Source organism: Pseudomonas sp. R1-43-08 (assembly GCF_003852255.1).
Lineage (GTDB): Bacteria > Pseudomonadota > Gammaproteobacteria > Pseudomonadales > Pseudomonadaceae > Aquipseudomonas.
In genome coordinates this window covers 978,933-1,032,912 of sequence record NZ_CP027734.1, presented here as the reverse complement: position 1 = coordinate 1,032,912, position 53,980 = coordinate 978,933, and the positions used below count along the sequence as shown (strand labels likewise).

58 protein-coding genes and 1 riboswitch (1 of these 59 running past the window's edge) are annotated in these 53,980 nt (G+C 60.7%); of the genes, 25 read left to right on the top strand and 33 right to left on the bottom strand.

The window, feature by feature from the left end; all coding sequences use genetic code 11:
* The first annotated feature begins 134 nt into the window (after positions 1-134).
* The 5 genes from C4J87_RS04570 to C4J87_RS04550 all read left to right on the top strand — a co-directional run bounded on the left by C4J87_RS04570 (position 135) and on the right by C4J87_RS04550 (position 4,923).
* Entirely contained in the window at positions 135-1,346 is a 1,212-nt protein-coding gene (locus C4J87_RS04570) for an MFS transporter (protein ID WP_124365869.1), read from the top strand.
* 134 nt (positions 1,347-1,480) lie between these two features.
* Complete coding sequence (locus C4J87_RS04565) at positions 1,481-2,071, top strand: paraquat-inducible protein A (protein ID WP_124365868.1); 591 nt, start codon at positions 1,481-1,483, stop codon at positions 2,069-2,071.
* Positions 2,068-2,712: a paraquat-inducible protein A gene (locus C4J87_RS04560; protein ID WP_124365867.1), complete on the top strand. Its 645-nt coding sequence runs from the start codon at positions 2,068-2,070 to the stop codon at positions 2,710-2,712. The genes C4J87_RS04565 and C4J87_RS04560 overlap by 4 nt, the downstream gene beginning before the upstream one ends.
* Positions 2,693-4,348, top strand: a complete 1,656-nt coding sequence (locus tag C4J87_RS04555; protein WP_124365866.1) for an intermembrane transport protein PqiB — start codon at positions 2,693-2,695, stop codon at positions 4,346-4,348. The genes C4J87_RS04560 and C4J87_RS04555 overlap by 20 nt, the downstream gene beginning before the upstream one ends.
* A 14-nt stretch (positions 4,349-4,362) precedes the next feature.
* The gene (locus tag C4J87_RS04550; RefSeq protein WP_124365865.1) at positions 4,363-4,923 is read left to right on the top strand and encodes a membrane integrity-associated transporter subunit PqiC; all 561 of its coding nucleotides are present in this window, start codon (positions 4,363-4,365) and stop codon (positions 4,921-4,923) included.
* A 12-nt stretch (positions 4,924-4,935) separates the two neighbouring features.
* On the opposite strand, the gene C4J87_RS04545 is transcribed toward C4J87_RS04550, so the two are convergent.
* From C4J87_RS04545 to C4J87_RS04525, 5 genes are all read right to left on the bottom strand, one after another.
* The gene (locus C4J87_RS04545; protein WP_124365864.1) at positions 4,936-7,665 is read right to left on the bottom strand and encodes a LuxR C-terminal-related transcriptional regulator; all 2,730 of its coding nucleotides are present in this window, start codon (positions 7,663-7,665) and stop codon (positions 4,936-4,938) included.
* Positions 7,666-7,920: 255 nt separating this feature from the next.
* Positions 7,921-9,285: a DUF1329 domain-containing protein gene (locus C4J87_RS04540; RefSeq protein WP_124365863.1), complete on the bottom strand. Its 1,365-nt coding sequence runs from the start codon at positions 9,283-9,285 to the stop codon at positions 7,921-7,923.
* A gap of 42 nt (positions 9,286-9,327) precedes the next feature.
* Positions 9,328-11,187 (bottom strand): DUF1302 domain-containing protein, encoded by a 1,860-nt coding sequence (locus C4J87_RS04535; RefSeq protein WP_124365862.1) that lies wholly within the window; start codon positions 11,185-11,187, stop codon positions 9,328-9,330.
* Positions 11,188-11,520: 333 nt separating this feature from the next.
* Entirely contained in the window at positions 11,521-13,203 is a 1,683-nt protein-coding gene (locus tag C4J87_RS04530) for a fatty acid--CoA ligase (RefSeq protein ID WP_124365861.1), read from the bottom strand.
* A 246-nt stretch (positions 13,204-13,449) separates the two neighbouring features.
* Positions 13,450-14,082, bottom strand: coding sequence for a LysE family translocator (locus tag C4J87_RS04525; RefSeq protein WP_124365860.1), 633 nt, complete (start codon positions 14,080-14,082; stop codon positions 13,450-13,452).
* 87 nt (positions 14,083-14,169) lie between these two features.
* Here C4J87_RS04525 and C4J87_RS04520 point away from each other — a divergent pair, with 87 nt between their 5' ends.
* From C4J87_RS04520 to C4J87_RS04510, 3 genes are all read left to right on the top strand, one after another.
* Positions 14,170-15,132, top strand: coding sequence for a 2-hydroxyacid dehydrogenase (locus tag C4J87_RS04520; RefSeq protein WP_372238433.1), 963 nt, complete (start codon positions 14,170-14,172; stop codon positions 15,130-15,132).
* Positions 15,133-15,162: 30 nt separating this feature from the next.
* Positions 15,163-16,161, top strand: coding sequence for a class I SAM-dependent methyltransferase (locus tag C4J87_RS04515; RefSeq protein ID WP_124365859.1), 999 nt, complete (start codon positions 15,163-15,165; stop codon positions 16,159-16,161).
* Positions 16,162-16,212: 51 nt separating this feature from the next.
* Positions 16,213-16,331: riboswitch (yybP-ykoY riboswitch) on the top strand.
* Between the two features lie 89 nt (positions 16,332-16,420).
* Positions 16,421-17,005, top strand: coding sequence for a TMEM165/GDT1 family protein (locus tag C4J87_RS04510; protein ID WP_124361337.1), 585 nt, complete (start codon positions 16,421-16,423; stop codon positions 17,003-17,005).
* Between the two features lie 65 nt (positions 17,006-17,070).
* Here the strand turns inward: C4J87_RS04510 and C4J87_RS04505 are convergent, their stop codons facing one another.
* The 4 genes from C4J87_RS04505 to C4J87_RS04490 all read right to left on the bottom strand — a co-directional run bounded on the left by C4J87_RS04505 (position 17,071) and on the right by C4J87_RS04490 (position 19,098).
* Positions 17,071-17,889: a M48 family metallopeptidase gene (locus C4J87_RS04505; protein WP_124361336.1), complete on the bottom strand. Its 819-nt coding sequence runs from the start codon at positions 17,887-17,889 to the stop codon at positions 17,071-17,073.
* Between the two features lie 93 nt (positions 17,890-17,982).
* Entirely contained in the window at positions 17,983-18,603 is a 621-nt protein-coding gene (locus C4J87_RS04500) for an SOS response-associated peptidase (RefSeq protein WP_124365858.1), read from the bottom strand.
* Positions 18,604-18,639: 36 nt separating this feature from the next.
* Positions 18,640-18,900 carry a putative signal transducing protein gene (locus tag C4J87_RS04495; RefSeq protein WP_124361334.1) on the bottom strand — a complete coding sequence of 87 codons (261 nt, stop codon included), beginning with the start codon at positions 18,898-18,900 and terminating at the stop codon, positions 18,640-18,642.
* A gap of 15 nt (positions 18,901-18,915) precedes the next feature.
* Complete coding sequence (locus C4J87_RS04490) at positions 18,916-19,098, bottom strand: CPXCG motif-containing cysteine-rich protein (protein WP_124365857.1); 183 nt, start codon at positions 19,096-19,098, stop codon at positions 18,916-18,918.
* A gap of 133 nt (positions 19,099-19,231) precedes the next feature.
* Between C4J87_RS04490 and C4J87_RS04485 the strand changes: the two genes are divergently transcribed.
* The gene (locus C4J87_RS04485; RefSeq protein WP_177412787.1) at positions 19,232-20,395 is read left to right on the top strand and encodes a 1-acyl-sn-glycerol-3-phosphate acyltransferase; all 1,164 of its coding nucleotides are present in this window, start codon (positions 19,232-19,234) and stop codon (positions 20,393-20,395) included.
* Positions 20,396-20,516: 121 nt separating this feature from the next.
* On the opposite strand, the gene C4J87_RS04480 is transcribed toward C4J87_RS04485, so the two are convergent.
* Complete coding sequence (locus C4J87_RS04480; RefSeq protein WP_124365855.1) at positions 20,517-20,774, bottom strand: hypothetical protein; 258 nt, start codon at positions 20,772-20,774, stop codon at positions 20,517-20,519.
* Positions 20,775-20,954: 180 nt separating this feature from the next.
* Between C4J87_RS04480 and C4J87_RS04475 the strand changes: the two genes are divergently transcribed.
* Positions 20,955-21,164 carry a hypothetical protein gene (locus C4J87_RS04475; protein WP_124361330.1) on the top strand — a complete coding sequence of 70 codons (210 nt, stop codon included), beginning with the start codon at positions 20,955-20,957 and terminating at the stop codon, positions 21,162-21,164.
* Between the two features lie 56 nt (positions 21,165-21,220).
* Here the strand turns inward: C4J87_RS04475 and C4J87_RS04470 are convergent, their stop codons facing one another.
* A complete protein-coding gene (locus tag C4J87_RS04470; protein WP_124365854.1) occupies positions 21,221-21,805 on the bottom strand; it encodes a YajG family lipoprotein in 585 nt (194 codons plus the stop codon).
* 183 nt (positions 21,806-21,988) lie between these two features.
* Between C4J87_RS04470 and C4J87_RS04465 the strand changes: the two genes are divergently transcribed.
* Positions 21,989-22,222: a hypothetical protein gene (locus tag C4J87_RS04465; RefSeq protein ID WP_124365853.1), complete on the top strand. Its 234-nt coding sequence runs from the start codon at positions 21,989-21,991 to the stop codon at positions 22,220-22,222.
* Positions 22,223-22,922: 700 nt separating this feature from the next.
* A complete protein-coding gene (gene mqo / locus C4J87_RS04460; RefSeq protein ID WP_124365852.1) occupies positions 22,923-24,458 on the top strand; it encodes a malate dehydrogenase (quinone) in 1,536 nt (511 codons plus the stop codon).
* 103 nt (positions 24,459-24,561) lie between these two features.
* Here mqo and C4J87_RS04455 read toward each other — a convergent pair whose 3' ends face one another.
* The 3 genes from C4J87_RS04455 to C4J87_RS04445 all read right to left on the bottom strand — a co-directional run bounded on the left by C4J87_RS04455 (position 24,562) and on the right by C4J87_RS04445 (position 25,963).
* Positions 24,562-24,849 carry a PA4642 family protein gene (locus C4J87_RS04455; protein ID WP_124365851.1) on the bottom strand — a complete coding sequence of 96 codons (288 nt, stop codon included), beginning with the start codon at positions 24,847-24,849 and terminating at the stop codon, positions 24,562-24,564.
* A gap of 85 nt (positions 24,850-24,934) precedes the next feature.
* On the bottom strand, positions 24,935-25,402 hold the full coding sequence (locus C4J87_RS04450) for a WbuC family cupin fold metalloprotein (protein WP_124365850.1): 468 nt from the start codon (positions 25,400-25,402) through the stop codon (positions 24,935-24,937).
* A 3-nt stretch (positions 25,403-25,405) separates the two neighbouring features.
* Entirely contained in the window at positions 25,406-25,963 is a 558-nt protein-coding gene (locus tag C4J87_RS04445; protein ID WP_065885799.1) for a hypoxanthine-guanine phosphoribosyltransferase, read from the bottom strand.
* 163 nt (positions 25,964-26,126) lie between these two features.
* Here C4J87_RS04445 and upp point away from each other — a divergent pair, with 163 nt between their 5' ends.
* Positions 26,127-26,765 carry a uracil phosphoribosyltransferase gene (gene upp / locus C4J87_RS04440; RefSeq protein WP_017138223.1) on the top strand — a complete coding sequence of 213 codons (639 nt, stop codon included), beginning with the start codon at positions 26,127-26,129 and terminating at the stop codon, positions 26,763-26,765.
* A gap of 2 nt (positions 26,766-26,767) precedes the next feature.
* Positions 26,768-28,042: a uracil-xanthine permease family protein gene (locus C4J87_RS04435; protein WP_124361324.1), complete on the top strand. Its 1,275-nt coding sequence runs from the start codon at positions 26,768-26,770 to the stop codon at positions 28,040-28,042.
* Between the two features lie 115 nt (positions 28,043-28,157).
* On the opposite strand, the gene hisC is transcribed toward C4J87_RS04435, so the two are convergent.
* From hisC to C4J87_RS04385, 10 genes are all read right to left on the bottom strand, one after another.
* On the bottom strand, positions 28,158-29,210 hold the full coding sequence (hisC, locus tag C4J87_RS04430; protein ID WP_124365849.1) for a histidinol-phosphate transaminase: 1,053 nt from the start codon (positions 29,208-29,210) through the stop codon (positions 28,158-28,160).
* A 3-nt stretch (positions 29,211-29,213) separates the two neighbouring features.
* The gene (hisD, locus tag C4J87_RS04425; protein ID WP_124365848.1) at positions 29,214-30,530 is read right to left on the bottom strand and encodes a histidinol dehydrogenase; all 1,317 of its coding nucleotides are present in this window, start codon (positions 30,528-30,530) and stop codon (positions 29,214-29,216) included.
* Between the two features lie 128 nt (positions 30,531-30,658).
* Complete coding sequence (hisG, locus tag C4J87_RS04420) at positions 30,659-31,294, bottom strand: ATP phosphoribosyltransferase (RefSeq protein WP_003171824.1); 636 nt, start codon at positions 31,292-31,294, stop codon at positions 30,659-30,661.
* A 216-nt stretch (positions 31,295-31,510) separates the two neighbouring features.
* Positions 31,511-32,776, bottom strand: a complete 1,266-nt coding sequence (gene murA, locus C4J87_RS04415) for a UDP-N-acetylglucosamine 1-carboxyvinyltransferase (protein WP_043050767.1) — start codon at positions 32,774-32,776, stop codon at positions 31,511-31,513.
* A 23-nt stretch (positions 32,777-32,799) separates the two neighbouring features.
* Positions 32,800-33,039, bottom strand: a complete 240-nt coding sequence (locus tag C4J87_RS04410) for a BolA family protein (protein WP_124361320.1) — start codon at positions 33,037-33,039, stop codon at positions 32,800-32,802.
* A 116-nt stretch (positions 33,040-33,155) separates the two neighbouring features.
* Positions 33,156-33,461: a lipid asymmetry maintenance protein MlaB gene (locus C4J87_RS04405; RefSeq protein WP_124361319.1), complete on the bottom strand. Its 306-nt coding sequence runs from the start codon at positions 33,459-33,461 to the stop codon at positions 33,156-33,158.
* On the bottom strand, positions 33,458-34,105 hold the full coding sequence (locus C4J87_RS04400) for a phospholipid-binding protein MlaC (protein WP_124365847.1): 648 nt from the start codon (positions 34,103-34,105) through the stop codon (positions 33,458-33,460). Before C4J87_RS04400 ends, C4J87_RS04405 begins: the two co-directional genes overlap by 4 nt.
* Before the next feature lie 11 nt (positions 34,106-34,116).
* On the bottom strand, positions 34,117-34,584 hold the full coding sequence (gene mlaD, locus C4J87_RS04395) for an outer membrane lipid asymmetry maintenance protein MlaD (RefSeq protein ID WP_003171814.1): 468 nt from the start codon (positions 34,582-34,584) through the stop codon (positions 34,117-34,119).
* Complete coding sequence (gene mlaE / locus C4J87_RS04390) at positions 34,584-35,381, bottom strand: lipid asymmetry maintenance ABC transporter permease subunit MlaE (RefSeq protein WP_124365846.1); 798 nt, start codon at positions 35,379-35,381, stop codon at positions 34,584-34,586. The genes mlaD and mlaE overlap by 1 nt, the downstream gene beginning before the upstream one ends.
* A complete protein-coding gene (locus C4J87_RS04385) occupies positions 35,381-36,190 on the bottom strand; it encodes an ATP-binding cassette domain-containing protein (protein WP_057724577.1) in 810 nt (269 codons plus the stop codon). The genes mlaE and C4J87_RS04385 overlap by 1 nt, the downstream gene beginning before the upstream one ends.
* A gap of 307 nt (positions 36,191-36,497) precedes the next feature.
* On the opposite strand from C4J87_RS04385, the gene C4J87_RS04380 reads away from it, so the two are divergent.
* The 10 genes from C4J87_RS04380 (at position 36,498) to C4J87_RS04335 (ending at position 43,506) form a co-directional block, all read left to right on the top strand.
* Positions 36,498-37,472: a KpsF/GutQ family sugar-phosphate isomerase gene (locus C4J87_RS04380; protein WP_124365845.1), complete on the top strand. Its 975-nt coding sequence runs from the start codon at positions 36,498-36,500 to the stop codon at positions 37,470-37,472.
* Positions 37,473-37,997 (top strand): HAD family hydrolase, encoded by a 525-nt coding sequence (locus C4J87_RS04375; RefSeq protein ID WP_124365844.1) that lies wholly within the window; start codon positions 37,473-37,475, stop codon positions 37,995-37,997.
* An 8-nt stretch (positions 37,998-38,005) separates the two neighbouring features.
* Positions 38,006-38,578, top strand: a complete 573-nt coding sequence (gene lptC / locus C4J87_RS04370; RefSeq protein ID WP_124365843.1) for an LPS export ABC transporter periplasmic protein LptC — start codon at positions 38,006-38,008, stop codon at positions 38,576-38,578.
* The gene (gene lptA, locus C4J87_RS04365) at positions 38,565-39,098 is read left to right on the top strand and encodes a lipopolysaccharide transport periplasmic protein LptA (protein ID WP_043050759.1); all 534 of its coding nucleotides are present in this window, start codon (positions 38,565-38,567) and stop codon (positions 39,096-39,098) included. The genes lptC and lptA overlap by 14 nt, the downstream gene beginning before the upstream one ends.
* Positions 39,098-39,823 carry an LPS export ABC transporter ATP-binding protein gene (lptB, locus tag C4J87_RS04360; protein WP_003171806.1) on the top strand — a complete coding sequence of 242 codons (726 nt, stop codon included), beginning with the start codon at positions 39,098-39,100 and terminating at the stop codon, positions 39,821-39,823. Before lptA ends, lptB begins: the two co-directional genes overlap by 1 nt.
* A 184-nt stretch (positions 39,824-40,007) precedes the next feature.
* Positions 40,008-41,501, top strand: coding sequence for an RNA polymerase factor sigma-54 (locus tag C4J87_RS04355; RefSeq protein WP_057724573.1), 1,494 nt, complete (start codon positions 40,008-40,010; stop codon positions 41,499-41,501).
* A 76-nt stretch (positions 41,502-41,577) separates the two neighbouring features.
* On the top strand, positions 41,578-41,883 hold the full coding sequence (gene hpf, locus C4J87_RS04350) for a ribosome hibernation-promoting factor, HPF/YfiA family (RefSeq protein ID WP_057724572.1): 306 nt from the start codon (positions 41,578-41,580) through the stop codon (positions 41,881-41,883).
* Between the two features lie 9 nt (positions 41,884-41,892).
* Positions 41,893-42,357 (top strand): PTS IIA-like nitrogen regulatory protein PtsN, encoded by a 465-nt coding sequence (ptsN, locus tag C4J87_RS04345; protein WP_124365842.1) that lies wholly within the window; start codon positions 41,893-41,895, stop codon positions 42,355-42,357.
* A 2-nt stretch (positions 42,358-42,359) separates the two neighbouring features.
* Complete coding sequence (gene rapZ / locus C4J87_RS04340; protein WP_124361313.1) at positions 42,360-43,217, top strand: RNase adapter RapZ; 858 nt, start codon at positions 42,360-42,362, stop codon at positions 43,215-43,217.
* A gap of 16 nt (positions 43,218-43,233) precedes the next feature.
* Complete coding sequence (locus tag C4J87_RS04335; RefSeq protein ID WP_124365841.1) at positions 43,234-43,506, top strand: HPr family phosphocarrier protein; 273 nt, start codon at positions 43,234-43,236, stop codon at positions 43,504-43,506.
* 25 nt (positions 43,507-43,531) lie between these two features.
* On the opposite strand, the gene C4J87_RS04330 is transcribed toward C4J87_RS04335, so the two are convergent.
* The 6 genes from C4J87_RS04330 to pmbA all read right to left on the bottom strand — a co-directional run bounded on the left by C4J87_RS04330 (position 43,532) and on the right by pmbA (position 48,785).
* Positions 43,532-44,425: a ZIP family metal transporter gene (locus tag C4J87_RS04330; RefSeq protein ID WP_124365840.1), complete on the bottom strand. Its 894-nt coding sequence runs from the start codon at positions 44,423-44,425 to the stop codon at positions 43,532-43,534.
* 32 nt (positions 44,426-44,457) lie between these two features.
* On the bottom strand, positions 44,458-45,069 hold the full coding sequence (locus C4J87_RS04325; RefSeq protein WP_124365839.1) for a superoxide dismutase: 612 nt from the start codon (positions 45,067-45,069) through the stop codon (positions 44,458-44,460).
* A gap of 1 nt (position 45,070) precedes the next feature.
* Positions 45,071-45,499 (bottom strand): hypothetical protein, encoded by a 429-nt coding sequence (locus C4J87_RS04320; RefSeq protein WP_124365838.1) that lies wholly within the window; start codon positions 45,497-45,499, stop codon positions 45,071-45,073.
* 27 nt (positions 45,500-45,526) lie between these two features.
* A complete protein-coding gene (locus C4J87_RS04315; protein WP_124365837.1) occupies positions 45,527-46,903 on the bottom strand; it encodes a lyase family protein in 1,377 nt (458 codons plus the stop codon).
* Positions 46,896-47,291, bottom strand: coding sequence for a FagA protein (locus tag C4J87_RS04310; protein ID WP_124365836.1), 396 nt, complete (start codon positions 47,289-47,291; stop codon positions 46,896-46,898). The genes C4J87_RS04315 and C4J87_RS04310 overlap by 8 nt, the downstream gene beginning before the upstream one ends.
* Positions 47,292-47,438: 147 nt before the next feature.
* Positions 47,439-48,785, bottom strand: a complete 1,347-nt coding sequence (gene pmbA / locus C4J87_RS04305; RefSeq protein WP_124365835.1) for a metalloprotease PmbA — start codon at positions 48,783-48,785, stop codon at positions 47,439-47,441.
* A 108-nt stretch (positions 48,786-48,893) separates the two neighbouring features.
* Between pmbA and yjgA the strand changes: the two genes are divergently transcribed.
* Positions 48,894-49,415 (top strand): ribosome biogenesis factor YjgA, encoded by a 522-nt coding sequence (gene yjgA, locus C4J87_RS04300; protein WP_124365834.1) that lies wholly within the window; start codon positions 48,894-48,896, stop codon positions 49,413-49,415.
* A 45-nt stretch (positions 49,416-49,460) separates the two neighbouring features.
* On the opposite strand, the gene tldD is transcribed toward yjgA, so the two are convergent.
* The 3 genes in view from tldD to C4J87_RS04285 are tightly spaced (at most 48 nt apart) and all read right to left on the bottom strand, a layout consistent with a single transcriptional unit that may run on beyond the window.
* The gene (tldD, locus tag C4J87_RS04295; RefSeq protein WP_124361304.1) at positions 49,461-50,903 is read right to left on the bottom strand and encodes a metalloprotease TldD; all 1,443 of its coding nucleotides are present in this window, start codon (positions 50,901-50,903) and stop codon (positions 49,461-49,463) included.
* 16 nt (positions 50,904-50,919) lie between these two features.
* A complete protein-coding gene (locus tag C4J87_RS04290; protein WP_124365833.1) occupies positions 50,920-51,768 on the bottom strand; it encodes a carbon-nitrogen hydrolase family protein in 849 nt (282 codons plus the stop codon).
* A 48-nt stretch (positions 51,769-51,816) separates the two neighbouring features.
* Positions 51,817-53,980, bottom strand: the 3' portion of a protein-coding gene (locus C4J87_RS04285) for a YhdP family protein (protein WP_124365832.1). The gene runs 1,652 nt beyond the window's last position; only the last 2,164 of its 3,816 coding nucleotides appear in the window; the start codon falls outside the window, past its right edge — the gene reads right to left on this strand; it ends in the stop codon at positions 51,817-51,819.

Here is a 53,980-nt window from a genome sequence, read left to right as displayed (position 1 = left end):
AGCCTCTAAAAGACGTACGGAAATGTCGACGATCCGAAAGGAAGATATCGATCGGGTGACCGCCGCACTACAACGCGCCGCTGATTAATATCACTTCTGACTATCAGACTTTCGATTCCACAAGGAAAGAATCCATGTCTTCACCATCGTCCGCGAGCCACGCTAATGGCAACGGGCTGTTCGGCCTGTTTTGCCTGGGCAGCTATCTACTATCCCTGTCGTATGGCACTACGTTCTTATTGGCCATGAAGCTGCGGGACAGCGGCGGCAGCGAGTCCGACGCCGGTACGATTATCTCGGTTGCGATGCTCAGCACGTTCCTGGCAGTCATATTTTCAGGCCACTTGACTGATCTGATCGGCGCACCCAGAGCCATCGCAGCGGGCGCGGTGTTGCTGGCAGCCGCTTGCCTGGGCTTCGCGACCGTGCCTGCTTTCGGCGTGGCACTGCTGGCCAGCGGCTTGATACTGGGGTTTGGATGGGGCGTTTTCTACACACTTGGGCCGATCATTGTGGCGATGATCATAGAGCCTGCCCGGCGCGTGAAGTATTTTGCATTGCTGTCGGGCAGCATGATGAGTGGCATCGGCACGGGGCCTCTGGTAGGGCGAGCCGCCGAGGCGCTGGGCCATTCGGTGGAGTCCGCATTTATCGTCGCCGCCATTGCCAGCCTGGCTGGAGGGGCATTGTTTTTCCTGCTCGCCCCCAACATCAAGCAGCAGCAAGCACGTCTTGGGCCGGTGACAGTGTGCAAGATCAGCGCCCGGGCGGCACAGGCGGTGCTGGGTTCCAAGGCGGTATTTGCCATTATCATGGTCGGCCTCGGCGGCGCAATCTTCGGCGGGCTTTCGAGCTTCCAAACCTCCTATGCCGCGCTTAACCATCTCGATTATTCCCTGTTTTTCCTAGGTTTCATGAGCGCGGCGATCTCCTGTCGCCTGCTGGTCGCGGGGTATATCGTCAAGCGCGATCCCTACCTGATGTCGAGCCTGTTAAGTGCGCTGATGGTGATTTCGGTATTGATGTTCACCTTCTTCGTACACTCTTCGGCGGCGTATTTGCTGGCCGCCATTGTGCTCGGGGTAGGTTACGGGCTGACTTACTCTGTAATAAACGGGCTGGCAGCCAATGAAGCCCCCGCGGGCCAGACCGCGCAATCATTGGTTTTATTCAGTCTTTCCTACTTTGTCGGCGTGTTCGGCTTTCCGTTATTGGCCGGTAAAATAATCGTCAACCATGGCATGTCGACGTTGCTCTCTATCATCCTGGTTGTCGCCTTGTGCAACTGGTCGATCACGTTGGCGCGTCTGATATGGCGACGCACAATGCTTGGCGCAACAGCGTAACCGTCAATGCCTTACAGAAAGGAGAGGATGCCGAGTAATAGGTAAAACGGTGGCATCGGCTGCTAAGCTACGCAAACGCGATTGGCTCTCCGGCAACGGCCAGCACCCTAGCCAGTCGCTTTTGGAGCAGCCCTATGGCGAATCAACAGGTCATCTGCGAACACTGCGACTGCGTTTATCAGAAAGTCACGCTCGCCAAACATCAGAAAGCCCTGTGCGTACGCTGCGAGGGAGTACTGCAGCGCTATAACGGCCTGTCGGTGCAGCAGCGCCTCGCACTGACGCTCACCGCAGCGGTGTTGTGGGCGTTCGCCAATTTTTATCCGGTGATGAGCATCAGCCTGCAGGGCCTGAAGAACAGCGCGACACTCTGGGATTCGGTGGTCGCGCTGAGCCAGGGGCCGATCACGTTTATCGCCTTGGTGGCAGCAATTTCCATGATTATCGCGCCGGTGTTTCAGCTGCTGCTGCTGATCTGGGTATTGAGTTTTGCCCTATCCGGCAGGCGCTCACCGGCCTTCAAGCTGTGCATGCGCTGGCTGGAAGCCCTCAGGCCCTGGAGCATGCTGGAGGTGTGCCTGTTGGGCGCGATGGTGGCAGTGTTCAAGCTGGCCGGCATGCTCGATGTGATACCCGGCATCGGCTTGTTCGCGCTGGCCGCCCTCAGCCTTTTGCTGATCCGCATCGCCGGGCGCGATGTGCGTGACCTGTGGGACACTCTATGAATTCACCGCCCACCGCCCGCGAACTCAACCTGTGCCTGTGCCACACCTGCGGCCAGCCGTGCGACATGCGCAGCGAACCCACCGAGTGTGAGCGCTGCGGCGCCCCCTTGCACCGGCGCAAGGTTCAGTCCTTGACCCGCACCTGGGCCTACCTGCTCACTGCACTGGCATTCTATGTGCCGGCGAACATATTGCCGGTGATGAACACCACCATGCTCGGCTCCGGGGCGGACAGCACCATCATGAGCGGCGTGCTGGAATTCTGGCAGCATGGCGCCTGGGACATTGCGCTGATCATTTTCATCGCCAGCATTGCCGTGCCGGGCATCAAGTTCGTGTCCCTGGGGCTGCTGCTGATCACGGTGCAGCGCAATAGCCAGTGGGCGCGCAAGGAGCGCTCGAAGCTGTTCCGGTTTATCGAGCTGATCGGCTATTGGTCGATGCTGGATGTGATCGTGGTTGCACTGGTGGCCGCGCTGGTGAAGTTCCAGGCCCTGGGCGACATCGAGCCGCGCCTGGGCATTCTGTTTTTTGGTCTGGTGGTCGTGTTCACGATGCTCGCGGCCATGAGCTTCGATCCCCGGCTGATCTGGGAAAATCCACACAATGAGGAGACCTCGGATGAGCTCATCCAAGGCTGATGCTGACACCCCTGCGGGAACACCCGTAATCAAGACGCGTCGCTTCAGCGTTTCGCTGGTATGGATCGTGCCGATTGTCGCCGTGCTGGTGGGTATCTCCCTGGTGGTCCATAGCGTGCTGCAACAGGGCCCGACCATCACCCTCAATTTCAAGACCGGCAGCGGGCTGGTCGCCAACAAGACCGAGGTCAAGTACCGCAACGTGGTCATCGGCCAGGTCACCGGCGTTGCCTTGAGCGATGACCAGAAAAGCGTCAACGCCACCGTCGAGCTGGCCAAGCAGGCGCAGAGCTTCACCCGCGAAGACTCGAAGTTCTGGGTGGTGCGCCCGCGCATCGGCGCCGGCGGTGTGTCCGGCATCGACACCTTGCTGTCCGGCGACTACATCGGTGCCGATATCGGCCAGTCCGACACCCGTGCCAAACAGTTCAAAGGCCTGGAAAACCCGCCGCCCATCACCTATGGCGAGCCAGGCAAACGCTTCACCCTGCATACCCAGGGCCTGGGGTCGCTGGATATCGGCTCGCCGGTCTATTACCGCAAGATCCCGGTCGGCCAGGTCGTTGCCTATGAATTGGACAGCGAGGGCAAGGGCGTGAATATCGAGGTGTTCGTGCATGCGCCCAATGACGCGTACGTCACCGAGAACACGCGCTTCTGGAACGCCAGCGGTGTCGACCTCAGCGTCGGCGCCAACGGCTTCGCGCTGAAGACCGAATCGTTGTCGTCCATGTTGATGGGCGGCGTCTCCTTCCAGGCACCGCCCTACAACCCCAACGACAAGCCCGCCGAGGAAAACCGCAACTTTGAACTGTTCGAAGACCAGCAAAGTGCCCTCGCCCCGCCCAATGGCAAGGGGCAATACATGGTGCTGCGCTTCGATCAGGCCCTGCGCGGGCTGAAAGTTGACGCCCCGGTGGAATTCCTCGGCGTCGAATTCGGCAAAGTGGTCTCGATCAACCTGGATTTCGACGCCAAAAAGCGCAGCTTCCCGGTCAACGTCGGCATCGTGATCTATCCGCAACTGCTCGGCCAGGCGCACACCAAGCTGCTCAAGGCGATGAACAATAACCCTGACGATGAAGCGGCCGGCGTGCGCCTGATCGGCAGCTTCATCGAAAACGGCCTGCGCGCCCAGGCGCGCAGCGGCAACCTGCTGACCGGTCAGCTGTACATCGCCCTGGACTTCTACCCCAAGGCCGAGAAAGTCGCGTTTGACCCGAACCAGCGCCCCGTGGGCATCCCCACCCTTCCCGGCAACCTGGAACAACTGCAAGAGAAATTCGAAGGCATCGTCAACAAGATCAGCCAACTGCCGGTCGAGCGTATCGCCGGCAATCTCGATGCCAGCCTGGTCGAGCTGCGCAAGGGCCTGGCGCAATTCAATGCCAAGACCCTGCCCGGTGTGCAGACGACCCTGGGCGACGTGAGCAAGACCCTGCAGTCGGCCAGTTCCACCCTGGCCGAAGACTCGCCGCAGCGCGAACAACTGACCCAGACCCTGGATGAACTGGCGCGCATGTCGCGCTCCTTGCGCGAGCTTTCGGATTACCTGGGCCGGCATCCGGAGTCGCTGATTCGCGGTCGCGCCGATAATGCCGCACCCCTGGACCTGCAAGGGCCACCCCGCAAATGACCATTGGAGCCGCCATGACAGTGCCGTTGAAAATCACCCTGGTGACTGCCCTGCTGTTGCTCGCGGCATGCCGCAGCGAGCCGATTGCGTTCCACACCTTGACCCCGGCGCACCTGAATAACGCCACACGGGCGGATGCCGATTCAGTCCGCATTGAAAGCATCAGCGTGCCGCCCCAGGTCGACCGTGCGCAGATAGTGATCCGCCAGGGCGACAGCGGCCTGGCGATCCTGGAAACCCAGTGGTGGGCCGCCACCCTCGCCGATGAGCTGAGGAGCGCGCTGGTCGACCAGTTGGCCGGCAGCGATGCCCGGCAAGCCGTGTCGTTGCGCGTGGAAGTGCAGCGCTTCGATTCGGTGCCGGGGCAATACGCGCTGCTCGATGTGCGTTGGCGCCTCAGGCCGGCTGGCGGCGGTGATCGCCCTGCGCTGACCTGCCGCTCGACCTTGCAGTCACCGGCGGGCCCGAGCATCGATGACGTGGTGGTGGCGCACCAGAACAACCTCAAGCGCTTCGCCGCGCTGATCAACCGCGCCGCTGGCTCGTCCCTGACGCAGTGCCCGAGCGCGCAGTGAACGGTGGCGCAATCAACCCAGCAAGCCCATCGACTTGGCGCGCGCCACCGCCTGGGTGCGGCGCTCCACGCCCAGCTTGCTGTTGATATGGCTGGCGTGGGTTTTCACTGTGTGCAGGGAAATGAACAACTGGTTGCTGATCTCCTGGTTTGAACAGCCTTGGGCGATCAACTGCAGGACCGCCAGCTCCCGTGTACTCAAGGTTTCATGGTGAGGCGCGATCGCGACGACGGCGCTTGCCGGTAGCAGCGCCAGCAATGCCTGGTACAACGGCTGATGGGGCGGCTTGCCCAACTGCTCGCGCAGCCAATCCGGATAGTCCTCCAGCAACCGCTGGAACGGTTGCAACGCGCCGCCCGCGCCGGCTTCGAGTGCGCGGGCCAATACCGGCCTGGCCTTGGCTTCCTGGCCACACGCCAGCAGCACCTGGGCCTGCTGGGTCAGCGCCACCAGGGCAATCATCTGGCGGCCACTGCCGAGCGCCTGCTGCGCCAGGTCCTCAAGCCGTCGCAATGCCCTATCGGGCTGATGGCGAATGGCGTCCAGCGCGGCCTGTTGCAGCTCCACGTGTTGCGGCAAGTGCGGATGAAACTCCGGTGCGGCGGCTGCCTGCTCGCCTGTGTAGGTCTGCCCCAGCCGCGTCAGCCAGGCATCGGCCAGGTCGGTACGGTCCTGGGCCAGCCACAACTCGCATTTGATCAGGGTGATCATCGCCAGGTAGTAGATCGGCGGCACGTCCCAGATATGCATCAAGCGCTCAGCCTCGGCCAACTCGGCAAAGGCAGCGGAGAAATCGCCTCGCCGCCCTTCGAAGCTGGCGATCACGCAATGCCCGATCAGCACACTGATATCCCGGCAGGCACGGGCTTCGGTCAGGCCGGCACGCAAACGCGCAAGCCCGGCTTCGGGCTGGTAACGCAGCAGCAGCAGGTAGCCTTCATACAACGACAACCGCGCGCGTACGGCGTACAGCCGCTGGGGTGCCAGCCCCTGCAGGCGCAGCAGGCCCTGGCGCACTTCGTCCAGGGCGCGCAGGATCTCGCCTCGCGCCTGCAGCACCCGCGCCCGGTCGTAATGGGCCAAGGCTTCAAACAGCGGGTTGCCGACGCGCTGCGCCAGTTCCAGGGATTCGCGGTTCAGGCCACGAGCCCGCCACAGATCGGCATCGACGATCGCCAGGTTGGAGAGGGTCGACAGGCACATCAAGCGCTGGCCGTAACGCTTGTGCGGCAGGCTCTCCAGCGCCTCGTTGCAATAGCGCTGGGTCAATTCGCGGTCCCCTCGCCCACGGGCGATGATCCCGCTCAGTGCCAGCCATTGGGCCAGCATGGATTTTTGCGCGGTGGCCGACGGCGCCGGCAGGAAGCGACTGAGGTAGCCGGACAGCTCCTGCGCCGCGTCCAACTGGCACGCCAGCCCCAGCGCCCAGCTGTAGAGCACGATCAAGCGCGGGGTGCTGATCAACAGGCTGTCGGGCAAGTCCATCTTCCAGCGCAGCAGCATGCCGACATTCTGCTCGGCCAGCAGCTGTTCTTCGGAGAGGTTCTGCACCAGGTTCGCCGCCACATCCAGGTGCCCGGCCCGCAGCGCCTGCTCCACCGCCTCATCGATCAGGCCCTGGGCGTTGAACCAGCGACAGGCGCGCAGGTGCAGACTGGCCAACGGTAACGTGGCGCTCTTTTCGCGGCGGGCGCGCAGCAGGTCGGAAAACAAATGGTGATAACGGTACCAGTGACCGTGTTCATCCAGCGGCACCAGAAACACCTGATGGGCCTGCAGGTAGCGCAGGATTTCCGGGCTGTCATGGGCCTCGCGGACCGCATCGCACAGCTCGCTGCAAAAGCGCTCCTGGGGTGCGGTGTCGTACAGGAATGCTTGCACCTCCGCAGGCAGGCAATCGATGACTTCTTCCAGCAAGTAATCGCGAATCAGCCCTTCGCCACCGTTCAGGCCCTGCGGCAGGGCGCCATCATTGCCGGCCTCAGAGGCCGCCAGCAGCCAGAAGCGCAGGCCGGCGACCCAGCCCTCGCTGCGGCGAATCAGGTTTTCCAGGGCCTCGCCACGTAACGAACTGCTGTGCCGGTCCAGCACGGCCAGGGATTCGTCATGGGTCAGGCGCAGGTCTTGCTCATGCAATTCCAACAGGTGCCGCGACAGGCGCAGGCGCGCCAGGTGCCAATCCGGGCGCTGGCGGCTGGTGACCAGCACCACCAGGCCATCGGGCAAATGATTGAGGAAAAATTGCAGGCAACGGTCCAACACCGGCCCCTGGGCCAGGTGGTAGTCATCCAGCACCAGTAACAGCGGCGCCTGGGCGCACAGGTGCACCGTCAGCTCATCGAGCAGGCCATCGAGCCATTCTTCAAAGGCAAAGGGTTGGTGACGCTGACGCATTTTCAGCAGGCCCAGGGACTGGGCGCCGAGTTGCGGAAAATACTGGCGCAAGCCTTCGAGCAGGCGCTCGAGAAAACGGCCAGGGTCGCTGTCCCGTGGGCTCAGGCCCAGCCACAGGTTTTGCCAGTGGGCGGGCAGGCTCTGGCAGAACTCCACCGCCAGGGAACTCTTGCCGAACCCCGCCGGCGCGCTGACCAGCAACAGTCGCCCTTCCAGGCCGGCGCCAAGGCGTTCGCACAGGCGTGGGCGCAGCACGTAGCCATCAGGCAGCGGCGGCCTGTAGAAGCGGCCTTCCAGGGTCGGAATCACCGCGCTGGCAGGCCCTTGGATTCGGGACAGATCAGTCATCGCCGGGCTCTTGTGGAAGGCTGTTGTCGGCATTGCAGATGTCCGCAGACTAGCGGTAAAAGCGGCGGGATTGTAGATCTTTGCAACAAATGCCTGAAAAAGAACTGCGACAAAAAATATCCCCCACGGACACCCCAAACAAAAGTGGGAGGGGGCTTGCTCCCGATAGCGGCGGATCAGTCAATGCATGTGTCGACTGTCAGACCGCTATCGGGAGCAAGCCCCCTCCCACAGGGGTATCAACATAGGTTCAGGTTAGCGCACGCCATCCTGGCGCAGGGCCGCTGGAGTGAAGTCGCTGGTGGTGGCGGTGAAGCCGAAGTCATAGGCCTGTTTCTCTTCGTTCTTCATGCCCAGGGCCAGGTAGCGGCCGGACTGCAGGTCGTAGAGGGTTTCCAGGGCGTACCACGGCACTTGCTTGTCGTAGTAGTTCTCGGCATGGGCTTCGGCGACGCGCCACAGTTGGCCACGGCCGTCGTAGTGATCGATCACCGCTGCTTGCCAGGTGTCTTCGTCAATGAAGAAGTCACGCTTGGCGTAGATGTGGCGCTGGCCTTCCTTCAAGGTGGCGACCACATGCCAGACACGGCGCAGCTCATAGCGCGCCAGGTCCTGGTTGATATGGCCGGCCTTGATGATGTCGGCGTACTTGAGCTTCGGATCATCGATCTTGTAGCTGTTGGAGGCGATGTAGATTTCCTTCTTGCCTTCCAGTTTCCAGTCGTAGCGGTCCGGCGCGCCGTTGTACATGTCGAGGTTGTCGGAGGTACGCAGGCCATCGGCGGCGGTCCCCGGCCCGTCATAGGACACTTGCGGTGCCCGGCGCACACGGCGCTGGCCGGCGTTGTAGACCCACGCCGAACGCGGCTCCTTCACCTGGTCGAGGGTTTCGTGCACCAGCAGTACACCACCGGCCAGGCGCGCCGGCGCGGTAACTTGCTGCTTGAAGTAGAACAGCACGTTGCCTGGGTTTTTCGGGTCGAAGTCCTTCATCTTGTCGCGGAACACGAACTGGTCGCGGAAGTACACCAGGCTGTAGGAACCGTTGGTTTGCGGTGTGGCCTGGGTGACCAGGCGGGTGACGCTGCCACCGCGATAACGGGTGATGTGGTTCCAGATGACTTCCACACCGCTTTTCGGAATCGGGAACGGCACGGCCGTCTCGAAGTTTTCCAGGCCGTTACCGCCAGACACCAGGTTGGTGGTGGTGGCGTTTTTCTTGATCGCAGCGAACACCTCAGCCGGCACCGTGGCGCCACGATGGGTCGGATAGACCGGCATCTTGAACGAGTCCGGGTAACGCTTGAACATCGCGTACTGCCCCGGCGCCAGTTTGTCTTTGTATTGCTCGACGTTTTGCGCGGTGATGGTGAACTGCGGTTGTTCGCTGGCATAAGGGTTGGCGAGGAAACCTTTGGCATCCACGGCGCCGGCGTTGGTCGGCATCGGCGTCCATTTCGGGATGGTGCCGGCCGCGTTACCGGCCATTTCGGCGCCCATCGGGGTCAGGCTGGTGCCGAGCTTGGCCGCTTCATCGGCCGAGACCGCCGCCATGACGTTGCTCGCCAGGATCGACAGCCCAAGCACACCCACGTGCAACAGACTTTTAGTTATTTTCATACTCTGGTCTTCCTGAATACATGCCACTTGAAAAGAGTGTGCTTAGAAGTTGGCGCCAAAGCTCAACGCGACAAAGTCACGGTCATCCACGGTGCTGAACTTGCCACCAAAGAAGTTGGTGTAGGCCAGGCTCGCGGTGTAGGTGTTCTGGTATTCGGCATCCAGGCCCAGACTGACCGCCTTGCGCCCTTCTTCGAAGTTGGCGCCAGGGCCCGGCGAGTAACCTTTGACGTCATGGGACCAGACCACGTTGGGCTTGAGGTTGACGCCAGCGAACACGTCCGGGTATTCCCAGATGGCACGGGCGCGATAACCCCAGGAGGTTGCGGTGGTGTAGCCGTCGTTGTTGCAGTTGGTGTTCAGGCCAGCCGCGTTGGGCAAGCCGGCGCCGTTGGCGGTGGAGTTGTTAAGCGCGTTGCAGAACCCACCTGGCAAGGTGCCGGGACCGAAGACCGGATCGCGGCCATAGCGCGCCTGGGATTTGCTTTCCAGCCCACCCACATGGGTCACGCCGATTTCACCGACGGTGGTCAGGCGGCTGGCGCCCATTACCTGGTCGAAGAAGTGCGTGAAGGTGGTCTGGAACTGGGTCACTTCCTTGCGGTTGTAACCGTGCAGGTCCTGGCCTGGCGAGCCCTTGAGCACCGACGCGTTGCCAAAGCCCGGAATCGGCGTAACGCCGGCAAACAGGATATCGGTGGTGCTCAACTGCACCGGCGCATTCGGACGGTAGCTCAACTCACCGCTCCAGGCGGTGCCGGTAGGCAGGGTGGTGGAGAAGCTCAAACCGTAGAGGCGGATATCTTCCGGGTACTCCACGAAGTAGTTGGAGCTGCCCGCCACGATCAACGGACGCAAGGCCCCCAGCGGACCCAGTGGACGGGTGTAGGCCGACGACGGCGCGCCCTGTGCACTGAAGATCGGCGCACGGCTGTGGTAGTTCATGAAGTAGGCGCCGAATTCGGTATCCAGCGGCTCGAAGTTGTAGTGCATGGCCATGCCGAACTGGCCGCTGTCGCGGGCATCGCGGTCGGGGCCACGGCGCACGAGCACGCCTTCGCTGTTCACGTCCACACCCAGCGCGCCCAACGTCGGCAATGCTGCGCCGGGGATGGTCGAGCGCTTGTTCAGTACCCGCAGGTTATTGCTGCAGCCATCGGAAATCACGTCCGGCTGGGAGAAGAAGGTGCCGCAGTTATCGGTGACGGTCTGGTCCCATTCCAACTGGTAAAACGCCTCGGCCGACAGGTTGTCGGTGAGCGTCTGGGACACGTAGAACATGTTGACCGGAATCAAGCCTTCCTTGATCTCGGCCCCCGGACGACGAAACGCCGACACGTCGATCGGGTTGATGGAGTTGATACCGCCGCCAATGAAGGTGCTTTCGCCCCAGCTCACCACCTGTTTGCCAAACCGCACGGAACCCGGCGCATCGGCGATCGAGTAGTTGTGGTAGACGAACGCATCGAGGATCTGCCCGCCCGACGACTTGGCGCCTTCCTTGCGGTTGTTGTCGCTGATGTCCTTGAACAGACGGCTTTCGTCCTTGAGCTCAAAGTCGTACCAGTACTTGCCACGCACAAACACACCGGTGTCGCCGTACTTCAGTTCCAGGTCGTGGATGCCCTTGAAGATCTTCGAGAACGTTTCTCCGCGCTTGAAGTTCAGGTGCCCGTCATCGGAGGTCTGGGACAAGCCCTTGCCGCCGTTGTTGGCGCCGATCAGGTCGCGGTTGGCCTTGGACGTGCTCCAACTGGCGCCTACCGACAGGGATGAGTCAAAACTCCCTTCGATTTCACCGATGTTGAAACTGACGCCGAATGCGGGCCCGGCGAGCGTAGAAGCGAGACTGACGGCCAGGGGCAGTCGTGCCCGGCGCCAGAACTGGTTTACTGAGGTCATCGACGCTACTCCATGTGCATTTTATTGTTATGGCAGTGAGCTCTTTCGGAAGATGCATGTAACGGCCGGGATACAACGATTCCAATGCCGAGCGACAACCGGGCGACCCTCGCCCGAAGCGCAACATCCACGAAAAACTCTGGAAGGGACTATAGCCAGCAGGGGGTAGTGCTTGATCCCTCTAAAGTGTGATTTGCATCACCAACCCGTCTGCCACGACCCTTTCGCCACGCCGACGAAGGTCGACGCGGCAAGGATGGCTGAAATTCGGCAAATCACAAGTAAAGGCTTGAGATAGAGCAGCGCGCGCCCGAACGGGCGCGGCGAGCGGTGTCAGAGGGTCGACAGGAACGTGCTGTTGTTGGCCTGCCATTGGATGATGTCGATACGGATACGTTTTTTGTCGAGCTTGCCGACGCTGGTCTTGGGAATTTCCGTAACAACGGCGATCTGGCTCGGAATCGCCCACTTGCTCAAGTGGCCCAATTCAACGAACGGCTTGAGGTGCTCCTTGAGCTCACGGGCGCCTATCACATGGCCATCACGCAACACCAACAGGGCAAACGGGCGCTCGCCCCACTGCGGGTCGGCAATGCCCACCACCGCTACTTCGCGTACCGCCGGGTGACGGCTGACCAAGTCTTCCAGGGCCAGGGAGGAGATCCATTCGCCACCGGTCTTGATCACGTCCTTGATGCGGTCACGGATATCGATCACGCCGAACGCGTCCAGGGTGGCGACATCACCGGTGTGCATCCAGCCACCGGCCCACAGCTCGGCGCCCTTTTGCGGCTCGTTGTAATAGCCTTCGGTGAGCCAGGGCGCACGCAGTACCAGTTCGCCCTGGGATTCGCCGTCGGCCGGCAGAAAGTTGCCGTCGGTGTCCATGATCGCCGCTTCAACCAACGGGCCGGGCACGCCAGCCTTGATGCGGTAGGTGGTGCGTTCATCTTCGCTGCCGGCCATCAGCTCGGCATTGAGGTGGGCACAGGACACCAGCGGCCCGGTCTCGGACATCCCGTACGCGGCCGTCAATTGAATGCCACGGGCCTTGGCGGCTTCGTACAGCGAACGGTTGAGCGCGCTGCCGCCAATGACGATTTTCCAACCGCCGAAATCCACGCCCTGGGCGGCCTTGGCATTGAGCAGCATTTGCAGGATGGTCGGCACGCAGTGCGAAAAGGTGACCTTTTCCTGGCGCCACAGCGCCACCAGGTATTCGGGGTCGTAGCGGCCGGGGTAGACCTGCTTCAGGCCGAGCATGGTCGCCACATACGGCAGGCCCCAGGCGTGTACGTGGAACATTGGCGTGATCGGCATGTACACGTCGTTGGTGCCGAGCAAACGCACGCTGTCGACGCTGCCCATAATGGTCGCCACGCCGATGGTGTGCAGCACCAGTTGGCGGTGGGTGAAATACACGCCCTTGGGATTGCCGGTGGTACCGGTGGTGTAGAAGGTGGTGGCAACGGAATTCTCGTCGAAATCCTCGAAGATGTACTTCGGGCTCGCCGCAGCCAGCAGGGTTTCGTACTCGCCCACCAGGTTGGGCAGGTCGGCGGTCTTGCTGTCGTCGTCGGTGATCAGCAAGGTCTTGTCGACGCTGGTGAGTTGCCCGGCGATGGCCTGGTAAAGCCCCACGAACTCGCTGTTGACCAGCACAAAGCGGTCATCGGCATGGTTCATGGTGTAGAGGATCTGTTCCGGCGACAGGCGTACGTTGATGGTGTGGATCACCGCGCCGATCATCGGGATGGCGAACATGCATTCCAGGTAACGATGGCTGTCCCAATCCATCACCGCCACCGTGTCACCAGCCTTGACCCCGGCTTCGGTCAGCACATTGGCCAGGCGCGCGACACGCTCGATCAAGGTCGGGTAGGTGTAGCGCAGCTTGTCGCGATAGATGATTTCCCGGGTCTTCTCGTAACGAGTCCCGGACATCAACAGGCGTTTGATCAACAGCGGGTACTGGTAAGCGCCTTCGGCGGGGGGAATGACACGGGTCTGCAACATACGAATCCCTTTTATGACTGCGCGGTCTTGGCGTGAAGACCTGCACTGTAGAGACGTTATGTTTCAACCAAATCAGCCAAAGGAATGATTTGCAGGGCCCAGTAAATGCTAGCTTTTAGCCAGCATCTTGAACTCACTGAGGTCCAATGTGGGAGGGGGCTTGCCCCCGATAGCGGTGTGTCAGCCAAGTATTCATCAGCTGATCCACCGCCATCGGGAGCAAGCCCCCTCCCACACAGATCAGGTTTACTTCATGCTGGTAAACGCCAGCTTCACACCAATCGCAATCAGCACAGCGCCCATGGTGCGATCGAACCAATGCCCCATCTTCGCAAACCCGGCGCGCACGCGCTGCTGGCTGAACAGCATGGCCACCAGGCAAAACCACAGCGCCGTCGCCACCGCCAGATACACGCCATAACCGGCCTGCACCGCCAACGGTGTGTGCGGGTTGATCACCACCGTAAACAGCGACAGGAAAAACAGCGTGGCCTTGGGATTCAAGCCGTTGGTCACGAAACCCGCCGTGAACGCGCCGCGTGGGGTGCGCTCGCCCGCCTCGCGATGCAGCTCGCCTTCGGCCACAGGCTTGGCCGGCTGCGCGCGCAGCGCCTTGAAGCCGATATACAGCAGGTACGCCGCTGCCGCCCATTTCAGTGCATTGAACAGCACGATGGACTGGGACACGATCAAGCCGATGCCCAGCAACGAGTAACCGACATGCAGAAAAATCGCCGAACCGACGCCCAGCGCGGTCCAGGTACCGGCGCGCCGGCCGTGGGTCACGCTTTCACGCACCACCACGGCGAAGTCCGGCCCAGGGCTGGCCACCGCCAACAAGTGAATCAAGGCTACGGTCAAAAACTCGGCGACGTACATGCGCGCTCCATGAAGTAACGGATTATTTCATCTGATAGGCTCAGCAGATTACGCCTTCGAACCTCGTCGCAAAAGGTACAGTTGATCATGAACAATCGCCGCGCCGTCTTCCTCGATCACCCCTCCCTGGACCTCGGCGACCTCGACCTCAGTGGGCTGCGCGACTGCTTCGGCGAGCTGCAGCTGTTCGAGCAGACCACGCCGCAGAATGTGCTCGAACGCTTGCAGGGCGCTCACGTCGCCATCAGCAACAAAATACCGCTCAACGCCGAGACTCTGGCCGCCTGCCCCGACCTCAAGCTGATCCTGGTGTCGGCCACCGGCACCAACAACATCGACCTCGACGCCGCCCGCACCCAAGGCATCACCGTGAGTAACTGCCAGGGCTACGGCACGCCGTCAGTGGCCCAGCACACACTCATGCTGCTGCTCAACCTCGCCACGCGCCTGAACGACTATCAACGGGATGTGGCCGCGGGCAAATGGCAGCAGGCCAGGCAGTTCTGCCTGCTGGACTACCCGATTGTCGAGCTGGAGGGCAAAACCCTCGGCCTGCTCGGGCATGGCGAGCTGGGCAGCGCCGTGGCGCGCCTGGCCGAAGCCTTCGGCATGCGCGTGGTGCTCGGCGCGATTCCCGGGCGCCCTGCCCGTGCCGACCGCGTACCGCTGGATGATCTGCTGGCGCAGGTCGATGCGCTGACCTTGCATTGCCCGCTCAACGAGCACACCCGCGACCTTATCGGCGCGCGCGAACTGGCGCTGCTCAAGCCCGGCGCGTTTGTCGTCAACACTGCACGCGGAGGCTTGATCAACGAACAGGCGCTGGCCGATGCGCTGCGCAGCGGGCACCTGGGCGGTGCGGCCACCGATGTGCTGAGTGTCGAGCCTCCGGTCCAGGGCAACTCGCTGCTGGCCGCTGACATTCCTCGGCTGATCGTCACGCCCCATAACGCCTGGGGCAGCCGTGAAGCGCGGCAACGGATCGTCGGGCAATTGCGCGAAAACGCCCTGGGCTTTTTCAACGGTGCCCCGCTTCGCGTCGTCAGTTGATAAACTGCGCCCCTTTTCAAGGAGCAGACCATGGATCCGCGCAGTGAAGTACTGCTTCGCCAGGCCGAACTTTTTCAAGGCAACCTGCTGCTGGTCGGTTTGCCTGCCGACGATTTGCTCGGGCGCCTGCCCAATGCCCATGGCTGGTGCTGGCATGCCGGCGACCAGGCGGCGCTTGCGGCGCGTTTTCCCGAGCGCAGCCAGTTCGGCGTGACCGTGCCCGAGCGCGCATTCGATGCGGCGGTGATTTTCCTGCCCAAGTCCAAAGACCTCACCGACTACCTGCTCAACGCCGTGGCCGCGCGCCTGCCCGGTGCCGAGCTGTTTTTGGTGGGCGAGAAAAAAGCCGGTATCGAAAGCGCCGCCAAGCAAATGATTCCCTTCGGCAAACCGCGCAAGCTGGATAACGCACGGCATTGTCAGCTTTGGCAGGTCACGGTGAGCAACGCGCCGCAAGCGCGCGAACTCGATAGCCTGGCGCAGACCTTCGACGTACCGCTGGCCGACGGGCCGCTCAAGGTAGTGAGCCTGCCGGGCGTGTTCAGCCATGGCCGCCTGGACCGTGGCACCGAACTGTTGCTGGCGCACCTGGACAAGCTGCCCAGCGGGCATTTGCTCGACTTTGGTTGCGGCGCCGGCGTATTGGGGGCAGCGGTAAAACGTCGCTACCCGCATAACACCGTGACGCTGCTCGATGTGGACGCCTTCGCCGCCGCCAGCAGTCGCCTGACCCTGGCTGCCAATGGCCTGGACGCCGAAGTGTTGACTGGTGACGGCATCGACGCCGCGCCGATGGGCTTGAACGCGATTTTGAGCAACCCACCGTTCCATGTCGGGGTGCACACCGATTACTTCGCTACGGAAAACCTGCTGCGAAAAGCGGCAAAACATCTGGCAAAAGGCGGCGAACTGCGCCTCGTCGCCAACAGCTTCCTGAAGTACCAGCCGCTGATCGAAGAGCATTTGGGCATCTGCGCCGTCAAAGCCGAAGGCAATGGTTTTCGCATCTACCGGGCCAAACGCCCCTGACGGGCGTTTGAAAAAGAAGGCTTGCCGAATGGGTTTTGCCTAGGCAGAATCCGCTCCGTCCTAGGGGAGTAGTCTCCCACGAGCCCACGCTCGTCCGGCATACGTCAACATACTTGGTCAGCAGACCATGGCGTATGCGACCCAGGAGTCCGCACAGACGGACCGGGGTTTGACAAGACCTATGACACGCACACCTTACCCGGGGCGGGAAGGCTGTACGTGTCATAGCCGTGTCGACCCGCCCCTGGAAACCTACCTGATGCTGGATTCACTGCTCGTTCCTACCGCAATCGTTGCCCTGGCCGAAATCGGCGACAAGACGCAACTGCTCGCGCTCATTCTCGCTGCTCGCTTTCGCAAGCCCTGGCCCATCATCGCCGGCATCGTCGCCGCGACCCTGGCCAACCATGCGGCGGCCGGTGCGGTAGGCGCCTGGTTCGGGAGTTTCTTCTCCGATGCGGTGCTGCACTGGATTCTCGCGGCCAGCTTCTGTGCCACGGCGCTGTGGACGCTGGTGCCGGACAAACTCGACGATGATGAAGCCAGCACCACGCGCAAGTTCGGGCCGTTCCTGACTACGCTGATTGCGTTCTTCATCGCGGAAATCGGCGACAAGACCCAGATCGCCACGGTGATGCTGGCCGCGCAATACCCGGAACTATGGCTGGTGATTATCGGCACTACGCTGGGGATGCTGATTGCCAACGTACCGGTGGTGCTGGCGGGGAATTTTGCGGCGGAGAAGCTGCCGTTGACGTTGATTCGTCGATTGGCGGCAACGGCGTTTTTCGTACTGGCAATCGTGGCGGTGTACAAGGCTATGCAAAGCAGTGGGTGGATCTAAATCTGCAAACCCAATCCAATGTGAGAGGGGGCAAGCCCCCTCCCACATTTTGATCCCATCAGGCCTTAGGACTTCTTGGCCTGTTGGTACAGCGGCATGACCTTCGGAATCGCCGCCTGCAACGAAGCAATACGGCTGTCGGATGCCGGGTGCGTGCTCATGAACTCCGGCGGCGCGCCTTCCGAGGCCTTGGCCATCTTGTTCCACAGCGTAATGGCTGCATTCGGGTTGTAGCCGGCGCGGGCGGCCAGCTCCAGGCCGATCAGGTCGGCTTCGTTCTCATTGCTGCGGCTGTTGGGCAAGGTCATGCCATAGTTGGCCACGGTATCGGCCAGCGCCAGGCTGTCCTGGCCCAGGCCGAACAATGCACCGGCGCCCTGCTTGGCCATCTCGATGCCGTAGGCCTTGGACATGGCTTCGCGGCCGTGTTCACGCAAGGCGTGGGCGATTTCATGGCCCATCACGGCGGCCAGTTCATCATCGGTGAGCTTGAGGTTGTCGATCAACGCGCTGTACACCAGGATCTTGCCACCCGGCCCGCAGTTGGCGTTCATCTCATCGCTCTTGATCAGGTTCACTTCCCACTTCCATTGCGCCGCATCCGGGCGGAAGGTCGGCGCCTGGGCGATCAGGCGATTGGCAATGGCCTGCACGCGCTTGGCGTTGGCGCTGGTCTTGTCCAACACGCCTTTGCCGCTCGCCTCACCCAGGGTCTGCTGATAGGACTGGGCGTACATCTGGTCGACTTCCTGGCTCGACAGCATGCTGAACATGTACTGCTTGCGCTCAACCCCAACCGCGCCGCCGCTGGTGGTATTGACCGACTGACACCCGGCCAGCAGCATCGCTGCCACCAACCCGCTTACCGCCAATGACTTCTTCATGAACACGCTCCCTGGAAACATGGCGCGTATCGTAGGCGGACATTTGTATCGGCGCCAGATACATCAGACATTTAACCGCTGAATGTCGACGGTTCAAGCCGGGGTCAGGCATTCCGGCCCATTGAGCTTGGGATCGTTGACCATATTGGCCAGGACCCGCTCGCGCAAAGCGGCGGGCTCACTGGCCAGAAGACCTTGCAGCACCGCCAGCGGTGTCGCGGGGTCCAGCCAGGCGGCCTGCCCTGCTTCATCCAGGATCAATGGCCGACGCTGAGCCTGCGCCGCCTGGGTGACCACCGCCGTACTCAACCACACCTGCTCCTGCACCGGATACGCTTCCCAGATCGCCGCGAAAAACAACGTGGAGCCCTCCCCCGGCGTCAGCCAGTACGGGCGTTTGCGCTGGGTGCCGCGCCATTCGTAAAACCCGTTGGCCGGCAGCAGGCAACGCCGCTGGCGGAACGCTTCGCGAAACATCGGTTGCTCGGCCAGGGTTTCGGCGCGGGCATGGGCCGGCGTGCGGGACAGGTCAGTGAGCCAGGGCGGCGTCAGGCCCCAACGCGCACGCGCCAGGGTGAGCTGGCCGTCGAGGGCGCGCTGGATCAGCACCGAATCATTGGGGGAAATATTCCACTGGGCCTGCTGGTCGGCCGGGAACCCCGGCAAGGCAGCAAAAGCGGGGGTCCAGCGAAACAGGGCATAACGTCCACACATGGGGCAACACGACTCTTGGGTAAACCGACCGACAGCCTAACAGACCAATACGTCGGGGAAGCTGTCGGGTTCGTCGCCGGGCAAGGGTTGCGCGGCGTTATAGGCGGTGATGAGTTCGCGGGCGTAGGCGGCCTGATCATTGTCGACCTCCAGCCCCAGCAAACCGAAAATCGGCAGTTCACCCGTGCCACCGAGCAAATGGCGCCCCACCAGGTGCGCCTCGATCCCTTCGCTGGCGAGCATCTGTTGCAGCAGCTCGCCTTCCATGAGGTTTTCCGGTTCGTAGATTCGCTGCATCGCGTTACCTGTTGTTTATTCGTTCTCGCTGCGGGTCTCGAGCATCCACTCGTCGTCATGCACCTGCAGGTTGAAACTGATCGGCCTGCAGCACACCTGACAGTCCTCGATGTAAACCTGATCACCGCCGGACAAATCCACCGTCGTTTCGACCGTTTCACCACAATAAGGACAATCGTACAGCGCATTTTCCAGCATCGCGGTCTCCTGAGTGACTTGTGCGTATAATCGCCGGTCTATTTACAGGGTTATATTTCGGCTGAGCCCATTACTCAGGCCGCACCCTGGTATTTCTTCTACTTACCCTAGCCGTTTCTAACAAGAGAGCATGATGGGCGAATTCGATACCATCCGACCTTACAACGACAGCGAAGTCCCGGCAGTGCTGGACCGGCTGTTCCGTGACAAGGCCTTTCTGGACATCCTGACCCACTTCCGCTTCCCGCGCTTCGCTGGTGCGCTGGGCTGGCTGCTCAAGCCGATGATCGCACGCAAACTGCGCCGTGAATTCGCCGGTGTCACCACCGTGGCGACGCTGCAGGATAAAGTCGAGTATTACGTCGACCATACCATCGACCGCGCGACTGACGGCGTCACCTATACCGGCGTCGAGCAATTGAAATCCGGCAGCGCCTACCTGTTTCTGGCCAATCACCGCGACATCGTGATGGACCCGGCCTTCGTCAACTACGCCGTCTACCATGCCGGCCTGCCGACGCCGCGCATCGCCATCGGCGACAACCTGCTGCAAAAGCCGTTTGTCAGCGACCTGATGCGCTTGAACAAGAGCTTCATCGTGCACCGCTCGATCACCGGGCGAAAGGAAAAGATGGCGGCCTACCAGTTGCTGTCGGCCTACATCAACCATTCGATCCGCAACGACTGCCAGTCGATCTGGATCGCCCAGGCCGAAGGTCGGGCCAAGGATGGGGATGATCGCACCGAATCGGCGATCCTCAAGATGTTCCACGTCAGCCGCAAGGACGAGCCGTTCGCCGAAGTCATCCAGTCGTTGAACCTGACGCCGGTGTCGATCAGCTACGAGTACGACCCGTGCGACGCCGCCAAGGCCCGCGAGCTGTATATCCGCGCCACCACCGGCACCTACTGCAAGGCGCCGGGCGAGGATGACGTCAGCATTGCGCTGGGCATCACCGGCTACAAAGGCCGGGTGCACGTGAACTTCGCGCCGCCGATTACCGAGCGCTTCGAAGACACCAAGGTGCTGGCTGCCGAAATGGACCGGCAGATTCTGGGCGGTTATCGGCTGTTCCCGGCGCACTACTTGGCGTATGCCCAATGGAACGATGCCGACCCACAACTGCAAGTGCCCAAGGCTGCGGACGTATTCCCGGCCGACGAGCTGGCCAAGGCGAAGACAGAGTGGGAGCGGCGCTTGCACGAATGCCCATCCGAGCACCGCCCGTACCTGGTGACGCAATATGCGATGCCGGTGCGTAATCAGTATCGGGTGAAGGCGGGGATCCCGTTGTAAACACCGGTCAAAAAATGTGGGAGGGGGCTTGCTCCCGATTACGGTGTGTCAGTGCAGGTATTTGCAACTGACCCACCGCTATCGGGAGCAAGCCCCCTCCCACATTTGTTTGGCGGCGTACTTACAAATGGGTACTGAGCCAGGACAGCACCAGCGCCAGCCCCAGGCCCGCGAACCCGACGCGGTAAGCCTGGCGATAGGCCCGTTCGGTGCGCGTATCCAGGAACAGCATCGGTTGGTCGATGGCCCGCTCTTCGCTGCGCAGGGCGAGGTCGGCCATCGCACGTTGCGCGCGCAGACGGGTCAGGAACAGCACTACGGCGCCCGAGCAGGCAATCAATAGGGCTACAGCATTGATGAGCAGCGCGGACAACGCCATCGCAAACCTCGGCGAAACAGTATTCGGGTATCGGTCCAGATACAAACCTGAACGATAGTGGCTTCCTGCGCCGTTACTGCTCCCTCCCCGTTGACGGCTAATGTATCCAGTAATTTACAGCGTCACCTGAACGTCACCTTAACAAGCCACTCTGATGCCCTTCGACGTGAGGTGCTTGTCATGCTGCATGCGCAAAACCAGGACCGGCTGTATCTGATTGCCCCAAGCGATGAACAGGAGGCATTGGTCGGCGGCCTTGCGTTCAACGTCCAGGACCGCCACTGGCTGGTGTATTGCGCCCTCGCCGGGCAGGTGCATGCCGACCTGCCGGAGCTGGATTTACTCACTGGCGTGAGCATGTTGGATTTTTATGTCGACACGGCCGCGTGAAAGCGCCAGGCGAAAAAAAACCGGGCTCAGCGATGAGCCCGGTTTTTTTGAACAGCTTATTGCGAACTGAGCAACTGGCCGATGCTTGGGTCCTTGAACAGTCGGGTCAAGGCGTCGCTGAGCACATCGCTGACCAGCTTGGTGTTGGTTTCCTGGTTCGGCGACATACCGAAGCGCTGGTTGAGGGATGCAGCGTAGCGGCCGCTGTAGCGACGCGTACCGGCGCTGACGTCGGACTTGAAGGTTGCGCCGATAGACGCTTCGGTCACATACAGGCCTTCCTTGGGCGACTGGTATTTCAGTTCGGCCAGAGTGACGGTCAGTTGCGGCGCACCCGGCGTGTTGGTCGGCGTAAAGCCCAACAAGCGCACAGCGGCTTCAGCCTGGGCCTGCAGCTTGGGCAGCACGTCCTGGCCGGTCACCGAAATCAGCGCGGTCTCCGGGTACAGGCCGCCACGCGAACCCAGCGTAGGTGACGGACGGCCATCTACCACACGCACCGACACCGGCTGACCGTGACCGACCGGGGCCAACTGCGCCGTGACTTTGGGTTGCGGGCTGAGTTGTTGCGGGCTGTTGGCGCAGCCAACCAAAGCCAAACTGGTCACAGTGATCAAACCGAACAACAGGCGTTGCAACATACTCATTTCTCCAAGACTAGGCGCACACAGGCCGCCAGTATAACGGTGCACGCGCGTCACTCACCAGCAATCCTGAACCGCAGCTGAAGGCATGGGGCAAATTACAATTTCACATAAAAGCGTCATTGCAATGTCATGGCAGACTGAGAACCTTCAAGCATGTAACGCAACCGGTACATCGCCATGCGCCTTCTCAAGTCACTGTTCCTGTCACACGCCCGCCACCGCCACTTTGCCCTGCTCGACGCCCACGGCCATTGCCTGGCGTTCAAGCAATGCAGCCTGCCGCCCGTCGGTGAAGGCTGGGTGGAAGTTGCAGAGACACACCTTGGCTGGATGCACCGCCCGCTGCCGGCCAGTGCACGGGTCAGCCCTGAGTTTGTACGCGCATCTTCACGACAAGCGTTGGCCTCCTGACCAGCGCACTAATAAAAGTCATAAAACACGCCCATTTCCCCGGCGTTCTTCGCTACAATCTCCCCCCGATTATAAGGACGTCTCCTGATCGGGCCCCGCAGCATCGTTATTGCCTCGGCATTAACCTCCCAATTGCCCACAGAGAGCCGCCCACACAGATCGAGTGAAGCTGGCGTGCTTGCTGTTTCCTTTGCAAACCACCCGTCTTTATCGAATCTGCCAGAGCTGCCATTGCGCTCGGCCACTTGAGTTTGTTGCCCGTTTCACGGGCCAGGTGCCAGGCTGGGCAGCCCTTTTTTGAGGTTCACGTCTTCAAAAGAGCGTGAAAAAACGGGTTTTCACAACTTCACAAGAGTGTGGCGAGCAAATGAATAGTTTGGCGTTTGTACAAGCACCATCAGCGTCTGGAACAGCCCAACACAGGATCGAGTACTCCTCAACAACCGGAGCTTGAGCCTGTCCGCTACGGATTGGTTGCACGAATCGCACGCTTTGACCATAAGTCGAATTGCCACAGGCGCCCATGAATGCGTTCATAGGCAGATTAGCCGGGCAGGAAGCGTGCGCTGAAGTTGCAAAGAATTGCGAAACGGACATGGCGATCCTGGCCATGGGTAACCTGGGGCAACACGTGAACCGCCCTGTCACTCCTGGCAGCCATGCCGTCAATTTGGTGCTGCAGATTTTGGAGACGCGTTAAATGGCGCATAACGAAGCAGTCGACGTAGTTCTGGTAGGGGCCGGCATCATGAGTGCCACCCTGGCCGTACTGCTCAAGGAGCTCGACCCCGGCCTCAAGCTGGAAGTCGTTGAGCTGATGGATTCGGGTGCCGCGGAGAGTTCCAACCCGTGGAACAACGCCGGTACCGGCCACGCCGGGCTGTGTGAGCTGAACTACACGCCGCAGGCCGCCGATGGCTCCATCGACATCAAGAAAGCCGTGCACATCAACACCCAGTTCGAGGTGTCGAAACAGTTCTGGGCGTACCTGACCAAAAAAGGCACCTTTGGCTCGTCCAAATCCTTCATCAGCCCGGTCCCGCACCTGAGTTTCGTGCAGGGCGAAAACGGCGTTGCCTTCCTCAAGAAGCGTTTTGAAACCCTCAGCCAGCACCATGCGTTTTCGGACATGCACTACACCGAAGACCGCAGCGAGATGGCCGAGTGGATGCCGCTGATGATGCCGGGCCGCCCGCTGGACGAAAAAATCGCCGCGACCCGCGTGATGAACGGTACTGACGTCAACTTCGGCGCCCTGACCAACCAACTGCTCAGCCACCTGACCAGTTCGGCGGACGCCCAGGTCAAGTACTGCAAGCGCGTCACCGGCCTCAAGCGCAATGGTGCCGGCTGGACCGTCAGCATCAAGGACGTCAACAGCGGCAACAGCCGCGACGTGGATGCCAAGTTCGTCTTCCTCGGCGCCGGCGGTGCGGCGTTGCCGCTGCTGCAGGCGTCGGGCATCGAAGAAAGCAAAGGCTTCGGCGGTTTCCCGGTCAGCGGCCAGTGGCTGCGTTGCGACAACCCAGAAGTGGTCAGACAGCATCAGGCCAAGGTCTATAGCCAGGCCGCCGTGGGCTCGCCACCGATGTCCGTACCGCACCTGGATACCCGCGTGGTGGATGGCAAGAAGTCCCTGCTGTTCGGGCCATACGCCGGGTTCACCACCAAATTCCTCAAGCACGGCTCGTTCCTGGACCTGCCGATGTCGATTCGTGCCGGCAACATCGGTCCGATGCTCGCCGTGGCACGCGACAACATGGACCTGACCAAGTACCTGGTCAGCGAAGTGCGCCAGTCCATGGAGCAGCGCCTGGAATCCCTGCGCCGCTTCTACCCCGAGGCGAAAGCCGAAGACTGGCGCCTGGAAGTGGCCGGCCAGCGGGTACAGATCATCAAGAAAGACCCGAAGAAAGGCGGCGTGCTGCAATTCGGCACCGAGCTGGTGGCGGCCAAGGATGGTTCGCTGGCGGCGCTGCTGGGCGCCTCGCCGGGCGCTTCGGTGACGGTGTCGATCATGCTTGACCTGATCGAGCGCTGCTTCCCGGAGAAAGCCAAGGGCGAATGGGCGACCAAGCTGCACGAGATTTTCCCGGCGCGCGAGAAAGTGCTGGAGACGGATGCCGAGCTGTATCGCAAGATCAATACGCAAAACAACATCAGCCTGGAGCTGGTAGATGGAGGTGCGAGCTCGCTCGCGAAAAACGATAACGATAACGCAGCGCATCTGGTTTGACGCGGCGCTCTCAGGTTCTTCGCGAGCAAGCTCGCTCCTACCGTTAAAAGCGAAACGCCCCGGACTCTTATGAGGTCGGGGCGTTTTTTTATGGCTCGGATAATCAGCTGCGGGCTTTGTCGATCAGCTCGATGTACTCGGCGGCGTTGCGCTGGTCCTTGATCAGGTCGACAAAGGTCTGGCCATGCTCATCCTTGCCATCCAGGTCCAGACCGGCCTCCTTGAAGAAGCCCAGGAAGCGCTCAAAGTCGTCGATACGCAGGCCGCGATAGGCCTTGATCAGTTTGTGCAGGGACGGGGACGTCGCATCGACCGGCTCGAAGTTCAGGAACAATTTGATCTGGTCGTCGCCGATCTCGTCACCGATCACCTGTTTTTTATCTTTACGCATTACCGACTCCAGCCTGCAGACATTGATACGGGGGTTGAAGTCTACCTGTGGTACACAGGCTTCGAAAGCGTAGAAGAGCCGCAGCTCAATCGAACTGGGCGAGCATCCAGCGTTGGTAGTCAGCCACACCGGCATCGCCCTCGCGGGGCGCCCAATCGGCCAACTCACCCTCACCCACCGGTCGATAGGGCCCGGCCTTGCACTCGAACATCACCGTATCAGGCTCCAGCACGACCAGGCCGTGGAACACGCCCGGCGGCAGGTCGACGCCCGCGCACTCGCCCCCTGCCTGCATCACGCGTTTGGTGATGACCTCACCAGTGTCGCTGAATATCAGCAGGCCCAGTCGCCCCTGGAGCACCAGCAAGGTTTCCGCCTTGTCCGCGCTCAAGTGCCGATGCGGCGGTACATAGGTACTCGGCTGCAGGGCCACGGCGAGCCGATGACACGGCTCTTCCATCTGGTGGAAATTGTGATGGTGCCGGCCACGGGGGCTGGCGCCCGCTTTCTCGGCCAACTCTGCAAATAACGTCTGATCAAGAAAGCGGGCCATCGATTACATTCCTTTAACCGCGTAGATGCCATTGGCGTTGCGCCAGTAGCCCTTGTAGTCCATGCCATAACCGAAGATATAGCGGTCGATGCACGGCAGCCCGACAAAATCGGCTTTGAGCTCAGGGCGCGCCTTGCGGTCGTGGTCTTTGTCGATCAGCACGGCGGTGTGTACTTTGCGCGCGCCGGCATGCTTGCAGAAGTCGATGATCGCGCCCAGGGTGTGCCCTTCGTCGAGGATGTCATCGATGATCAGCACGTCACGGTCGATAAACGAAACTTCCGGCTTGGCCTTCCAGAACAGATCGCCGCCACTGGTTTCGTTGCGATAGCGGGTAGCGTGCAGATAAGAGGCTTCCAGCGGGAATTGCAGGTGAGTGAGCAATTTTCCGGCGAAGATCAGGCCACCGTTCATCACGCAGAACACTACCGGGTTGGTGTCGGCCATTTCGCGGGTGATGTGCGCGCCGACCTTGGCGATCGCTGCTTCGACTTGCGCTTCGGTGTACAGGCAGTCAGCCTCGTGCATGATTTGACGGATATGCTCGAGATCAGCGGACATGGCGCTCTCCAAGGGGTGCTGTGGCAAGAAAAGCGGGCGAAGTTACGCTTCTACTGCGCTCCAATCAAGCCTTTATGGACTAACGTACTTGATGTCTATAGGACAACACCCTCGGATAGATTAATCTAGGCCGGTTTTTTTGCCCGCCGCCGGAGCCTTTCCCATGCCCACTCGCGAGATCCGCCACCCGCTGATCCGACACAAACTCGGCCTTATGCGCCGTGCCGACATCAGCACGAAGAATTTCCGTGAGCTTGCTCAGGAAGTTGGAGCGCTGCTCACTTACGAAGCTACCAAGGATTTACCCTTGGAAACCTACGAGATCCCCGGTTGGGCCGGTCCCGTACAGGTCGAGAAAATCGCCGGTAAGAAAATTACCGTGGTACCGATCCTGCGCGCCGGTATCGGCATGCTCGAAGGCGTGCTCAGCCTGATCCCGGGCGCCAAGGTCAGCGCCGTCGGCGTGGCCCGCAACGAAGAAACGTTGCAGGCCCACACGTACCTGGAAAAACTCGTCCCGGAAATCAACGAACGCCTGGCCATGATCATCGACCCGATGCTCGCCACCGGCAGTTCCATGGTCGCCACCATCGACCTGTTGAAAAAAGCCGGCTGCAAGGACATCCGCGCCATGGTGTTGGTCGCCGCGCCCGAAGGCATTGCCGCCGTCGAGAAAGCGCACCCTGACGTACAGATCTACACCGCCTCCATCGACGAGCGCCTGAATGAACACGGCTACATCATCCCAGGCCTGGGCGATGCCGGTGACAAGATCTTCGGCACCAAGCAGAAGGACGCGTGAGCATGCAGGATGAATTCAACGACCCGCTTTGGCGCCAGATCCTGTCTGGCGCACAAATGCTCTTCGTAGCATTTGGCGCGCTGGTGTTGATGCCGCTGATCACAGGCCTTGATCCAAACGTCGCACTGTTCACCGCAGGCTTAGGCACGTTGCTGTTCCAGGTGGTGACCGGGCGGCAGGTGCCGGTGTTCCTGGCCTCGAGCTTTGCATTCATCACCCCGATCATTCTCGCCAAGGGCCAATTCGGCCTGGCAGCGACCATGGGCGGAGTGATGGCGGCGGGTTTCGTCTATACCTTCCTGGGCCTTGCCGTGAAGGTCAAAGGCACCGGTTTCATCGACCGACTGCTGCCGCCGGTAGTGATCGGCCCGGTGATCATTTCCATCGGCCTGGCCATGGCGCCGATCGCCGCCAATATGGCGATGGGCAAGTCCGGCGACGGCGCCGAGCTGATCCACTACCAGACGGCCATGCTGATCTCGATGCCCGCGCTGCTGACCACCTTGATCGTCGCGGTGTTCGGCAAGGGCATCTTCCGCCTGGTGCCGATCATCTCCGGCGTACTGGTGGGGTTTGCCATGTCGTTCTACTTCGGCGTGGTCGACACGGCGAAGATCGCCGCCGCGCCGTGGTTCGCCCTGCCCCACTTCACCGCGCCGGAGTTCAACTGGCAGGCGATCCTGTTTATCGTCCCGGTGGCCCTGGCCCCTGCGATCGAACATATTGGTGGCGTGATAGCGGTCGGCAGCGTGACCGGTCGCGACTACCTGAAGAAGCCCGGCCTGCACCGCACATTGCTGGGTGACGGGATTGCCACCACGGCCGCCGGCCTGTTTGGCGGCCCGCCCAATACCACCTACGCCGAAGTGACGGGCGCGGTGATGCTGACCAAGAACTACAACCCGAAAATCATGACCTGGGCCGCGGTGTTCGCCATCAGCCTGGCGTTCATCGGCAAGTTCGGCGCGCTGTTGCAGAGCATTCCGGTACCGGTGATGGGCGGAATTCTGTGCCTGCTGTTCGGCTCGATTGCGGCGGTGGGGATGAATACGCTGATTCGCCACAGGATCGACCTGGGTGAAGCGCGCAATCTGGTGATTGTGTCGGTGACGCTGGTGTTCGGGATTGGCGGTGTACTGGTGGGTACCGGCACCGGCCCGGACGATTTCGGCCTCAAGGGCATCGCCCTGTGCGCGGTGGTAGCGATTGGCTTGAACCTGCTGTTGCCGGGCAATGATGGTTGGAAGCACAAGAAGCCTGACGAACCGCTGCTCTAACTAAATGTGGGAGGGGGCTTGCCCCCGATAGCGGAGTGTCAGTCACTGATGTATTGACTGAGACACTGCCATCGGGAGCAAGCCCCCTCCCACATTTTTTGATCTTCAGTGTGGCTTAGAGCTCGCCGAGCCCATCGATCAGCGCCTGGTTCTGCTCCGGCGTCCCGATGCTGATCCGCAGGAACTGGGCAATCCGCTCCTGCTTGAAGTGCCGCACGATCACCCCTTGCTCACGCAGCTTGGCCGCCAGGCCAGCCGCATCATGCCGTGGGTGGCGCGCAAAGATGAAGTTGGCTGCCGAAGGCAACACTTCAAACCCCTTGGCCTGCAACTGGCCGGTGAGTTTTTCACGGCTGTCTATCACCCACCCGCAGGTTTTCTCAAAGTATTCACGGTCCTCAAACGCCACGGCAGCGCCGACAATCGCCAGACGATCCAGCGGGTAGGAGTTGAAGCTGTTCTTGACCCGCTCCAACGCTTCGATCAGGTCCGGATGTCCCACCGCCAGGCCAACCCGCAGGCCCGCCAGCGAGCGCGACTTGGACAACGTCTGGGTCACCAGCAGGTTCGGGTAATGATCCACCAGGGTGATTGCAGTTTCGCCACCGAAGTCGATATAAGCCTCGTCCACGACCACGACTGATTCCGGGTTGGCCTTGAGAATTTGCTCCACAGCGTCCAGCGCCAGCAGGCAACCGGTTGGCGCGTTCGGGTTGGGAAAGATGATCCCACCATTGGGCTTGGCGTAATCCACCACGTTGATCTGGAACTGTTCGTCCAGCGGCACAGGATCAGACTTGATGCCATAAAGACCGCAGTAAACCGGATAGAAGCTGTAGCTGATATCCGGGAACAAAAGCGGCAACTCGTGCTGGAACAGGCCGTGAAAGATATGCGCCAGGACTTCGTCGGAGCCGTTCCCAAGGAACACCTTGTTCGCCTCGACGCCGTAATACTTCGCCACCGCTTGCTTGAGTCGGTCGCTGTTGGGGTCCGAGTACAAACGCAGGTCGTCGTTCAATTCGGCCCGCATGGCCTCTAACGCTTTGGGCGAAGGACCATAGGGGTTTTCGTTAGTATTGAGCTTGATCAGCCTGGTCAGCTTTGGCTGCTCGCCGGGCACGTAAGGCACCAGGTCCTTGACGAAAGGGCTCCAGAATTTGCTCATGCCTTACTCTCCCTTGAGGATGCGATATTCAGCGCTGCGCGCGTGGGCGCTCAGCGATTCGCCACGGGCCAGCACCGAGGCGGTCTTGCCCAATTCGGACGCGCCCTGGGGCGAACAGAAGATGATCGATGAACGCTTCTGGAAGTCATACACCCCCAGCGGCGACGAAAAACGCGCGGTGCCGGAGGTCGGCAGTACGTGGTTCGGACCTGCGCAGTAGTCGCCCAGGGCTTCGCTGGTGTGGCGGCCCATGAAGATCGCGCCGGCGTGACGGATCGACGGCAACCAGGCTTGTGGGTCCGCTACGGACAGCTCGAGGTGCTCCGGCGCGATACGGTTGGCCACTTCGATGGCTTGCTCCATGTCGCGGACCAGAATCAGTGCGCCACGGCCGTTGATCGATTTCTCGATGATCTCGGCGCGCTCCATGGTCGGCAACAGCTTGTTGATGCTGGCGGCGACCTGATCGAGGAACGCGGCGTCGGGACTGACCAGGATCGCCTGGGCGTCTTCGTCGTGCTCGGCCTGGGAGAACAGGTCCATGGCGATCCAGTCCGGGTCGGTCTGGCCGTCACACACCACGAGGATTTCCGAGGGGCCGGCGATCATGTCGATACCGACCTGGCCAAACACATGGCGCTTGGCGGTGGCGACATAGATATTGCCCGGCCCCACTACTTTGTCGACCTTTGGTACGCTTTCGGTGCCATAGGCCAACGCGGCAACCGCTTGGGCGCCACCGATGGTGAACACGCGGTCGACGCCGGCAATGCAGGCGGCAGCCAGCACCAGCTCGTTGATTTCACCACGCGGGGTCGGCACCACCATGACCACTTCGGTCACGCCTGCCACTTTGGCCGGAATCGCGTTCATCAACACCGACGACGGGTACGAGGCCTTGCCGCCCGGCACGTACAGGCCGGCGCGGTCCAGCGGCGTGACCTTCTGGCCCAGCACGGTACCGTCGGCCTCGGTGTAGCTCCACGAATCCTGCTTCTGTTTTTCGTGATAGCTGCGCACCCGCGCCGCCGCCACTTCCAGGGCTTCACGCTGAGGCGCGGTGATGCGCGTCAGGGCCAACTCCAGGCGTTCACGGGGCAGAATCAGGTCCGCCATGGACTTGACGTCCAGGCCGTCGAACTGACGGGTGAAATCCACCAGTGCCGCATCGCCGCGCTCGCGCACGGCTTTGATGATCTCGAGCACCCGCTGGTTGACCGAGTCGTCGGACACGCTTTCCCAGCTCAGCAGATAATCCAGATGATCGGCGAAATCCGGGTCGGCAGCGTTGAGTCGGGCAATTGCAGTGGACGTGGTCATAGCGAGGGCCTCAATAGAATTGGCAAAAACTCAGGCGCCCTAAACTAGCAGTCATTTCCGCTTGGGCACCTGAGAATTCTGGCTATGAGGCGGATAGACGGGCGCAGCCTTTGGGCTACGCGGGTGAGTCAACCGCGGTGTCGAGACTCCACTGCCGTGCGCAGGGTGTCGATCAACGCCTGGATACGGGCATGTTGCATTTTCATCGAAGCTTTGTTGACGATCAGGCGCGAGCTGATGTCGGCAATGAAATCCTGGGGCTCGAGACCGTTGGCGCGCAGGGTGTTGCCGGTGTCGACCACGTCGATGATCTTGTCGGCCAGGCCAATCAGCGGCGCCAGTTCCATCGAGCCGTAGAGCTTGATGATATCGACCTGACGGCCTTGTTCGGCATAGTAGCGTTTGGCGACGTTGACGAACTTGGTCGCCACCCGCAGGCGGCCCTTGGGCTCGACATCGCCGACACGGCCGGCGGTCATCAGTTTGCACAACGCGATCCGCAGGTCCAGGGGCTCGTAGAGACCCTGGCCGCCGTATTCCATCAGCACGTCCTTACCGGCCACACCGAGGTCGGCGGCGCCATGTTCAACGTAGGTCGGCACGTCGGTAGCCCGCACGATCAGCAGGCGAACATCGTCCTGGGTCGTGGGGATGATCAGCTTGCGGCTCTTGTCCGGATTCTCGGTCGGCACGATGCCCGCTTCAGCCAGAAGCGGCAGCGTGTCGTCAAGGATGCGGCCCTTGGACAGTGCGATGGTCAACATGGGAAATGTCAGTCCTTCATCAGGCTATTGCTGTCCGGTCGCAAACGGCGCCAGACACAGATCGAGGCCCTTACAGCCTCGATTTGAAACAAACCAGTGTGTGTGTGTAGGAGCGAGCTTGCTCGCGAAGAACTCATGGGCACCGCGTTGATTCTGGATAAACGCGTTATCGTTGACGTTTTTCGCGAGCAAGCTCGCTCCTACAGAACGTCGGGGTTAGCCCGGCACGCGGCGGATTTTAGCGCCGAGCATCTGCAGCTTTTCTTCGATGCACTCGTAGCCACGGTCTATGTGGTAGATGCGGTCAATCAGCGTATCGCCTTCGGCGCAGAGTGCCGAGATCACCAGGCTGGCCGAAGCACGCAGGTCGGTCGCCATCACTGGCGCGCCCTTGAGCTTGTCGATGCCGGTAACGATGGCGGTGTTGCCCTCGACCTGGATCTTGGCGCCCATGCGGTGCAGTTCGTACACATGCATGAAACGGTTTTCGAAGATGGTCTCGATCACGGCGCCGGTGCCTTCAGCGATCGCGTTCAGGGAAATGAACTGCGCCTGCATGTCGGTCGGGAATGCCGGGTACGGGGCGGTACGCACGTTGACAGCTTTTGGCCGCTTGCCGTGCATGTTCAGCTCGATCCAGTCTTCACCGGTGGTGATTTCTGCGCCGGCTTCCTTGAGTTTTTCCAGGACGGCTTCGAGGATGGTCGGATCGGTGTCCTTGACCTTCACACGGCCACCGGTAACGGCGGCGGCGACGAGGTAGGTGCCGGTCTCGATGCGGTCCGGCATGACTTTGTAGGTAGCGGTGTGCAGACGTTCTACACCATCAATAGTGATGGTGTCGGTGCCAGCGCCGGAAACCTTCGCGCCCATGGCGTTGAGGAAGTTGGCCAGGTCGACCACCTCGGGCTCGCGCGCGGCGTTTTGCAGAACGCTGCGGCCTTTGGCCAGGGCAGCGGCCATCATGATGTTCTCGGTACCGGTCACGCTGACGGTATCGAAGAAGAAGTTCGCGCCACGCAAGCCGCCTTCCGGCGCCTTGGCCTTGATATAGCCGCCTTCCACGTCGATGACCGCGCCCATGGCTTCAAGGCCACGGATGTGCAGGTCGACCGGACGCGAACCAATGGCGCAACCGCCAGGCAGGGCCACTTCGGCTTCACCGAAACGCGCGACCATCGGGCCAAGCACCAGGATCGACGCACGCATGGTTTTCACCAGCTCGTACGGGGCGATCAGGGTCTTGATGGTGCGTGGGTCGATTTCGACGGACAACTTCTCGTCGATCACCGGCTCGATGCCCATGCGACCGAACAGCTCGATCATCGTGGTGATGTCGTGCAGGTGCGGCAGGTTGGCCACCGTGACAGGGCCGTCGCACAGCAGGGTCGCTGCCAGGATCGGCAAGGCGGAGTTTTTCGCACCGGAAATGCGGATCTCGCCATCGAGGCGGGCACCACCGGTAATAATCAATTTATCCATAAGAATCTCGACGCCTTGGGGGCTCAGGTGCGCTCGGCCCAGGCCGCGCGGCTGAAAAATTTCATAGTGACCGCATGGATGCTGCCATCGGTGATCCATGGGTTCAAATGGGCATAGATCTGCTGCTGACGCTTGACCGGGCTCAATGCCGCCAGTTCATCGCTGATCACGTTCAGCTGGAAATTGCAGCCTTCGCCTTCAACTTCTACAGCCGTGTCCGGCAGCTTTCCTTCAAGGAAGCTCTTAACTTCTAGGGCCTGCATGCTCAACCTCTATCGGCGCCCAGTGCGCACGGGTCGCACATCATACAAAAAAAGCCCCGCGCCTGCGAACCCCGCATAGCAGGACTCTGACGGAGGGCTTCTTTGATAAATGTGTATTACGGGTGTGCCAACAGCTCGGTCAATCCGGAAACCTCGGCGATCTCGCGCATGTCTTCAGGCAACGCACGGAGACTGACCGGCTTTTTTACCGCAGCGGCATCGCGCATGAAGCACAGCAGCAACGACAGACCGACGCTGCTGGACTTGGTTACCGCCGAGCAATCCAGCACCAGCGCAGGCGCGGTGCTGGCCTTGATCAGGGCCTGGCCCTGCTTGCGCAGGTCAGGCCCGGTGCGGTAATCGAGCACGCCGCTGAGGAACAGCTCGCCGGCATCGCCGATACGAACAGCCGACTCGGTCATGGCGCTGGTTTCCCGGCTTCCTTATCGGAAGTTTCCTTGGCCTTGGCCACTTCGCCGGCCCAACCATTGATGGTCTTGTCCAGGTCGTTGCCATTGCGCTGCATCGCGTCGGCGAACTGGTCACGGAACAGCTTGCCGATATTGATGCCGTTGATGATCACGTTACGCAGCTTCCACTCGCCATTGACCTTCTCCAGCGTGTACTGCACAGGGTACACGGCGCCATTGGTGCCTTTGACGGTCATGTTGACGCTGGTGCGATCACCCGACTCATCACCGGCCGGAGCGACGGTAATCCCCTGGTTGTTGTACTCAAGCAAGGCGTTACCGTAGAACTGGAACAGGCCGCGCTTGAAGTTTTCCTGGAAACGCTGCATCTGCGCAGGTGTGGCCTTGCGCGAATACTTGACGGTCATGATGCTTTTGGAGATGCCTTCGGCATCCACCACCGGACCGACAATGGTATTGAGCGCGTTGTAGAACTGGCTCGGGTCTTGTTTGTACTTTTCCTTGTTGGCCGACAGGTCAGCCAACATTTTGTTGGTGGTGTCCTGCACCAGTTCGTGGGCAGAACCGGCTGCGTTGGCCATCAACGGCAGCGCTGCAAGCAGAACCAGAAGGCCACGTCGCAAGGTAGAGAGCATGAACAGATTCCTCATTTGGCGTCTTTATTGACCGTGTTGAGCAGGAATTTACCGATCAGGTCTTCAAGCACCAACGACGACTGTGTGTCGTGGATGGTCGAGCCATCCTTGAGCAGGGCTGTTTCCCCACCTACGCTGACACCGATGTACTTCTCGCCCAGCAGGCCAGCAGTGAGGATAGATGCCGTGGAGTCAGTCGGCAGATTATCTACCTTCTTGTCCAACTGCATCGTCACTCGGCCGGTGAAGCTGTCGCGATCCAGATCGATTGCCGTGACCTTGCCGATGGTCACACCGGCCATGGTCACTTTAGCTCTGACCGTCAAACCGGCGATATTGTCGAAGTACGCATAAAGTTTATATGTGTCGGCGGTGGGGCTGGCCGACAGGCCACTGACCCGCAGGGCCAGCAACAGTAAAGCCAGGATGCCAGCCAGCAAGAAAAGGCCGACACCGATCTCCACAGTGCGGTTTTGCATCAGAAATCTCCAAACATCAAGGCGGTCAAAATGAAGTCAAGGCCCAGTACCGCCAGCGAGGCGTATACAACGGTCTTGGTGGTGGCGCGACTGATCCCTTCTGAAGTGGGCTCACAGTCATAGCCTTGGAATACGGCGATCCAGGTCACTACAAAGGCGAAGACGATGCTCTTTATGATGCCGTTGAGCACGTCACCCGTGAAGGTCACGCTGTTTTGCATGTTGGCCCAGTAGGAACCGTCGTAGACGCCCAACCAGTCCACCGCCACCCACGAACCGCCCCAGATCCCGACCACGCTGAAGATCATTGCCAGCAGCGGAAGGGAAATGAAGCCGGCCCACAGGCGCGGGGCAACAATGTACTTGAGCGGGTCCACGCCGATCATTTCCAGGCTGGACAGCTGTTCGGTGGACTTCATGTTACCGATTTCGGCGGTCAACGCAGAACCTGCACGCCCGGCGAACAGCAACGCGGTGACCACCGGCCCCAGTTCACGCAATAGCGTCAGGGCAACCATCTGCCCTACCGCCTGTTCTGAACCGTAGCTGGACAGAATGTTGAAGCCTTGCAGCGCCAGCACCATGCCGATGAACATCCCGGAGACCACGATGATCACCAGGGACATCACGCCGACCGCATGCAGTTGTTTGAGCAGCAAGCCAAAGCCGCCGCCGATGCCGCCGCGGCCGAGCAAGGCGTGAAACAGGAAAATAGTCGAACGCCCGAGGACTTCGACGATGTCGATGCCCGAGCGACCGAAAAGGCGAACCTTTTCGATAATAGATGTCTTGCGCATCAGCGCTTCCCCAGAAGATCTGCGCGGTAGTCCGCTGCCGGAAAGTGAAAAGGCACCGGGCCATCAGGATCGCCGGTCATGAATTGGCGAATGCGCGGGTTATCGGCGTTCATCAGCTCTTCTGGCGTCCCCTGCCCCAGCACCTGGCCATCACCCACTACATAGAGGTAGTCAGCGATGCTCGCGGTTTCGGCCAGATCGTGAGATACCACGATGCTGGTGATGCCCAAGGCATCGTTGAGCAGACGGATCAGGCGCACCAGTACGCCCATGGCGATGGGGTCCTGGCCTACGAAAGGCTCGTCATACATCAGGATCTGCGGGTCGAGGGCGATGGCTCGCGCCAGGGCGACACGACGCTTCATGCCACCGGACAATTCGTCAGGCATCAGGTCGATGGCCCCGCGAAGCCCTACGGCCTGCAGCTTGAGCAAAACAATGTCACGAATCATCTCGTCGGACAGCTGGGTATGCACCCGCAGCGGGAACGCTACGTTTTCGAAAACATCGAGGTCGGTAAACAGCGCACCGCTCTGGAACAGTACCCCCATGTGCTTGCGCGCATCGAACAGATCGCTGCGCGACAGCGTCGGCAGGTTCTGGCCGTTGACCCACACTTCGCCGGCACTGGGGCGCAATTGCATGCCCATCAGGCGCAACAAGGTGGTCTTGCCGCAACCGGAAGGCCCCATGATGCCCGTGACTTTTCCGCGAGGAATGCGAATATCGACGTTATTGAAGATGCTGCGCGTACCGCGCTTGAAGGAAAGGCCCTTCAGCTCGACCGCGTAGGCGTTATCGGCACTCATCTAATCTCCTTGGGATGCAGCCTTTCACTCAGACACCATGTATGCGATTTTGGTTTGCAACGGATGTGCAATAGTTACGCCATGGGTTGGGCGGACCGAACTGGCCGCGAACTATATCACTGCTGGTGCAGAGCCCCCAAGGCCGGAACAGCGCTTGTTCAGATTCAGCACAGCGAAAAACGTTGCCGGCTATGTTATTCAGACGAATCCTGGAGACGCTCAGAATAAAGCCTGACGAACTTATGTGAGCGAATCGATCATTACCGCTATAATCGCCGCCTTTTCGTCAGGCTATACGACTTCAGACATGAGCCAATCCAGCGACCTCATCCAATCCGCACAACGCACCATCCGCCTCGAGCTGGAAGCCGTAGAAGGTTTGCTGGCGCATATCGACGCAGATTTCGTACGCGCCTGCGAGATGATTCTGGCCAGCAAAGGCCGCGTTGTCGTGGTTGGCATGGGCAAGTCCGGCCACGTCGGCAACAAGATCGCCGCTACGCTGGCCAGCACCGGAACCACAGCGTTCTTCGTGCACCCGGCCGAAGCCAGCCATGGTGATATGGGCATGATTACCAAGGATGACGTGATTCTGGCATTGTCCAACTCCGGCACCACCAACGAAATCGTCACCCTGCTGCCGCTGATCAAGCGCCTGGGCATCAAGATGATCAGCGTCACCGGCAACCCGGAATCGACACTGGCCAAGGCCGCCGAAGTGAACTTGAACGTTCATGTCGCCCATGAAGCCTGCCCGCTGAACCTGGCGCCCACCTCGTCGACGACTGCGGCACTGGTCATGGGCGACGCGCTGGCGGTGGCGCTGCTTGAGGCTCGCGGGTTCACCGCTGAAGATTTCGCATTTTCGCACCCCGGTGGCGCCCTGGGCCGTCGCTTGCTGTTGAAAGTGGAAAACGTCATGCATGCGGGCGATGAATTGCCCCACGTGCAACGCGGCACCTTGCTCAAGGACGCGCTGATGGAAATGACCCGCAAGGGCCTGGGCATGACCGTGATCCTGGAAGCCGATGGCCGACTGGCCGGCGTGTTCACCGACGGTGATCTGCGGCGCACCCTGGACCGGGCCATCGACATCCATACCGCAACCATCGATGCCGTGATGACGCCCCACGGCAAGACCGCGCGCCCCGAAATGCTTGCAGCCGAAGCCCTGAAGATCATGGAAGACCACAAGATCGGCGCGCTGGTGGTGGTCGATGACCACAACCACCCTATCGGCGCCCTGAACATGCACGACTTGTTGCGTGCAGGAGTGATGTAAATGACCAGCGACCTGTTGCAACGCGGTAAAAACATCAAGTTGGCGATATTCGACGTCGATGGCGTGCTGACCGATGGCCGCCTGTACTTTCTCGAAGACGGCAGCGAATTCAAGACGTTCAACACCCTCGACGGCCAGGGCATCAAGATGCTGATGGCGGCAGGCGTGCAAACAGCGATTATCAGTGGTCGAAAGACCCCCGTTGTGGAACGTCGCGCACAAAACCTCGGAATTGCTCACCTGTATCAAGGCCGCGAGGATAAACTGGTGGTGCTGGACGAGCTTCTTGGCCAACTCAACCTAAGCTATGAACAAGTCGCCTATCTGGGTGACGATCTGCCTGACCTGCCGGTAATCCGTCGGGTAGGCCTGGGCATGGCCGTCGCCAATGCCGCAGCGTTTGTGCGTGAACACGCCCATGGCATTACCGCCGCCCGCGGTGGCGAAGGTGCCGCCCGCGAGTTCTGCGAGTTGATCCTGCGTGCCCAGGGCAGTCTTGAAGCGGCCCACGCCGCCTACTTATAGAGCGTTATATGCTGAGCAAAAAGATTCGCAACTTCCTGCTATTCGGGGTCATCGCCGCGCTGTTGCTCGCGGTGGGCTACTGGAATATCAGCCCGGAGCGCTTTCTCGACAAACCTGTCGTGCAGGTGGATGAAAGCATCATCGACAACTTCGCCACCAACACCCACACCGTGCAGTTCCTGCCCGATGGCAAGGTGCAGTACGAGTTGGTCTCCGACAAGGTCGAGCGCCTGAAAGCCTCGGAAGTCAGCCTGCTGACCAATCCGGACTTGAACATGTACCGTGGCACCGAACTGCCGTGGCACGTCACCAGCCTGCGTGGCGAGGTCAATCCGGACGGCACCGAAATCGAACTGATCGACTCGGTGCGCGTCGCACGTACAGACGCGCAGAACCGGGACACCATTATTACCAGCAGTCGCATGACGGTATTCCCACAACAGCAATATGCGCAGACCGAGCAAGACGTTAGAATCGACGGCGCTGGCGGTGTATCGACCGGCAAGGGAATGAAAGCGTATTTGAAAGAAAGCAGGATACACCTGCTATCGAACGTAAGAGGACAGTATGAGGCTCGTTAAAACCCTCCCTATTTTGCTCGGTCTGGGCGCAGCACTGGGAAGCGTGAGCGCCTGGGCTCTGCCGAACGATAGCCAGCAACCGATCCACATCTCGGCTGACGATGCGCAGTTGGATGACAAGCAAGGCGTCGCGACCTACACCGGTGGCGTGATCATCACCCAAGGCTCGATGAAGATCACCGGTAATACGGTGACACTGACTCGCACCCAGGCCGGCGATATCGACGTCGTGACCTCTGTGGGCAACCTGGCTTACTTCGAGCAGAAGCAAAAAGCAGAAGACCCAGGGCCAATGAAAGGCTACGGCAAGACGATCCAATACCATGCCCAGCAAAATCGCATTGTGCTGATTGACCAGGCCAAGGTGCTGAGTGCCGACGGTAACTCTACCGAGGGCGAGAAGATCGTCTACAACACCCAGACCCAGGTCGCCCAGGCGGGTCGCGCCAATGGCAACAAGGTCACCGCGCCTCGCCCACGGATCGACATGGTTATCCAGCCGAAGAAGAAGGCCGAGTAATGGCAACCCTGAAAGCCCAGCATCTGGCCAAGGCCTATAAAAGCCGCCAGGTGGTACGCGATGTGAGCCTGTCGATCGACAGCGGCCAGATTGTCGGCCTGCTTGGCCCCAACGGTGCCGGTAAGACCACGTGCTTCTACATGATCGTCGGGCTGGTCCAGGCGGATCAGGGGCGTGTATTGATCGACGACCTGGACGTCAGTCACCAGCCGATGCACGGCCGTGCGCGCGCAGGTATCGGCTATCTTCCGCAGGAGGCGTCGATCTTCCGCAAACTGTCGGTAGCCGACAACATCATGGCAATCCTCGAGACCCGCAAGGAACTCGACCGCGACGGCCGCCGCAAGGAACTGGAAAGCCTGCTGCAGGAATTCCACATCAACCACATTCGTGACAACCTCGGCATGAGCTTGTCCGGTGGTGAGCGTCGCCGCGTGGAGATCGCCCGCGCCCTGGCAACCGCCCCCAAATTCATCCTGCTGGACGAACCGTTTGCCGGCGTTGACCCGATCTCGGTCGGCGATATCAAGCAGATCATCCATCACCTCAAGGCCAAGGGCATTGGTGTGCTGATCACCGACCACAACGTCCGTGAGACCCTCGATATCTGCGAAACCGCCTACATCGTTAACGATGGGCAATTGATTGCCGAAGGTGATTCCGCGACGATCCTGGCCAACGAACTGGTAAAAGAAGTTTATCTGGGTCACGAGTTCCGCCTGTAAACACGGTGATATCGGGCTTTTTGCGAGCGCGCGGGCGAGTCAATAAAAACCTCAGCTTTTTTATTGTTACCGCGCTCTAGGCAAAGGCCCCGATATCAGGCATATAATTTGCTTATGTTTGGCGCTCACGCGCCCTGTCGTGGATGGCGCATTGCGCCGGCGAATAAGGTGTTAAGCCCCTGCCATGAAACCATCGCTAGTCCTGAGAATGGGCCAGCAGCTGACGATGACACCGCAGCTGCAACAGGCCATCCGCCTGCTCCAATTGTCGACCCTGGACCTGCAACAGGAAATCCAGGAGGCCCTGGAGTCCAATCCGATGCTCGAACGCCAGGAAGAAGGCGACGACTTCGACAATACCGACCCCTTGGCCGACAATATCGAGCAAAAGCCCAATCCTGATGTACAGGAACCGTCCTATCAGGAAACCGCCCCTACGGTGGACAACCTCGAGGACGGCGAATGGAACGAACGCATTCCCAACGAGCTGCCCGTGGACACCGCATGGGAAGACGTCTACCAGACCAGCGCCAGCAGCCTGCCCAGCAATGACGATGACGAATGGGACTTCACCACCCGTACGTCGGTCGGCGAGAGCCTGCAGAGCCACTTGCTGTGGCAACTGAACCTGGCGCCGATGTCCGACACCGATCGCTTGATCGCCGTCACCCTGATCGACTGCATCAATAACCAGGGTTATCTGGACGAAACGCTCGAAGAAATTCTTGAGGCCTTCGACCCGGAGCTGGATATCGAACTGGACGAGATCGAAGCCGTCCTGCACCGTATCCAGCAATTCGAGCCCGCCGGCATTGGCGCTCGTACGCTCAGCGAGTGCCTGTTGCTGCAACTGCGCCAGCTACCGGCCAAGACCCCCTGGCTCGCTGAAGCCAAGCGCCTGGTCAGCGATTACATCGACCTGCTCGGCAGCCGCGACTACAGCCAGCTGATGCGCCGCATGAAACTCAAGGAAGACGAGCTGCGCCAGGTCATCGAGCTGGTTCAGAGCCTCAATCCTCGGCCGGGCTCGCAGATCGAGTCCAGCGAAGCAGAATATGTCGTGCCTGATGTGATCGTGCGCAAGGACAACGAGCGCTGGCTGGTGGAACTGAACCAGGAATCGGTGCCACGCCTGCGGGTCAATCCGCAATACGCCGGCTTCGTGCGCCGCGCCGATACCAGCGCCGACAACACGTTCATGCGCAACCAGCTGCAGGAAGCACGCTGGTTCATCAAGAGCCTGCAAAGCCGCAACGAAACCCTGATGAAAGTGGCCACCCAGATCGTCGAACATCAACGCGGCTTCCTGGAGTATGGCGACGAGGCGATGAAGCCCCTGGTACTGCACGACATCGCTGAAGCGGTCGGCATGCACGAATCAACGATTTCACGGGTGACCACGCAAAAATTCATGCATACCCCACGGGGTATTTATGAGCTGAAATACTTTTTCTCCAGCCATGTAAGCACCTCCGAAGGCGGCGAATGCTCGTCCACGGCGATCCGCGCGATCATCAAGAAACTGGTTGCTGCGGAAAATCAGAAAAAGCCGTTGAGTGACAGCAAGATCGCTGGTTTACTGGAGGCACAAGGCATTCAGGTCGCCCGTCGAACCGTCGCCAAGTACCGCGAGTCTCTCGGGATCGCGCCTTCCAGCGAGCGAAAGCGTTTGATGTGACGGGCGGGGCACAGCGTTCCAGTGGCAGGCGCTTTTCGCCTGCCGCTTTATGCACTGGCAACGAAGGAGAAGCTGTATGCAAGTCAACATCAGTGGACACCATGTAGAAGTCACCCCACCCATGCGCGAATACGTCGAACAGAAGCTGAAAAAGCTTGAAGGACATTTCGACAAGATCACCAACGTGCAGGTCATCATGAAGGTCGATAAGCTTCAGCAGAAAATTGAAGCGACCCTGCAGATACCCGGTGGCGAAGTGGTTGCTAACGCCGAGCATGAAGACATGTATGCATCGATCGACTTGCTCACCGACAAGCTTGACCGCCAACTCAAAAAGCATAAGGAAAAGAATCTGCACCTGATGCAAGGTACAGGTCGTTAACTCTCCCCCATGATCCGACTTGAAACCATCCTGACCCCCGGCCGTTCCCTCGTGAACGTGCCGGGCGGCAGCAAGAAAAAAGCCCTCGAACAAATTGCCAACCTGATCGCGCGCGAAGTGCCGGGTCTGGAGATGCAGGACGTGTTCGAGGCGCTGTTTGCCCGTGAAAAACTCGGTTCGACCGGTTTTGGTAACGGCATAGCCATTCCTCACTGCCGCCTCAAAGGCTGCGTCACGCCCGTCAGTGCCCTACTGCACTTGGAAAAACCCATCGATTTCGACGCCATCGACGGTGCCCCGGTTGATCTGCTGTTCGTCCTGCTGGTCCCGGAAGCCGCCACCGATGCGCACCTGGAACTGCTCCGGCAGATCGCCAGCATGCTCGACCGCAAGGAAGTACGCGATAAACTGCGCAGTGCCGAAAGTAATGAGGCGTTGTATCAGGTCGTCCTGGATGAGCAAAGCGGGCAATAATCATGCGTTTGATCATCGTCAGTGGCCGTTCCGGCTCGGGCAAGAGCACTGCCCTCAATGTGCTTGAAGACAGCGGCTTTTATTGCATCGACAACCTGCCCGCCGGCCTGCTGCCGGAATTGGCCGAGCGCGCCCTGATCCACACCGAACTGGCGCAACCGCTGGTCGCCGTGTCGATCGACGCCCGCAACCTGCCCAGCCATCTCTCGCGCTTCCCCGAACTGCTTGAAGAAGTGCGCGCCAAGCATATTCATTGCGACGTGCTGTACCTGGATGCCGACGAAGAAACCCTGCTCAAGCGTTTCTCCGAAACCCGTCGACGCCATCCGCTCAGCAGCGCCAACCGCTCGCTGGCGGAAGCCATCCAGGACGAGACCAAGCTGCTGGGGCCGATCATCGATCTGGCCGACCTCAAGATCAACACCACTAACCTGAACCTGTACCAGCTGCGCGATGCGATCAAACTGCGATTGCTGAACCAGCCGGAGCCTGGCACGGCGTTTCTGGTCGAGTCATTTGGTTTCAAGCGTGGCATGCCGGTGGACGCCGACCTGGTGTTCGACGTGCGCTGCCTGCCCAATCCTTATTGGAAGCCGGAATTACGCGATCAGTCCGGGCTCGATCAGCCCGTGATCGACTATCTGGCGGCACAAGCGGATGTGGAAGAGATGTTCCAGGACATCTCCACCTACCTGCTCAAATGGCTGCCGCGCTTTGCCGCAAGCAATCGCGCCTATGTCACCATTGCCATTGGCTGCACCGGTGGCCACCACCGCTCCGTCTACCTGACGGAGCGGCTCGGCCAGGTGCTGCAACAAACCCTCAAGAATGTCCAGGTTCGCCACCGCGACCTTAGCTGAAAGGAACACCACTGCGATGCCGGCTCGGGAAATTGAAATCATCAACAAGCTGGGTTTGCACGCCCGAGCCTCAGCCAAGTTTGTCGGCGTTGCCGGGCAGTTCCCCTGCCAGATACGCGCCGGGCGCACGCCAGAATCGATGGTCGACGGTAAAAGCATCATGGCGATGATGATGCTTGCCGCAGGCAAGGGCACCAAAATCCACCTGAAAACCGAGGGTGAGCAGGAGCACGAAGCGATGGAAGCATTGGTGGCGTTGATCAATAACTACTTTGATGAAGGCGAATAAGCTCTTCCCTCCATCAGAGTAAGCTTTACCCTAACGCCGTATCCATCACCATCATCAAGCAAAACCCGATGCACAACCCCAGGCTGGCGAGCTTATCGTGACCGTTTCGGCGCGACTCGGGGATGACCTCATGGGTCACCACCAACAGCATCGCGCCAGCAGCCAGCGCCAGCCCCAGGGGCAACAGCACTTCGGCAAGGCTCACCAGCCACGCGCACAGCACTGCGAAGACCGGTTCGACCAAACCTGACGCAGCGCCGATCAGGAACGCCTTGATCCGCGACATTCCCGCCCCAGCCAGTACCAGCGCGATCACCAGGCCTTCCGGTACGTCCTGCAGGGCAATGCCCATGGCGAGGCTGTCTGCATCCGCCATGCCGCCACCCGCAGAAACCCCCACGGCCATGCCTTCCGGAATGTTGTGGGCAATGATGGCAAACACAAACAGCCAGATGCGCGGCGGGATAACCGGCTTATCCGGCGTGCCCACCAGCATTTCCGGGCTGGCGCCGGAGACCTTGCGGTCCACGAGATAGAGCCCGAATGCACCCAGCATAATGCCGAAGCTGATCAAACCAGCCGCGCCCCAGGGTGACAATCCCAGGCTTTCAGCGGCGGCAATGCCCGGCACGACCAGCGAAAAGGCGGTCGCCGCCAGCATTACCCCCGCCCCAAACCCCAGCAAGGTATCGCTCAGCGCCGCTGGCATTCGGCGGATCACCAGCACCGGCACCGCGCCCAAGGCGGTGCCGAGTGCGCAGATCGCCCCGCCTTGCAAGGCGCGCAAGATGCGTGGCTCCAGGTCGAGCCAGGCCAGCCCATGGGCCACCAGCAATGCCGTACCGACTAATACAAGCAGGGAGCCTAACGCGTAGCGAAATAATCGCACGCTGCTAATCGCCAGTGTCTCAGTACCCATAGTCGGCCTTAGATCTTGTTATAGGGTGAATATCAGGCCAAAGCGTCCTGGTAGCGCACGGCAACCTCCGGCCAATTGATGACGCTATAGAATGCATTGATGTACTCCGGTCGTCGGTTTTGATACAGCAAGTAATAGGCGTGCTCCCAAACGTCCAAACCGAGGATCGGCGTGTTGCCGCTCATCAGCGGGCTGTCCTGGTTGCCGCTGCTTTCCACCACCAAGGTCTTTTGCGGGGTGACGCTCAACCAGGCCCAGCCGCTGCCGAAACGGGTCAACGCCGCTTTGGTAAAGGCCTCCTTGAAACTGTCGAAGCCACCCAGTTGCTCGTCGATCGCCTTGCCCAGTTCCCCCTCGGGTTTTCCGCCACCTGTGGGCGACATGACCGCCCAGAACAGCGAATGGTTGGCATGCCCGCCTCCTTGATTGACCACGGCAGCGCGTAATTGCTCCGGTAATTTTTCAACGCTGGAAACCAGCTTCTCCACCGGCCAGCCTGCGAACTCGGTGCCTTCGACGGCGGCATTAAGGTTATTGATGTAGGTTTGGTGATGCTTGGTGTAGTGAATTTCCATGGTTTGCGCATCGATATGGGGTTCGAGGGCGTCGTAGGCGTAAGGCAAAGCCGGCAGGGTGTAGGTCATATCAATGTGCTCCATAGTAAGAGGGGGTCGGTTGCGACGCGGCACCGCCCAGCAAGCGATGGGTGCGCGGGTACTCGCCGTGATCGCTGATGAAATTCAACAGTTCGACGTAGGTTTTGCTGCTCTGGCGCAACGCGGCCTCGCGCAACTGCGAACTGAGCCGCGCGTCCTGCATGGCCTGCAGTAGGCGCTGGTGAATGGCGCAGAGGTATTCCGCGCTTTCCTCAGGCTGGTTCAGGCGCAGGTGCAGGTCTGCCAGGTTGTGATGGGAAATGACGCAAGCCGCCACGGCTTCGTCGGCGTCCGCCCAGCGTTCGAACAACACCTGGGCGAGGGCCAGGGCTTGCAAGTAGGCCTCGCGGGCGTCTACCAGCTCGCCCGCCATAAAGCAGCGATTGGCCCGTTCGATCGTGCGTTTCCAGTGCTCCATGGTGAGCCTCCAAAGCAGGGTCGGTGATTACACGCCGCCGGCCGTGAGCTTTTCCGGGTCCAGCAGGACTTCCAGTTGGCTGCGCGGCAAGTCGGTGTGTTCGAGGGCGACATCGATCACCGGACGACCCTGCTGATAAGCCTGCTTGGCGATTTCAGCGGCCTTTTGGTAACCAATGATCGGATTGAGGGCAGTGACCAGAATCGGGTTGCGCGATAACGCCTCCTTGAGTTTGGCTTCGTTGACCTTGAAGCTGGCAATGGCCTTGTCCGCCAGCAAACGACTGGCGTTGGCCAGCAACTCCAGGCTACTGAGCAGGTTCTGGGCGATGATCGGCAGCATCACGTTCAGCTCGAAGTTGCCGGACTGGCCAGCGACAGTGATCACCGTGTCGTTGCCGATGACCTGGGCGGCCACCATGGCCGTGGCTTCCGGAATCACAGGATTGACCTTGCCCGGCATGATCGACGACCCCGGCTGCAGACCTTCCAGCTCGATTTCGCCGAGGCCGGCCAACGGGCCGGAGTTCATCCAGCGCAGGTCATTGGCGATCTTCATCAGCGATACTGCAGTGGCTTTCAACTGGCCGGAGACGGCAACGGCGGTGTCCTGGGAGCCAATCAACGCAAACAGGTTCTTGCCCGGCGTGAACGTCACCTGGGTCAGGTGGCTCAGGTGCTGGCTGAAGCGTGCGGCAAACTCAGGGTGCGCGTTGATGCCAGTGCCCACCGCCGTGCCACCCTGGGCCAGCGCCTGCAGCGCCGGCAGCAGGTCTTGCAGGTGGCCGACATTGGCCTTGAGCTGCTGCGCCCAGCCATTGAGCACCTGGCTCATGCGCACCGGCATGGCATCCATCAAGTGGGTACGGCCGGTCTTGATAAACGGGTGGACCGCTTCGGCCTTTTGCTCGATCACCTGCACCAGGTGCAGCAAGGCCGGCAGTGTTTGCTCGTGCAGCACCAGCGCGGCGCTGACATGAATGGTGGTCGGGATGATGTCGTTGCTGCTTTGTCCGCAGTTGACGTGGTCATTGGGGTTTACCACCTCGCCCAGCAAGCGGCTGGCCAGGGTCGCAATCACTTCGTTGGCATTCATGTTGGAGCTTGTGCCGGAGCCGGTCTGGAAGATATCCACCGGAAAGTGCTGCATGTAGTCGCCTTCCAGCAAGCCTTGGGCCGCGTCGACAATGGCCTTGCCCTGCCCTTCGCTGATTTGCTTGAGGTCGACGTTGGCCCTGGCGGCAGCGGCCTTGGCCAGGATAAGCGCGCGAATGAACTGCGCTGGCATGCGTTGATGGCTGACCGGAAAGTTGTTCACCGCGCGCTGGGTTTGCGCACCGTACAAGGCCTCGGCGGGGACTTGCAGTTCGCCCATGCTGTCGCGTTCGATACGGGTGTTACTCATCATCAGATCCTTGCACCAAGTCGGCGTGAGAGAGGGATGGCAGCAATTGGCATGTCGCCAATTGCCAGGCGAAGGCCTGCCAGCGCTTGAGGCGGCAGGCACAGTGGGAGAGTTTTTCCAGGTCACGCAGGGGGCGCCAGGCCTGGTCCAGGCACGAGGAGCGCCAATGCCAGGGCAGCGCGACATCATTGGCGGTGTCGATGAGCAATCGAAATGACGTTTCAGCGATCGTCCACGGGTGGGTCGCGGTGCAACACGCCAGATAGCGCCCCTCATTGAGGTAATGTTCGATCAGGCGAGGCTCATTGGGGTCGAGCCCGCAGCGAATCTGACGACTCATCCACCGCCAACTTTCCAGGTACGGGTCCTCATGCAAGACAGAACTCATGATCCACACTCATCCAGTAATGATATTCATTATTAAATGATATTAAGAATCAAAACAACAACAGCAGATTAATCCTGTCCGCCAGCGGCACAAAAAAAAGGCGCGCCATCATCGATATGGCGCGCCTTTTTGCTGAAGCGTCGCAGGTCAGCTACCGGCGACTGTCATCCGTTCGATCAACACGGAGCCCGTGCGGATATTGCTGCGCAATTCCAGATCGTTACCCACGGCCACGATCTGCTTGAACATATCGCGCATGTTGCCGGCGATCGTCACTTCTTGAACGGCGAACTGAATCTCACCGTTTTCCACCCAGAACCCCGCCGCGCCACGGGAATAGTCACCCGTCACCATGTTCAGCCCTTGGCCCATCAATTCGGTCACCAGCAGGCCGCGCCCCATGCGACGTAACAGCGCCGCCTGGTCTTCATCGCCATGGGTCACGAACAGGTTGTGAACCCCGCCGGAGTTGGCGGTGCTTGGCAGGCCAAGCTTGCGTCCAGCGTAGGTGCCCAATACATAAGACACCAACTCGCCCTTCTCAACGAACGGCTTGGCATACGTGGCCAGGCCGTCGCCGTCGAACGAGGCGCTGCCCATGGCGCGCATCAGGTGCGGGCGCTCATCAATGGTCAGCCACTCCGGGAACAGCTTCTGGCCGATTGCGCCTTCAAGGAATGAAGATTTGCGATACAGGTTGCCGCCGGAAATCGCCCCAAGAAAACTACCGAACAAACCACCGGCCAATTCTGCGGAAAACAGTACCGGCACTTCACACGTAGGCACCGGGCGTGCGCCCAAGCGACTGGCTGCACGCTGCGCCGCACGCTGACCAATGCTTACCGGGTCGGCCAGCAACTCGCCTTGGCGGTTCACGTCATACCAGTAATCACGCTGCATCTGGCCGCCGGCTTCGGCGATCATGACGCAACTCAGACTGTGACGCGTGGACGCATAGCCACCGATAAAACCATGGCTGTTACCGTAGACACGGCAGCCCTGATGCGTACTCAGGGTGGTGCCGTCGGCGTTCTTGATACGCGCATCGGCGTCGAACGCCGCGGCTTCGCAGGTCAGCGCCTGTTCGATGGCTTGCTCAGGCGTGATATCCCAGGCGTGGAACAGGTCGAAATCCTGCAGGTCCTTGGCCATCAGCGCTTTGTCGGCCAAGCCTGAACTTTCATCCTCGGAGGTGTGCTTGGCGATTGCCAACGCGGCGGCAACGGTCTCGCGGATCGCCTCCGGGCCACTGGCCGAGGTGCTGGCCGAACCTTTGCGCTGGCCCACATACAAGGTAATCCCAAACCCTTGGTCGCGATTGAATTCTACGGTCTCCACTTCCCGCTGACGCACCGAAGTCGACAGCCCCTGCTCCAGCGACACTGCTACCTCACAGGCGCTGGCCCCCTGGCGCTTGGCTTCGGCAAGGATCTGCTCGACTTGTTCCTGCAGTGCCGGTAACGCTTGCGGACCGACGCTTTGGGCTGCACTCATGGTTTTCTCCACTCAAATTCTGCTCTCGGTTAAGGCCATCGAGCGACCGGGCCGGACAAGCGGCCCCCGACTGGTTATCATGGCGGCGTTTCTTTGCGGACTGCCACCATGGTTGATTCTTACGACGACTCCCTCGATGGGGAGAAAAGCAAAACCCAGGTCAAACGTGAGCTGCATGCTCTGGTTGACCTTGGCGAGCGCCTTACGACGCTCAAAAAGGACTTGATTGCAAAACTGCCACTGACCGACGAAATGCGTCGGGCCTTGGCCGATGCGCCTAAGCACACCGCGAATATCGCGCGCAAACGGCACATCATGTTTATCGGCAAGCTGATGCGCGATCAGGATACTGACGCCATTCTGGCCTTGCTCGATCAAACCGATGCCTCCACTCGCCAGTACAACGAACGCTTCCATAACCTGGAGCGTTGGCGTGACCGCCTGATCGAGGGCGATGACGCCGTGCTGGAGAAATTCGTATTGGACTATCCGGAAGCGGACCGCCAGCAATTGCGCTCCCTGATCCGTCAAGCCCAACATGAAACGGCGCATAACAAGGCGCCGGCCACCAGCCGTAAAATCTTCAAATACATCCGTGAGCTGGACGAGACTCAACGCGGCCTGCGCTGATCCTCTTCCCCGGGTGGCGACCTTCGCCACCCGAAGCTTGCGGGCTTACGAGCCCGTGCCACCCACGGTGATCGCATCAATTTTCAAGGTTGGCTGGCCCACGCCCACCGGCACCGACTGCCCATCCTTCCCGCACGTGCCCACGCCGCTGTCCAGGGACAGATCGTTACCGACCATCGACACCTTGCTCATGGCCTCCGGCCCATTACCAATCAACGTCGCACCCTTGACCGGCGCGGTAATCTTGCCGTCTTCGATCAAGTACGCCTCGCTGGTGGAAAACACAAACTTGCCGCTGGTGATATCCACCTGCCCACCGCCGAGGTTGGCGCAGTAGATGCCGCGCTTCACGGAAGCAATGATTTCTGCCGGATCGCTTTGGCCACCGAGCATGTAGGTGTTGGTCATGCGTGGCATAGGCAGGTGGGCATAGGATTCGCGGCGACCGTTGCCGGTGCGCGCCACGCCCATCAGGCGGGCGTTGAGCTTGTCTTGCATATAGCCCTTGAGTACGCCGTTTTCGATCAGGGTGGTGCACTCCGTGGGCGTGCCCTCGTCATCCACACTCAACGAACCCCGGCGACCGGCCAAGGTGCCGTCATCGACAATGGTGCACAGCTTGGAGGCGACCATCTCGCCCATGCGCCCGCTGTAGGCGGAGCTGCCCTTTCGGTTGAAGTCGCCTTCCAGCCCATGGCCCACGGCTTCGTGCAGCAACACACCGGACCAACCCGAGCCCAGCACCACCGGCAAGGTACCGGCCGGCGCCGGAATCGCTTCCAGGTTGACCAGCGCCTGGCGCAAGGCTTCACGGGCATAACCCATGGCGCGGTCTTCGGCGAGGAAATAACGGTAGTCGGTACGCCCGCCACCGCCATGGCCGCCGCGCTCGCGGCGGCCGTTCTGCTCGACGATCACACTCACGTTGAAACGCACCAGTGGCCGCACATCTGCCGCCAGCCCGCCGTCGGTAGACGCGACGAGGATGCGCTCCCACACGCCGGCCATGCTCACGGTGACCTGCTGGATGCGCGGGTCCAGGGCGCGGGTCGCCGCGTCCACACGCTTGAGCAACTCGACCTTCTCCGCGCGGCTGATCACTTCCAACGGATTATCCGGCGCATACAACTGCGCCACGTCCTGGGTGCTGAACGCCTGCACCGTGCCGTTCTGGCCTGCGCGGGAAATCGAACGGGCCGCACGCGCAGCCAGGCCCAGGGCCTCCAACGTAATGGCGTTGCTGTAGGCAAAACCGGTTTTTTCTCCGGATTGCGCGCGAACGCCTACACCCTGGTCAAGGTTGAAACTGCCTTCCTTGACGATGCCGTCTTCCAACGCCCAGGACTCGGAAATCTGCCCCTGGAAATACAGGTCGGCCGCGTCGATCCCGGGTCCGGCCAGATCGCCCAGCACGGTTTGCAGACTTTCGATGGTCACGCCACCGGGTGCCAGGAGATGTTCACTGACTGAGGACAACAACTCGCTCATAGGTTTGGCCTTAAATTCATCGTTCTGAAGCAGGTCGCTGTGCGCCCTGCGAGAAAAAGCGCCGGTGATTGACCACCGGCATGCGCGCCCGTATCGACGCCTGTTCTTTGCTGTCGCGTTCGGCCACCAACACCGCTTCGCCTTGATCCTGTTGGGCCAACACCCGCCCCCAGGGGTCGATAATTGCCGCGTGCCCGTGGGTTTCCCGTGGCCCCGGGTGCACACCGCCCTGGGCAGCCGCCAGCAGGTAACACTGGGTTTCGATGGCCCGTGCACGAATCAGCACATCCCAATGCGCCGCCCCGGTCACCGCCGTAAACGCCGAGGGCGCGCTGATCAACTCAGCCCCCGCCGCGCGCAGCTCACTGTACAGCTCGGGGAAGCGCAGGTCATAGCACACCGTCAGCCCCAAGCGCCCCACCGGCGTATCCGCCACCACCACGTTGCTTCCGAAAGCATAGTCGTCGGATTCGCGATAACGACCCCGGGCATCCGCCACATCCACATCGAACAAATGCAGCTTGTCGTAGCGAGCGACGATTTCACCGCGGTCATCGATCAACAGCGAACAGGCGTTAGGCTTGGCGTTCGGTTGGTCCTTGGGTGGCAACGGTAGTGTGCCGGCCACTATCCATAAGGTGAGGTCGCGGGCGGCCTGTTTCAACCATGGCAGGATCGGGCCTTCACCCAGGGCCTCGGCCCGACCGATGTCAGCCATGTCACGGCGGCCCATGGCGGCGAAGTTTTCCGGCAGTACCGCAAGCCTGGCGCCATCCGCCGCCGCGCGTTCCAGCAGGCGGCGTGCCTGGGCCAGGTTCGCCAGCACATCACTCTGGCTGACCATTTGAATTACCGCAAAGGACATGGGCCGACACTCCGTAAAGGGCATGGGACCATGCTACTCCACAGCCTCTCAGTTTGGCTTTTCAAATGGCTTGTCGAAGGTGATTTTCGGGTCTTTCCACGGGCCTTGCACGGTGTACTGCACGCTGGCGAAGCGCGATACCCGGTCACCGATCAGCTTGTCGATCAGGAACAATGCGCCGCCAATGGCCGGCGCGCCGACAATCAATGCCGCGATGGGCAGGTTGTTGGTGACCGGCAGCGTCACCAGCAACTTGGCATCGACGCGATCCGCCACCAGATCCAGGGTGCCGTTCAGCTCAAGGTTGGTGGACGGCCCGGTCATGGTGATGGGCTCACGGGTCACGAACACGCCGTTACTGGCTGCGAGCAAGCCCTTGACCCGGTCATAGCTCAGGCCCTTGCCGAGCAAGTCGGAAAAATCCAGGCGCAAACGGCGGCCGATGGAGTTGAAGTTAAGCAGGCCGAACACCCGCAATGCCTGGGCACCACCTTCCACTTCCACGAACTGGCCTTTACGGAACGCTGCGTCCAGGCTACCGGAGAACCGCTTGGGCCCGACCCACGCGGGCGAACCGGGCCAACGGCCATCCACGTCCAGGTGGAAGTCCTCGCTGGTCACCGTAGGCGCAAAGCCCCAGCCTTTGAGCACGTCGGCAATGTTCTTGCCGTCCAATCGCCCCTTGTACCAACTGCTGCTGGCCCCTGGCGCGCCTTCCCAACCACCGGCGCCGTTGAGTTGCATGCCCTTGAGGCCCAGGTCCAGGCTGTTGAAGGCCAGGCCCTTGGCGGTCGGCCGGACTTTCAGCGACCACGCGCCCACCAGGTCCGGGCCCTGGAAGAGTTGATCGATGGCGATATCCAATGCCGGAATATCCTTGGGATCGATATCGGCCAACGGGTCCGGCGCATTCTCGTCTGCCTGTACGGTGGGGTCGACCGCAGGCAGCTTCACGTACTGCAGATTGATTGCGATAGGTGCGCCCTTGGCGTCCGGCAGGTTGACCGTGCCCTTGGCTTGCTGGCTGTCGAACTGCAGGCCCCAGGCCACGGGCTTGCGATCCAGCTGCAGTTTGACCTGGTCGAACTGAGTACCGAAACCGGTCAGCTTGCCTACCTTGAAATCAGCGCCACTGAGCAGCTGCTTGGCATTGCCGCCCGGATCGTTACCGGCGTAGCGGTTGGCGAGTTGTTTCCACGGGTCGATGTCCAGTTCGGAGAGCACCCCGCGAATGCGCAAGCCCTTCGCGCCGGGCAACACTGCGTCGCCATCGCCAAGGAACAATTCGCCGCGGCCCTCATTGAAGTTGTCCGGCGGCGCCGCAAACGTGAAGTTCGCCAGCTCACCGTAATCAAACCAGTAACGCCGCTCAGCACCCTGCAAGGTCATGCGGAACGTGCTGTCACGGCCCTGGCTCGCCGGCATGCCAAACGGCGCCGGCAGGTCTACCGCGACGCCCTTGAGATTGGAGTTGACCATCAACTGACTGTCCACGCCATCCAGGATCACTTGCAACTGGTACGGAATATCGCCGGACACCGGCAGCGGCTGGCTGATTTTCAACCAGTCGGTGAGCCGCTTGACCGTCACCTGCCCCTTGGCGATAACGCGGGTGTTGATATTGCCGGGTGTGCCCTCGGCAAAAATCTGCGCGGTGATCGGACGGTCGAACGCCTGGGCCGAAATATTCTGGCCGCTCAGGCCCTTGGCGCTGTCGAAACGGAAGTCACCCTTGAGCTGGGTCAGGTCCAGGGTAGGTTCCGCCAGTTGCAGGCGCGCTTTATCGGTCTTGAAGTCGACCACGATCTTAGGCTCGGTGCCTTTGGCCAGAGGCACGTCCAGGTCCAGACTGCCTTGCAGGTTGCCCTCGCCCTTCCAGCCCGCAAAGGTGGATGCGGTGCCGATGGGGGCTTCCTGGAGGATTTTCAAACCGTCGCCCAAACCACCGGAAAATCCGCCGGTGAGCAGCAGGTGGCTGTCCTTGCCGGCCGGCGCGTGAGGGATATTGACGTAGACGTCCTTGACCTGGGTATCGAGCAGTTGGCCCTTGCTGGCCAGGATACGCACGCCGCTTTCCTCGACGAACACCTCACCATTGACCTTGTTCACATGGGGCCAACCCGGCTGGAAGGCCAGCTCGGCATCATGCACCTTGAAGAACAGGCTGATATTGCGCGAAGCCGGCACCGCGTTATGGCTCAAGGAGCCCTGG

Excerpts from the sequence above, each read along its gene's own strand:
- C4J87_RS04570 (WP_124365869.1), top strand. The coding sequence starts at position 135 with ATGTCTTCACCATCGTCCGCGAGCCACGCTAATGGCAACGGGCTGTTC.
- C4J87_RS04565 (WP_124365868.1), top strand. The coding sequence starts at position 1,481 with ATGGCGAATCAACAGGTCATCTGCGAACACTGCGACTGCGTTTATCAG.
- C4J87_RS04560 (WP_124365867.1), top strand. The coding sequence starts at position 2,068 with ATGAATTCACCGCCCACCGCCCGCGAACTCAACCTGTGCCTGTGCCAC.
- C4J87_RS04555 (WP_124365866.1), top strand. The coding sequence starts at position 2,693 with ATGAGCTCATCCAAGGCTGATGCTGACACCCCTGCGGGAACACCCGTA.
- C4J87_RS04550 (WP_124365865.1), top strand. The coding sequence starts at position 4,363 with ATGACAGTGCCGTTGAAAATCACCCTGGTGACTGCCCTGCTGTTGCTC.
- C4J87_RS04545 (WP_124365864.1), bottom strand. The coding sequence starts at position 7,665 with ATGACTGATCTGTCCCGAATCCAAGGGCCTGCCAGCGCGGTGATTCCG.
- C4J87_RS04540 (WP_124365863.1), bottom strand. The coding sequence starts at position 9,285 with ATGAAAATAACTAAAAGTCTGTTGCACGTGGGTGTGCTTGGGCTGTCG.
- C4J87_RS04535 (WP_124365862.1), bottom strand. The coding sequence starts at position 11,187 with ATGACCTCAGTAAACCAGTTCTGGCGCCGGGCACGACTGCCCCTGGCC.
- C4J87_RS04530 (WP_124365861.1), bottom strand. The coding sequence starts at position 13,203 with ATGTTGCAGACCCGTGTCATTCCCCCCGCCGAAGGCGCTTACCAGTAC.
- C4J87_RS04525 (WP_124365860.1), bottom strand. The coding sequence starts at position 14,082 with ATGTACGTCGCCGAGTTTTTGACCGTAGCCTTGATTCACTTGTTGGCG.
- C4J87_RS04520 (WP_372238433.1), top strand. The coding sequence starts at position 14,170 with ATGAACAATCGCCGCGCCGTCTTCCTCGATCACCCCTCCCTGGACCTC.
- C4J87_RS04515 (WP_124365859.1), top strand. The coding sequence starts at position 15,163 with ATGGATCCGCGCAGTGAAGTACTGCTTCGCCAGGCCGAACTTTTTCAA.
- C4J87_RS04510 (WP_124361337.1), top strand. The coding sequence starts at position 16,421 with ATGCTGGATTCACTGCTCGTTCCTACCGCAATCGTTGCCCTGGCCGAA.
- C4J87_RS04505 (WP_124361336.1), bottom strand. The coding sequence starts at position 17,889 with ATGAAGAAGTCATTGGCGGTAAGCGGGTTGGTGGCAGCGATGCTGCTG.
- C4J87_RS04500 (WP_124365858.1), bottom strand. The coding sequence starts at position 18,603 with ATGTGTGGACGTTATGCCCTGTTTCGCTGGACCCCCGCTTTTGCTGCC.
- C4J87_RS04495 (WP_124361334.1), bottom strand. The coding sequence starts at position 18,900 with ATGCAGCGAATCTACGAACCGGAAAACCTCATGGAAGGCGAGCTGCTG.
- C4J87_RS04490 (WP_124365857.1), bottom strand. The coding sequence starts at position 19,098 with ATGCTGGAAAATGCGCTGTACGATTGTCCTTATTGTGGTGAAACGGTC.
- C4J87_RS04485 (WP_177412787.1), top strand. The coding sequence starts at position 19,232 with ATGGGCGAATTCGATACCATCCGACCTTACAACGACAGCGAAGTCCCG.
- C4J87_RS04480 (WP_124365855.1), bottom strand. The coding sequence starts at position 20,774 with ATGGCGTTGTCCGCGCTGCTCATCAATGCTGTAGCCCTATTGATTGCC.
- C4J87_RS04475 (WP_124361330.1), top strand. The coding sequence starts at position 20,955 with ATGCTGCATGCGCAAAACCAGGACCGGCTGTATCTGATTGCCCCAAGC.
- C4J87_RS04470 (WP_124365854.1), bottom strand. The coding sequence starts at position 21,805 with ATGTTGCAACGCCTGTTGTTCGGTTTGATCACTGTGACCAGTTTGGCT.
- C4J87_RS04465 (WP_124365853.1), top strand. The coding sequence starts at position 21,989 with ATGCGCCTTCTCAAGTCACTGTTCCTGTCACACGCCCGCCACCGCCAC.
- mqo (WP_124365852.1), top strand. The coding sequence starts at position 22,923 with ATGGCGCATAACGAAGCAGTCGACGTAGTTCTGGTAGGGGCCGGCATC.
- C4J87_RS04455 (WP_124365851.1), bottom strand. The coding sequence starts at position 24,849 with ATGCGTAAAGATAAAAAACAGGTGATCGGTGACGAGATCGGCGACGAC.
- C4J87_RS04450 (WP_124365850.1), bottom strand. The coding sequence starts at position 25,402 with ATGGCCCGCTTTCTTGATCAGACGTTATTTGCAGAGTTGGCCGAGAAA.
- C4J87_RS04445 (WP_065885799.1), bottom strand. The coding sequence starts at position 25,963 with ATGTCCGCTGATCTCGAGCATATCCGTCAAATCATGCACGAGGCTGAC.
- upp (WP_017138223.1), top strand. The coding sequence starts at position 26,127 with ATGCCCACTCGCGAGATCCGCCACCCGCTGATCCGACACAAACTCGGC.
- C4J87_RS04435 (WP_124361324.1), top strand. The coding sequence starts at position 26,768 with ATGCAGGATGAATTCAACGACCCGCTTTGGCGCCAGATCCTGTCTGGC.
- hisC (WP_124365849.1), bottom strand. The coding sequence starts at position 29,210 with ATGAGCAAATTCTGGAGCCCTTTCGTCAAGGACCTGGTGCCTTACGTG.
- hisD (WP_124365848.1), bottom strand. The coding sequence starts at position 30,530 with ATGACCACGTCCACTGCAATTGCCCGACTCAACGCTGCCGACCCGGAT.
- hisG (WP_003171824.1), bottom strand. The coding sequence starts at position 31,294 with ATGTTGACCATCGCACTGTCCAAGGGCCGCATCCTTGACGACACGCTG.
- murA (WP_043050767.1), bottom strand. The coding sequence starts at position 32,776 with ATGGATAAATTGATTATTACCGGTGGTGCCCGCCTCGATGGCGAGATC.
- C4J87_RS04410 (WP_124361320.1), bottom strand. The coding sequence starts at position 33,039 with ATGCAGGCCCTAGAAGTTAAGAGCTTCCTTGAAGGAAAGCTGCCGGAC.
- C4J87_RS04405 (WP_124361319.1), bottom strand. The coding sequence starts at position 33,461 with ATGACCGAGTCGGCTGTTCGTATCGGCGATGCCGGCGAGCTGTTCCTC.
- C4J87_RS04400 (WP_124365847.1), bottom strand. The coding sequence starts at position 34,105 with ATGCTCTCTACCTTGCGACGTGGCCTTCTGGTTCTGCTTGCAGCGCTG.
- mlaD (WP_003171814.1), bottom strand. The coding sequence starts at position 34,584 with ATGCAAAACCGCACTGTGGAGATCGGTGTCGGCCTTTTCTTGCTGGCT.
- mlaE (WP_124365846.1), bottom strand. The coding sequence starts at position 35,381 with ATGCGCAAGACATCTATTATCGAAAAGGTTCGCCTTTTCGGTCGCTCG.
- C4J87_RS04385 (WP_057724577.1), bottom strand. The coding sequence starts at position 36,190 with ATGAGTGCCGATAACGCCTACGCGGTCGAGCTGAAGGGCCTTTCCTTC.
- C4J87_RS04380 (WP_124365845.1), top strand. The coding sequence starts at position 36,498 with ATGAGCCAATCCAGCGACCTCATCCAATCCGCACAACGCACCATCCGC.
- C4J87_RS04375 (WP_124365844.1), top strand. The coding sequence starts at position 37,473 with ATGACCAGCGACCTGTTGCAACGCGGTAAAAACATCAAGTTGGCGATA.
- lptC (WP_124365843.1), top strand. The coding sequence starts at position 38,006 with ATGCTGAGCAAAAAGATTCGCAACTTCCTGCTATTCGGGGTCATCGCC.
- lptA (WP_043050759.1), top strand. The coding sequence starts at position 38,565 with ATGAGGCTCGTTAAAACCCTCCCTATTTTGCTCGGTCTGGGCGCAGCA.
- lptB (WP_003171806.1), top strand. The coding sequence starts at position 39,098 with ATGGCAACCCTGAAAGCCCAGCATCTGGCCAAGGCCTATAAAAGCCGC.
- C4J87_RS04355 (WP_057724573.1), top strand. The coding sequence starts at position 40,008 with ATGAAACCATCGCTAGTCCTGAGAATGGGCCAGCAGCTGACGATGACA.
- hpf (WP_057724572.1), top strand. The coding sequence starts at position 41,578 with ATGCAAGTCAACATCAGTGGACACCATGTAGAAGTCACCCCACCCATG.
- ptsN (WP_124365842.1), top strand. The coding sequence starts at position 41,893 with ATGATCCGACTTGAAACCATCCTGACCCCCGGCCGTTCCCTCGTGAAC.
- rapZ (WP_124361313.1), top strand. The coding sequence starts at position 42,360 with ATGCGTTTGATCATCGTCAGTGGCCGTTCCGGCTCGGGCAAGAGCACT.
- C4J87_RS04335 (WP_124365841.1), top strand. The coding sequence starts at position 43,234 with ATGCCGGCTCGGGAAATTGAAATCATCAACAAGCTGGGTTTGCACGCC.
- C4J87_RS04330 (WP_124365840.1), bottom strand. The coding sequence starts at position 44,425 with ATGGGTACTGAGACACTGGCGATTAGCAGCGTGCGATTATTTCGCTAC.
- C4J87_RS04325 (WP_124365839.1), bottom strand. The coding sequence starts at position 45,069 with ATGACCTACACCCTGCCGGCTTTGCCTTACGCCTACGACGCCCTCGAA.
- C4J87_RS04320 (WP_124365838.1), bottom strand. The coding sequence starts at position 45,499 with ATGGAGCACTGGAAACGCACGATCGAACGGGCCAATCGCTGCTTTATG.
- C4J87_RS04315 (WP_124365837.1), bottom strand. The coding sequence starts at position 46,903 with ATGAGTAACACCCGTATCGAACGCGACAGCATGGGCGAACTGCAAGTC.
- C4J87_RS04310 (WP_124365836.1), bottom strand. The coding sequence starts at position 47,291 with ATGAGTTCTGTCTTGCATGAGGACCCGTACCTGGAAAGTTGGCGGTGG.
- pmbA (WP_124365835.1), bottom strand. The coding sequence starts at position 48,785 with ATGAGTGCAGCCCAAAGCGTCGGTCCGCAAGCGTTACCGGCACTGCAG.
- yjgA (WP_124365834.1), top strand. The coding sequence starts at position 48,894 with ATGGTTGATTCTTACGACGACTCCCTCGATGGGGAGAAAAGCAAAACC.
- tldD (WP_124361304.1), bottom strand. The coding sequence starts at position 50,903 with ATGAGCGAGTTGTTGTCCTCAGTCAGTGAACATCTCCTGGCACCCGGT.
- C4J87_RS04290 (WP_124365833.1), bottom strand. The coding sequence starts at position 51,768 with ATGTCCTTTGCGGTAATTCAAATGGTCAGCCAGAGTGATGTGCTGGCG.